This window comes from Vibrio sp. R10-SG-ISO4, from assembly GCF_059834135.1.
Window position 1 is genome coordinate 1 of sequence record NZ_JCBDHJ010000016.1, and the last position, 57671, is coordinate 57671.

Annotated in this window: 48 protein-coding genes (1 of these 48 running past the window's edge); 27 read left to right on the top strand and 21 right to left on the bottom strand. The window is 46.6% G+C overall.

Translation table 11 applies throughout. The features are described from left to right. Positions 1-3635: Ig-like domain-containing protein (locus AC6R03_RS09530; protein ID WP_500630143.1), on the top strand; the 3635-nt coding region annotated here is incomplete at its 5' end. Positions 3636-3691: 56 nt separating this feature from the next. On the opposite strand, the gene AC6R03_RS09535 is transcribed toward AC6R03_RS09530, so the two are convergent. After that, positions 3692-4885, bottom strand: a complete 1194-nt coding sequence (locus AC6R03_RS09535) for a class I SAM-dependent methyltransferase (protein WP_500630144.1) — start codon at positions 4883-4885, stop codon at positions 3692-3694. Between the two features lie 167 nt (positions 4886-5052). On the opposite strand from AC6R03_RS09535, the gene yccX reads away from it, so the two are divergent. Then, a complete protein-coding gene (gene yccX, locus AC6R03_RS09540) occupies positions 5053-5325 on the top strand; it encodes an acylphosphatase (RefSeq protein WP_500630145.1) in 273 nt (90 codons plus the stop codon). Positions 5326-5356: 31 nt separating this feature from the next. Here the strand turns inward: yccX and AC6R03_RS09545 are convergent, their stop codons facing one another. The 6 genes from AC6R03_RS09545 to AC6R03_RS09570 all read right to left on the bottom strand — a co-directional run bounded on the left by AC6R03_RS09545 (position 5357) and on the right by AC6R03_RS09570 (position 10862). After that, on the bottom strand, positions 5357-5686 hold the full coding sequence (locus tag AC6R03_RS09545) for a TusE/DsrC/DsvC family sulfur relay protein (protein WP_500630146.1): 330 nt from the start codon (positions 5684-5686) through the stop codon (positions 5357-5359). Between the two features lie 142 nt (positions 5687-5828). After that, positions 5829-6491, bottom strand: coding sequence for a Bax inhibitor-1/YccA family protein (locus AC6R03_RS09550; RefSeq protein ID WP_334555402.1), 663 nt, complete (start codon positions 6489-6491; stop codon positions 5829-5831). 187 nt (positions 6492-6678) lie between these two features. Next, positions 6679-7428: an amino acid ABC transporter ATP-binding protein gene (locus AC6R03_RS09555; protein ID WP_500626443.1), complete on the bottom strand. Its 750-nt coding sequence runs from the start codon at positions 7426-7428 to the stop codon at positions 6679-6681. Between the two features lie 22 nt (positions 7429-7450). Beyond that, positions 7451-8548 carry an amino acid ABC transporter permease gene (locus AC6R03_RS09560; RefSeq protein ID WP_500630147.1) on the bottom strand — a complete coding sequence of 366 codons (1098 nt, stop codon included), beginning with the start codon at positions 8546-8548 and terminating at the stop codon, positions 7451-7453. 1 nt (position 8549) lies between these two features. Continuing rightward, on the bottom strand, positions 8550-9755 hold the full coding sequence (locus tag AC6R03_RS09565) for an amino acid ABC transporter permease (RefSeq protein WP_500630148.1): 1206 nt from the start codon (positions 9753-9755) through the stop codon (positions 8550-8552). Positions 9756-9833: 78 nt separating this feature from the next. Next, positions 9834-10862, bottom strand: a complete 1029-nt coding sequence (locus AC6R03_RS09570) for an amino acid ABC transporter substrate-binding protein (RefSeq protein ID WP_500630149.1) — start codon at positions 10860-10862, stop codon at positions 9834-9836. A 455-nt stretch (positions 10863-11317) separates the two neighbouring features. Between AC6R03_RS09570 and AC6R03_RS09575 the strand changes: the two genes are divergently transcribed. Continuing rightward, the gene (locus AC6R03_RS09575; protein ID WP_500630150.1) at positions 11318-12265 is read left to right on the top strand and encodes a precorrin-2 dehydrogenase/sirohydrochlorin ferrochelatase family protein; all 948 of its coding nucleotides are present in this window, start codon (positions 11318-11320) and stop codon (positions 12263-12265) included. Between the two features lie 95 nt (positions 12266-12360). On the opposite strand, the gene AC6R03_RS09580 is transcribed toward AC6R03_RS09575, so the two are convergent. Continuing rightward, complete coding sequence (locus AC6R03_RS09580; protein WP_487902012.1) at positions 12361-12846, bottom strand: YajQ family cyclic di-GMP-binding protein; 486 nt, start codon at positions 12844-12846, stop codon at positions 12361-12363. A gap of 24 nt (positions 12847-12870) precedes the next feature. Further along, complete coding sequence (locus AC6R03_RS09585; protein ID WP_500630151.1) at positions 12871-13923, bottom strand: 3-deoxy-7-phosphoheptulonate synthase; 1053 nt, start codon at positions 13921-13923, stop codon at positions 12871-12873. Between the two features lie 211 nt (positions 13924-14134). On the opposite strand from AC6R03_RS09585, the gene AC6R03_RS09590 reads away from it, so the two are divergent. Continuing rightward, positions 14135-15022 carry a putative PEP-binding protein gene (locus AC6R03_RS09590; RefSeq protein ID WP_500630152.1) on the top strand — a complete coding sequence of 296 codons (888 nt, stop codon included), beginning with the start codon at positions 14135-14137 and terminating at the stop codon, positions 15020-15022. A gap of 113 nt (positions 15023-15135) precedes the next feature. Further along, a complete protein-coding gene (locus tag AC6R03_RS09595; RefSeq protein ID WP_487902009.1) occupies positions 15136-15615 on the top strand; it encodes a PaaI family thioesterase in 480 nt (159 codons plus the stop codon). On the opposite strand, the gene AC6R03_RS09600 is transcribed toward AC6R03_RS09595, so the two are convergent. Continuing rightward, on the bottom strand, positions 15584-16969 hold the full coding sequence (locus AC6R03_RS09600; protein WP_500653663.1) for a hypothetical protein: 1386 nt from the start codon (positions 16967-16969) through the stop codon (positions 15584-15586). The genes AC6R03_RS09595 and AC6R03_RS09600 overlap by 32 nt on opposite strands. A gap of 87 nt (positions 16970-17056) precedes the next feature. Here AC6R03_RS09600 and AC6R03_RS09605 point away from each other — a divergent pair, with 87 nt between their 5' ends. Continuing rightward, on the top strand, positions 17057-17893 hold the full coding sequence (locus AC6R03_RS09605; protein ID WP_500653660.1) for a CvfB family protein: 837 nt from the start codon (positions 17057-17059) through the stop codon (positions 17891-17893). Positions 17894-18065: 172 nt separating this feature from the next. Here AC6R03_RS09605 and rsmF read toward each other — a convergent pair whose 3' ends face one another. The 4 genes from rsmF to AC6R03_RS09625 all read right to left on the bottom strand — a co-directional run bounded on the left by rsmF (position 18066) and on the right by AC6R03_RS09625 (position 25350). Next, complete coding sequence (gene rsmF, locus AC6R03_RS09610) at positions 18066-19484, bottom strand: 16S rRNA (cytosine(1407)-C(5))-methyltransferase RsmF (RefSeq protein WP_500631045.1); 1419 nt, start codon at positions 19482-19484, stop codon at positions 18066-18068. A 126-nt stretch (positions 19485-19610) separates the two neighbouring features. Continuing rightward, positions 19611-22259: an MlaD family protein gene (locus AC6R03_RS09615; RefSeq protein WP_500631046.1), complete on the bottom strand. Its 2649-nt coding sequence runs from the start codon at positions 22257-22259 to the stop codon at positions 19611-19613. Further along, entirely contained in the window at positions 22252-23511 is a 1260-nt protein-coding gene (locus tag AC6R03_RS09620) for a PqiA/YebS family transporter subunit (protein ID WP_500631047.1), read from the bottom strand. The genes AC6R03_RS09615 and AC6R03_RS09620 overlap by 8 nt, the downstream gene beginning before the upstream one ends. A 42-nt stretch (positions 23512-23553) precedes the next feature. Next, positions 23554-25350, bottom strand: a complete 1797-nt coding sequence (locus AC6R03_RS09625) for an ABC transporter ATP-binding protein (RefSeq protein ID WP_500631048.1) — start codon at positions 25348-25350, stop codon at positions 23554-23556. A gap of 88 nt (positions 25351-25438) precedes the next feature. Here AC6R03_RS09625 and AC6R03_RS09630 point away from each other — a divergent pair, with 88 nt between their 5' ends. The 14 genes from AC6R03_RS09630 to rmf all read left to right on the top strand — a co-directional run bounded on the left by AC6R03_RS09630 (position 25439) and on the right by rmf (position 46210). Beyond that, entirely contained in the window at positions 25439-25912 is a 474-nt protein-coding gene (locus AC6R03_RS09630) for a free L-methionine (R)-S-oxide reductase MsrC (protein WP_334555386.1), read from the top strand. A gap of 98 nt (positions 25913-26010) precedes the next feature. Beyond that, complete coding sequence (gene proQ, locus AC6R03_RS09635; RefSeq protein ID WP_334555385.1) at positions 26011-26640, top strand: RNA chaperone ProQ; 630 nt, start codon at positions 26011-26013, stop codon at positions 26638-26640. Positions 26641-26657: 17 nt separating this feature from the next. Beyond that, complete coding sequence (gene prc / locus AC6R03_RS09640) at positions 26658-28658, top strand: carboxy terminal-processing peptidase (protein ID WP_500631049.1); 2001 nt, start codon at positions 26658-26660, stop codon at positions 28656-28658. A 161-nt stretch (positions 28659-28819) separates the two neighbouring features. Beyond that, complete coding sequence (locus AC6R03_RS09645; RefSeq protein WP_487902002.1) at positions 28820-29494, top strand: hypothetical protein; 675 nt, start codon at positions 28820-28822, stop codon at positions 29492-29494. Between the two features lie 180 nt (positions 29495-29674). Further along, positions 29675-32284, top strand: a complete 2610-nt coding sequence (gene pepN, locus AC6R03_RS09650) for an aminopeptidase N (RefSeq protein WP_500631050.1) — start codon at positions 29675-29677, stop codon at positions 32282-32284. Between the two features lie 70 nt (positions 32285-32354). Beyond that, positions 32355-32573 carry a DUF2835 domain-containing protein gene (locus tag AC6R03_RS09655; protein WP_334555382.1) on the top strand — a complete coding sequence of 73 codons (219 nt, stop codon included), beginning with the start codon at positions 32355-32357 and terminating at the stop codon, positions 32571-32573. A 206-nt stretch (positions 32574-32779) separates the two neighbouring features. Next, positions 32780-37621 carry an NAD-glutamate dehydrogenase gene (locus AC6R03_RS09660; protein WP_500631051.1) on the top strand — a complete coding sequence of 1614 codons (4842 nt, stop codon included), beginning with the start codon at positions 32780-32782 and terminating at the stop codon, positions 37619-37621. A gap of 86 nt (positions 37622-37707) precedes the next feature. Then, a complete protein-coding gene (gene pyrD / locus AC6R03_RS09665; RefSeq protein ID WP_500631052.1) occupies positions 37708-38718 on the top strand; it encodes a quinone-dependent dihydroorotate dehydrogenase in 1011 nt (336 codons plus the stop codon). Between the two features lie 190 nt (positions 38719-38908). After that, positions 38909-39454 carry a cell division protein ZapC gene (locus tag AC6R03_RS09670; protein WP_500626311.1) on the top strand — a complete coding sequence of 182 codons (546 nt, stop codon included), beginning with the start codon at positions 38909-38911 and terminating at the stop codon, positions 39452-39454. A gap of 514 nt (positions 39455-39968) precedes the next feature. Further along, positions 39969-42104: a bifunctional 23S rRNA (guanine(2069)-N(7))-methyltransferase RlmK/23S rRNA (guanine(2445)-N(2))-methyltransferase RlmL gene (rlmKL, locus tag AC6R03_RS09675; protein ID WP_500631053.1), complete on the top strand. Its 2136-nt coding sequence runs from the start codon at positions 39969-39971 to the stop codon at positions 42102-42104. 32 nt (positions 42105-42136) lie between these two features. Continuing rightward, positions 42137-42379 (top strand): glutaredoxin family protein, encoded by a 243-nt coding sequence (locus AC6R03_RS09680; RefSeq protein WP_487901995.1) that lies wholly within the window; start codon positions 42137-42139, stop codon positions 42377-42379. Next, positions 42357-44273, top strand: coding sequence for an ABC transporter ATP-binding protein (locus AC6R03_RS09685; RefSeq protein WP_500631054.1), 1917 nt, complete (start codon positions 42357-42359; stop codon positions 44271-44273). Before AC6R03_RS09680 ends, AC6R03_RS09685 begins: the two co-directional genes overlap by 23 nt. Before the next feature lie 8 nt (positions 44274-44281). After that, on the top strand, positions 44282-45871 hold the full coding sequence (locus AC6R03_RS09690) for a DUF3466 family protein (protein WP_500631055.1): 1590 nt from the start codon (positions 44282-44284) through the stop codon (positions 45869-45871). A gap of 165 nt (positions 45872-46036) precedes the next feature. Next, complete coding sequence (gene rmf / locus AC6R03_RS09695) at positions 46037-46210, top strand: ribosome modulation factor (RefSeq protein ID WP_334555374.1); 174 nt, start codon at positions 46037-46039, stop codon at positions 46208-46210. Positions 46211-46342: 132 nt separating this feature from the next. Here rmf and fabA read toward each other — a convergent pair whose 3' ends face one another. Together fabA and AC6R03_RS09705 are read right to left on the bottom strand one after the other, a co-directional pair. Then, positions 46343-46861: a bifunctional 3-hydroxydecanoyl-ACP dehydratase/trans-2-decenoyl-ACP isomerase gene (gene fabA / locus AC6R03_RS09700; protein ID WP_004743352.1), complete on the bottom strand. Its 519-nt coding sequence runs from the start codon at positions 46859-46861 to the stop codon at positions 46343-46345. 92 nt (positions 46862-46953) lie between these two features. Then, the gene (locus tag AC6R03_RS09705; protein ID WP_500631056.1) at positions 46954-48600 is read right to left on the bottom strand and encodes a S16 family serine protease; all 1647 of its coding nucleotides are present in this window, start codon (positions 48598-48600) and stop codon (positions 46954-46956) included. Positions 48601-48828: 228 nt separating this feature from the next. Here AC6R03_RS09705 and matP point away from each other — a divergent pair, with 228 nt between their 5' ends. From matP to AC6R03_RS09740, 7 genes are all read left to right on the top strand, one after another. Next, on the top strand, positions 48829-49275 hold the full coding sequence (matP, locus tag AC6R03_RS09710) for a macrodomain Ter protein MatP (RefSeq protein ID WP_500631057.1): 447 nt from the start codon (positions 48829-48831) through the stop codon (positions 49273-49275). A 9-nt stretch (positions 49276-49284) separates the two neighbouring features. Continuing rightward, positions 49285-49596, top strand: a complete 312-nt coding sequence (locus AC6R03_RS09715; protein WP_487901990.1) for a DUF3634 family protein — start codon at positions 49285-49287, stop codon at positions 49594-49596. Positions 49597-49698: 102 nt separating this feature from the next. Further along, entirely contained in the window at positions 49699-50013 is a 315-nt protein-coding gene (locus AC6R03_RS09720) for a hypothetical protein (RefSeq protein WP_500631058.1), read from the top strand. A gap of 461 nt (positions 50014-50474) precedes the next feature. After that, complete coding sequence (locus AC6R03_RS09725) at positions 50475-50855, top strand: regulator (protein WP_500631059.1); 381 nt, start codon at positions 50475-50477, stop codon at positions 50853-50855. Positions 50856-51070: 215 nt separating this feature from the next. Next, positions 51071-51622, top strand: coding sequence for a VRR-NUC domain-containing protein (locus AC6R03_RS09730; RefSeq protein ID WP_500631060.1), 552 nt, complete (start codon positions 51071-51073; stop codon positions 51620-51622). 111 nt (positions 51623-51733) lie between these two features. Further along, on the top strand, positions 51734-52630 hold the full coding sequence (locus AC6R03_RS09735; RefSeq protein ID WP_229024303.1) for a DUF4365 domain-containing protein: 897 nt from the start codon (positions 51734-51736) through the stop codon (positions 52628-52630). Positions 52631-52777: 147 nt separating this feature from the next. Then, entirely contained in the window at positions 52778-53452 is a 675-nt protein-coding gene (locus tag AC6R03_RS09740; protein WP_500631061.1) for a PM1201 family protein, read from the top strand. A 233-nt stretch (positions 53453-53685) separates the two neighbouring features. Here the strand turns inward: AC6R03_RS09740 and AC6R03_RS09745 are convergent, their stop codons facing one another. The 5 genes from AC6R03_RS09745 to AC6R03_RS09765 form a co-directional block, all read right to left on the bottom strand. Beyond that, positions 53686-54273: an outer membrane beta-barrel protein gene (locus tag AC6R03_RS09745; protein ID WP_500631062.1), complete on the bottom strand. Its 588-nt coding sequence runs from the start codon at positions 54271-54273 to the stop codon at positions 53686-53688. A 168-nt stretch (positions 54274-54441) separates the two neighbouring features. Beyond that, complete coding sequence (locus AC6R03_RS09750) at positions 54442-55038, bottom strand: DUF2726 domain-containing protein (RefSeq protein WP_500631063.1); 597 nt, start codon at positions 55036-55038, stop codon at positions 54442-54444. 171 nt (positions 55039-55209) lie between these two features. Further along, positions 55210-56415: a secretin GspD/PilQ domain-containing protein gene (locus AC6R03_RS09755; RefSeq protein WP_500631064.1), complete on the bottom strand. Its 1206-nt coding sequence runs from the start codon at positions 56413-56415 to the stop codon at positions 55210-55212. Next, positions 56396-57463, bottom strand: a complete 1068-nt coding sequence (locus AC6R03_RS09760; protein ID WP_500631065.1) for a zonular occludens toxin domain-containing protein — start codon at positions 57461-57463, stop codon at positions 56396-56398. The genes AC6R03_RS09755 and AC6R03_RS09760 overlap by 20 nt, the downstream gene beginning before the upstream one ends. Next, positions 57463-57671, bottom strand: partial view of a DUF5455 family protein gene (locus tag AC6R03_RS09765; RefSeq protein ID WP_500631066.1) — the 3' portion only. Its footprint extends 157 nt past the window's final position; only the last 209 of its 366 coding nucleotides appear in the window; the start codon falls outside the window, past its right edge — the gene reads right to left on this strand; it ends in the stop codon at positions 57463-57465. The genes AC6R03_RS09760 and AC6R03_RS09765 overlap by 1 nt, the downstream gene beginning before the upstream one ends.

Below are 57671 nucleotides of genomic sequence, written 5' to 3' on the forward strand. Positions count from 1 at the left end.
ACGACACCTGCACAACCCATAACGGCCTGACAGGCAGCTACTACGGTTACAATCAATACGGTGGTTCAGGTTTAGGTAATATCGACTCTATCCAAGATGCTTTAACGGTTATTCAATCTCGTGATTCGGCGGATGTTACCTTCTTAGCGACAAATTTGGATTATGCTCTTGATTCTGGCAATGGTAGCGTTGCTAGCGATAGTCAGTTGGTTGATTTCTTAGGCCATGACAGTAGCTCTATTGTGGGTAGCGTTCCCGCAGACGCAACGGATGGTATCTTCCACATGTCGGGTGCGATTTATTTAGAGTCAGGAGAATTCGCGTTAAAAGTTCGTGCTGATGATGGATACATGATTAAGATCGACGGTGTCATTGTAGCTCAATACGACGGTAACCAGTCTCCAACGACACGTGAGCACGAATTATTCACTGTTTCTGAGTCTGGTTTCCATATGGTAGAAATCGTTTATTGGGATCAAGGTGGCAACGCAGCATTTGATGTTGATATCGCTCAATTAGAACAAGATGGTAGTCAACTAGGTGATTTTTCACCACTGCTCGATGCACCAATAATTAGCAGCGATTTGTGTACGGTAGAAAATCAAGCGATTTCAATCAGTGCAGATTCGTTACTCGCTAATGACAGCGACGCCGATGGCGATCCACTGAGCATAGTAAGAGTGTTTGACGCTGTGGGTGGTTCTGTTTCTATTAGTGATGATGGGTCTATCCAGTTTGTTCCAGATTCCGGCTTTAGTGGTGACGCAACGTTTAGCTATGAAATATCTGACGGTAACGGTGGTACTGATGAAGCGCTTGTGACTATTCATGTTGCTCCACTTTCTTCTGGATTAACGGTTTCTGCAGAACTGACTCAATCAAACACCTTAGTTCAAGATGTTTTGGATTATATCGATAGCTATAAAGCTTCGCTTTCTGTTACCGAAACTGCCACATCTGACGCTGATCATCTGCAAACGAATAGCGGGGCTTGGGTAAAATCATTGGCAGGCGATGACGTGGTTGAATTTAATTCTGGTCACGATATGCAGGCCAAAGGGGGTGAAGGTAACGATATTCTGATCGGTGGTGCTACAAATAACGACTATCTGTTAGGTGAGGCCGGCAACGATATTATTGTCGCTGGCACGACAACCTCATCATCTAATATGCAGGGAGGTGATGGGAACGACATACTGATTGGTCAAAGCTACAACTCGTCTATTCAATATAACGGTGGAGCCGGTATCGATACTGCCTATGTACCTGGATCGTTCAGTGATTTTACTGTTCGATACGATAATCTCCCCCAAGGTGCGCAATTAGTGCTGATTCCAAACCAAGGTTCAGGAGGAAGTCATGATTTCTACAGTATCGAAACGATCTACTTTAATGACGGAAAGTTCCAATTAGTCGACGGAGCCTTGGTTAAGGTTGCCAATGTGTATGAACTCAATATCGATATCGATTTAGTTGATAGTGATGGTAGTGAGGTGATAACAGAAGTGACGTTGTATAGGGTACCTGATGATGTCGAGCTCACCGTCGGTGATAAACAACCAGATGGTAGTTGGATCATTCCATCTTCAGAGGTAGATAGTGACGGTAAGTTAACACTGAAATTTGAGACAAGCGTTACAAACTTACCCAATATTAAGGTGGTCGTAGGTGCGCAAGAGATAGTTGATGGCGAGCCAAGCGATTTACCGAGATACGCTAGTGATGAAACAGGTGTTATTTCTTTCGCTCCTGGAAACTCAAATGGAGATAATACGGTAACAGGTTCCAAGGGTGATGACGTGGTCATGGGTGACATTGGTGGGTACGTTAAAAACGTCATCCCTGGTGTTAATTATAACGTTGCACTAATCGTGGATACCTCCGGCAGTATGTCTGAATACGCAGACGGTATGACTCGCATTGAAATGGTTGAGGCCTCACTTAAAAATCTGGTTGAGAACTTGTCTCATCATGATGGTATCGTCAATGTGAAACTCATTTGTTTCGATGATGTTGTCGATTTCAACTTTGAAGCTCAAAGCATCACTACTAAGCCATCTCAGTATCAAGCATTAATTAATGAGATAGACACTAAACTCGATGCATCTGGTGCTACCAACTACGAAGCAGGTCTATCAATGGCAGATACTTGGTTCAGCAGTATGAAGAACGGTGCGGAAAATCTTGCTTTCTTTTTGACAGATGGTGAGCCAAATGTCGGCAAAGACAATAATGCATTAGTGTCTGCTCTTGACGCGTTCGAGTCTTTATCAGCGAAAGCTCAGGTACAAGCAATTGGTATTGGTAGTGACATAGACCCTGAGCTTTTGAAATTCTTTGACAACACTGCTCAAAGAGGGGCTGAAGAAGTCGGTGGGGTTGTTGATGACTCAACAAAGCAGGTAGTGTTCGATTTTGAAAATAGTTTTAATCTCGGTTGGAATACAAGTGAAGACCTAGATGCTTCGGTACATGTTTCATATGGTAGCATTGTAATCATAGATTCCGATGTTGAAAGGAACAGTGACTATGGAGAGTGGACTAGCAAGAGCTTCACAATCGAACAAGGTCAAGTAGTAGGATTTGATGTCACTTATGACGACGGAACATTTAAGTGGGAGCTATATAATGAGCAGGGCGTGTTGGTAGATTCGGGAAATGAAACTACCAACAAGCGAGAAACTGTCAACGTGATTAGTAACAAGATGCAAGAAGGTGTTTATCAACTTCGAGTAGGCTTTGATGCCAAGAAGTCCTACTCTGGTTATGCGAGCTTTGATTCTATTAATTTATATTATCCTTTAATGGCTTTAGCCGGCGAAGTGCAAATTGTGTCGACAGGTGATGAACTCAACGCAGCACTTCAAGGTGGTAGAACCGAGTATGACATTTCTAGTATGGGGAGCGATGAGGTTAGAGGCCTGGCTGGAGACGATATTCTGTTCGGTGATACCATTAACACAGACAATCTCCCTTGGGGCGTTAACGGTAATCCAGTCAAACCTGATGATCTCGCTGAGGGTGCGGGTCTAGATGCTCTCTATCAGTTCCTTTCATTAAAGAACGGTTACGATGCGACTGATGCTGATGTTTATGACTATATCAAATCTAACCATAGCCTATTCGATGTAGAAGGTGATAACAGAGGTGGAAATGATTCCGTCATTGGTGGAGAGGGTGACGACATTCTCTACGGCCAAGGTGGCGACGATATCTTATTGGGTGAAGAAGGCAATGATATCTTAGTTGGTGGCACAGGAGACGACACTCTCATTGGAGGATTAGGTGACGACATCCTCATTGGCGGATTGGGTGATGATACCCTCACCGGCGGTGATGGCGCTGATATCTTCAAGTGGGTTGACAGTGACCTAGACGGTTCTGTTGATGTGATTAAAGACTTCAGCAAAGATGAAGGTGACAAGATTGATCTTTCGGAGTTGTTTGAAGGTGATGATAGATCTGTCGATGATATTATTAGCCAGTATGTAAAAGTGGAAGACACCGATGCGGATGACAATCATGCAGAGATAGTGGTGATGAAAGGCGATGATAGAGTGACGATAGAGCTTGAAGGCTGGAATAGTGCAGACTTGACCGATCAGCTTAAAGACATTCTGATTATCAAAGACTAAAGCTAAAAGAGCCGACCTCAATGGTCGGCTCTGCTTTAAGAAACAATGTTAAATCTTCAAAGCACCTTACACGCAAACCCTTTCAAATAGAAACCTTCTGGATAAGCGCTATCAGTAGGGTGGTCAGCTGCTTGTTCAAAGCGTTCAACAAACTTTACTTGGCGACCGGAATCGATAGCGGCGTCAGCGATGACTTTCTGGAATAACTCACCACTCATTAGGCCTGAACAGGAGTAGGTGAGCAGTGTGCCGCCAGGCTTTAAAATTTGCATCGCGAGCATATTGATGTCTTTGTAGCCGTTCGCGCCAGAGGTTAAATTGTTCTTGCTTGAGACAAACTTCGGCGGATCCATGATGACGACATCAAATTGAGTGCCTTGATCTCGGTATTCACGCAATAGCTTGAACACATCTGCATTAAGAAATACCGCGCGTTTCTTAGAGATATCAAACTCGTTTAGCTCGGCATTAAACTTGGCAGTATCGAGTGCTGGCTGAGAAACATCTGCATTGATAACGCGTTTTGCACCACCTTTGAGTGCATAAAGACCAAAGCCACCAGTGTAGGAGAAACAGTTAAGCACTTCTTTGTCTTTGACGTATTTGGTGGCTTGCTGTCGGCTATCACGTTGGTCGAGGTAGAAGCCGGTTTTGTGGCCGTTAACAATGTCTACGCTGATTTTGACGCCGTTTTCTTCAATGACAACTGATGGTGGGGGTAGCTCACCATGAAGAACTCCGGTTGTTTCCTCTAATCCTTCTTTTTTACGCACCGCAACATCTGATCGTTCGTAGATATGGCAATCAGGAAAGACTTCAGTGAGCGCAGAGACAAGCAACGATTTCTGATATTCGGCACCGGCACTTAATAGCTGACAGACCAAATAGTTCTGGTATTTATCGATAGTAACCCCGGGTAAGCCATCAGATTCAGCCGCGATCAGACGGTAACCCGTTAACCCGTCACGTTCGATGATATCTTGGCGGAGCAATTGTGCATCTTGAATACGCTTGACAAAAAAGGCGTGGTCAATGGGCTGTTGTTCAAAAGACCACACTCGAGCACGAATTTGAGAATTTGGAGAATAGGCGGCTTTCGCCAACCATTGGCCATTTTGGGCATAGACATCCACCGTTTCACCGAGCTGGGGTTTGCCTTCGACTCTCTCAATACCGCGCGAGAAAATCCAAGGGTGCTTACGTTTTAGTGATTTATCACGGCCTTTCACAAGGTAAATCGCTGCTGTCATTACTGTGCTCATTAGTTTGGAAACAAAGGTCGGGTATTTTCGAGGATGTCACCGGGAAAATCAAATAAAACCCCGTCTATCGGATGTTCGCTGTTGGGAGCGAGCTCAATCCCAAACGGATGACGTTGGTCCATACTGATGATAATAGGTATTAAGAGGATGATATTATGGCGCAGCAATGCAAGCGGTTTATCGTATCGGGGACAGTTCAAGGGGTAGGTTTTCGCTATCACACCTCTTATCAAGGAATGACTCTAGGGCTAGCCGGCTACGCGAAGAATTTGAACAACGGTGATGTTGAAGTGGTCGTGTGTGGTGAGGAAGAGGCCATTGAACAGATGGCCTCTTGGCTAACGCACGGTCCCAAAACGTCGCGTGTGGAGTCAATGACTTCTGAACCGTTAACCTATCGAGACTTTAAAGGGTTTGAAATTCTCTGATACCATTCATGACTAAGTACTAAGCAGGTGGCTACAGGCATTTCGCAGGCTTAGGCAGTCCGGCTAATTTTGTCGCTTGTTTAGCTGGGCCTTGTTTAAACAGCTTAAACAGGTACTTACTGTTTCCTTTCTCTGGGCCATGTGCTTTTTCCATCGCTTTGACGAGCATTCTGACCGCAGGCGACGTATTAAACTCTTCATAGAAGTGACGTACAAATAAGATCACTTCAAGGTGGGCACCGGTCAGTTCTATTCCTTCCATTTCAGCCAAGGCGGGGATCATCGCTTCCTCCCACTCCGTATGGTCTTTGAGGTAACCTTGCGCGTCGGTCTCAATCGTTTTGCCCTTGTATTCGAACATCTTATTACCTTGCTGGATTCAAAACGGCTATAGGTTAGCGTAGCTTTGTGAATGACACAATCCTAACGCTTCGCGGGGCGGTGATAACAAAAAGCCCCAACATAATGTCGGGGCTCTAAACAATGTTGCTATTGCGAGACGATTAATCGTCGTTCATCACACCTAGAATACTCAAAAGGCTGATGAAGAGGTTGTAGATAGAAACGTACAAGCTCACTGTCGCTGAGATGTAGTTTGTCTCACCGCCACGAACGATTTGCTGCGTCGTTAGCAAAATCACACCGGTAGAGAAGAGGACAAACATACCGCTCATTGCGAGGTACAACATCGGCATTTGCAGGAAGATGTTCGCCACCATACCGATAAGCAAGACAACAAAACCAGCCATAAGCACGCCACCTAGGAAAGAAAGGTCACGTTTAGTAGTCAGTGCGTAAGCAGAAGCGCCAAGAAACGCCAATGCAGTACCACCTAATGCGGTAACGATAACATCACCCATGCCTGCGCCAACATACGCGTTGAGAATCGGACCGAGTGTGTACCCTAGGAAGCCAGTGAATAGGAATGTAAATACCAAGCCCATGCTGTTGTTGCGGTTTTTCTCCGTTAGGAATAGCAGACCGTAGAAGCCGACCAGCATGATGATAAGGCCAGGGCGAGGTAGATTCATCGCCATAGACACACCAGCCACGACCGCTGACCAAAGCAGGGTCATAGAAAGGAGTGCGTAGGTATTACGCAACACCTTATTGGTTTGTAGAGCACTTTCTTGTGTAGAAGTGCGGGTAAACATAGGACTGTTCATAATCTTCCTCGTGAAGTTTTATGTTTATACCGACATATATGAGGCTTATCAGTAAAAAGATCAAGCCCCGACGAGTCAAGTCGTTAGTAAAATAATAATAGAAATAGAAACTTAAGTATTTTGAAAGATGTAACACAATATAACAATCAAAAAGGGCGACCGAAGTCGCCCTTTGCTTACCCATCAATCAATGATGGAGAATTTGTGCTAGGAAGTTTTGAGTTCGATCCGATTGCGGATTTTCAAAGAAATCAACTGGGTTGTTTTCTTCGATGATTTCGCCCGCGTCCATGAAGATAACGCGATCGGCGACCTCTTTCGCAAACCCCATTTCGTGGGTGACACAAAGCATGGTCATCCCTTCACCGGCCAGTTCAACCATCACATCCAACACTTCTCGCACCATTTCTGGGTCGAGTGCCGACGTCGGTTCGTCAAACAGCATCACTTGCGGGCTCATACACAACGAGCGAGCAATCGCAACGCGCTGCTGCTGACCACCAGAGAGCTGACCTGGATATTTATCCGCTTGATCAGGGATCTTCACGCGTTCAAGGTACTTCATCGCGACGGCTTCCGCTTCTTCTTTTGGCATCTTCTTGACCCAAATCGGTGCTAGCGTACAGTTTTCTAGCACAGTGAGGTGAGGGAAGAGGTTGAAGTGTTGAAAACACATGCCGACTTCGCGTCTAACTGCCTCAATGTTCTTGAGGTCTTCTGTCAGCTCGTTACCAGAAACGATGATTTGGCCTTTCTGGTGCTCTTCTAAGCGGTTAATACAGCGAATCATCGTGGACTTACCAGAACCTGATGGGCCACAAATAACGATTTTCTCGCCTTTTTTGACATTGAGGTTGATGTTTTTCAGTACATGAAACTCACCATACCACTTGTTCATATCCTTAAGTTGGATCATGTAATCTTGTTGTTGCGTCATAATACGTCCTTGAGCTTATAAATTATCGTTTGTGACCGGTATGGAGTTTGTTCTCTAGCCAAATCGAATATCTCGACATGCCGAAACAAAATACCCAGAACACTAACGCGACAAAAACATAACTTTCCGTAGCAAAACCTAACCACTCGGGGTCAGTGTTTGCGGCTTGGCCAATACCGAGTACGTCAAACATACCGATAATCAATACAAGACTGGTGTCTTTGAAGAGGCCAATAAAGGTGTTCACGATAGAAGGAATGGTGATCTTAAGTGCCTGAGGCAATATGATCAGTCCTGTCTTTTTCCAGTAGCTTAAGCCAAGCGCATCCGCTGCTTCATACTGGCCTTTTGGAATGGCTTGTAAACCACCACGGATAACCTCAGCCATGTAGGCAGAACTGAACATCACCACACCAATCAAAGCGCGTAGCAATTTGTCTGTCTCCGAACCTTCCGACAGGAACAATGGCAGCATTACCGACGCCATGAATAGAACAGTGATCAGTGGCACACCACGCCATACTTCGATGTAAACGGTACAGATGCTGCGAATAATCGGCATATCTGAGCGTCTTCCGAGTGCAAGAGCAACACCAATTGGAAGTGAGACGACGATACCGACCAGAGCGATGATCAATGTGACCAGAAGTCCGCCCCATTTGTGTGTCTCAACGACTTCTAGGCCGAAGAATCCACCGTACAGAAGGCCTGCAATTAAAAACGGGTAGACGTTGACAAAGAACAGCCATATCCAAGTACGTTTAGGTGTCTTCTCGTATGCGAGCAACACAGTAAACACTGCTAGCGTGAAGTAGAACAGGCGAGGGCGCCAAAGCTCTTCTTGCGGGTAGAAACCATACATAAACTGTTCCCAGCGTACGCTGATAAATACCCAACATGCACCGTCTCGACTACAAGCGTCACGAGTTGTGCCAACCCAATCAGCGTTAATCAGTGCCCAATCGACGATGTTCCAGATCAAGCTGAAGGCGACATAGGCAAGTATGACGGTAACCACGGAGTTGACCGGGCCGTTAAATAAGTTCTTACGCAGCCATCCCATCACACCCACAGTATTTGCCGGTGGCGGTAGGCTAGGTTGAAATTGATGTACTTTCATTCTATCTCTCCACCAAAGCGACTTTTTTGTTGTACAAGTTCATCAGTGCTGACGTGAGCAAGCTGAGAGTCAGGTATACGCCCATGGTCATCGCGATAATCTCAATTGCCTGACCGGTCTGGTTAAGCGTTGTACCTGCAAATACTGAAACCAAATCAGGATAACCAATCGCCATTGCGAGCGATGAGTTTTTAGTCAGGTTCAAGTATTGACTTGTGAGCGGAGGAATAATGATACGCAGCGCCTGTGGAATGACGACGAGCTTCAACGTACGTGAGCGAGGTAAACCTAGCGACATGGCCGCTTCCGTCTGACCGTGGTTCACCGCGTTTATACCGGAACGTACGATTTCTGCAATAAAGGACGCGGTATAAATACTCAACGCAAGCAGAAGTGCTGCAAGTTCAGGGATGATGCTGATGCCACCACGGAAGTTAAAGCCCTTCAGTTCAGGGTATTCTGCGTGAATAGGCGAGCCCATCACAAAGTAGGTCACAACGGGTAACGCAACGATTAACCCTAACGCGATTCGCCCAACTGGGGTTTGCTGTCCGGTGAGCTTTTGTTTATTTTTGGCCCAAATGGCAACAAATAGCGTCGCGACTACGCCGAACACAAAGGCAGCGACCACGACAGATGACCCTTCACCGAAAACAGGGGCTGGAAAATACAGACCGCGAACGTTAAGGAAAATAGCTTCCCCTAAGCTTAGGCTCTGGCGCGCTGAAGGCAGTGCTTGCAGAACGGCGAAATACCAAAAGAAAATTTGCAGTAACAGGGGGACGTTACGGAAAATTTCGATATAGACTGCCGCAAGTCGACTGACCAACCAGTTGCTGGAGAGACGTGCGATACCCATGGCAAAACCAATCACAGTCGCAAGAATGATCCCCAAGAAAGAGACCAATGCGGTGTTCAGTAAGCCAACTAAAAAGGTTCTTCCATAAGAGAAGGTTTCATCATATTCAACAAGGGTGAGGCCAATCCCAAAGCCCGCTTCTTGTCCGAGGAAATCAAAACCAGTGGCAATGCCCCTAGCTCCGAGGTTCGTTAAGGCATTATTGACTATTGTGTAAAAGAAAAAGACCAAGGCGACTATCGCAATGATTTGGAAGACGACCGATCGAAAAGTGGGATTGTAGAGAAGGTTTGCATTGGAAGCAGGCGCACTACCTGACTTACCAGCAACAGTATCAGTAGGTTTCATACAGCTATAACCTCAAATCCATTTTTAATAAAAGGGCGGGGAGACCGCCCTTTCTTTGCTTGTTGTTATGTACTGCGATTAACGGATTGGTGGAGCGTACATAAAGCCGCCTGCATTCCACAGAGCGTTCACACCACGAGAGATCTGTAGTGGAGATCCTGTACCTACGGTACGCTCAAAGCTCTCGCCGTAGTTACCCACTTGCTTGATGACTTGGTAACCCCAATCATCACGGATACCTAGGCCTTTACCTTTAGGACCGTCAACACCAAGAATACGTTTGATGTTTGGATCTTCAGACTTCAGCATTTCATCTGCATTCTTAGATGTAATACCGTATTCTTCTGCGTTGACCATGGCAGAAAGAGTCCATTTTGCAACGTTAAACCACTGATCATCACCCTGACGAACCACTGGGCCTAGGGGCTCTTTAGAAATGATTTCTGGTAGAACCTGCGCTGAGCTCGGATCTTGTAGATTTAAGCGAAGTGCGTACAGACCAGATTGGTCAGTTGTTAGCACGTCGCAACGGCCTGCATCGAAACCTTTTGAGGTTTGCGCTGCGGTATCAAATACCACTGGCTTGTATGACATGCCATTGTTGCGGAAGTAGTCCGCTAGGTTAAGTTCGGTAGTTGTTCCTGACTGAACACATACTGATGCGCCGTCCAGCTCTTTAGCACTCGTAAGACCTAGGTCTTTTTTAACCATAAAGCCTTGGCCGTCGTAGTAGTTTACGCCAACGAAGTTAAGACCAAGCGCCGTATCACGGTGCAATGTCCACGTTGTGTTACGTGACAGTACATCGATTTCACCGGATTGAAGTGCAGTGAAACGCTCTTTTGCAGTGAGCGGAACGTATTTAACTTTTGTTTTGTCACCCAGTACGGCTGCAGCAAGTGCTTGACAGTATTCCACGTCGATGCCTTCCCATTCACCCTTAGAGTTTGGGTTTGAGAAGCCCGGTAGACCAGTACTTACACCACAAGTAATAAAATCTTGTTTAGTCACTTTATCCAACGTGCTATCAGCTGCAGATGCGCTTGTAGACATCAGAGCAGTAGATGCAGCTACGACAGAAGCAAGAACTGTTAGTTTATGTGCCATTTGTATCCTTCCTGTATGATCCATGTTAAGTCAGGCAGAACCTGAAAAAACGAGTGAAATATGTTGTGTCTTAGTATTTATTGACTGAGCTGATTGCACCACTGGTAACCAAATCAATCGTTTATAAGCGTAGGTAAGGATCTCGAAATTCTCAACTTCATAATTTAAAAGAATTTTTGAATGAAATCACAAACCTCAACAATGATTAGAATGGCGAAATGTTATCTGAATGTAAATAGTGCAACTAGGGATCAGATTGGTGCGTCAGAATGTGATAGCTAATAATTCTAAATGATCAGACTATCAATTGTTGCCAGGATGCTGAATTGGTATGAATGACTGCGAACAAGGTTAAATTCAGAGTAATATTATTTTAATTGTCAAGGTAGGGTGAACACGATGCCCCATTTTTGGTAGTATCATGAGCTAGTACAAATGGTTTACCAAGGATTGAAATGCAGTATTTTCCGCTGTTTATAAACCTCAATCACCAGCCAGTTCTTGTGGTGGGAGGGGGCGAGGTCGCCAGTCGAAAAGTGGACAGCTTAGTGAGAGCTGGCGCCGATGTGACCATTGTGTCACCCAAGATTGAGCCCTATTTAGCACGCTTGGTGGAGCAGGAACGTTGTCGCTGGATACAAAGCTTCTATTCGAGTGAGCTGTTAGATCAACATTACCTCCAAGTATGGGCAACCACAGACAATCCTGAGTTAAATCACCAGGTTCATTTCGATGCGAAAAAGAAACGCTTGCTCGTCAATGTCGTGGATGACCAACCGTATTGCGATTTCATTACCCCCTCGATAGTGAATCGTGGTCGAATTCAAATTGCCATCTCTAGCGGTGGCGCTTCCCCAGTGCTAGTGAGAAATATCCGCGAAAAACTCGAGTCGATATTACCTCACAACTTATCACTGCAAGCTAACTTTGCAGCCTCAAAGCGCAATGATATTAAGCAACATCTCGCCAGCGTTGATGAAAGGCGAACTTTTTGGGAAGCGTTCTTTGCCAACTCAAATGTGCAAGAGATGACCAGTCTTGATGAGTTCGAAACGCACTATCAAGCCTTACTCAGTGAAGGCATCACCAAACCCGCTTCGACTGTCTGGATTGAATGTGGTGAAGATGTCGAGTTGTTGTCGCTAAAAGCGCTGAAAATCATGCAAGAGGCGGAACTCGTACTTCATAGTGAGAACTGTCCTTTCGCGTTTGTCGATTTGGTTCGCCGCGATGCTGAGCGCACGCCTTTTGAAAGTAGCGCCGACCTTGCTCAGTACTTGATGTCTGCCAAACAGGAAGGGCTGAAAGTGGTTGTCTTGGTTGAGGCCGGGGCAAGTGACACCAAGTTGTTACAGGGTAATGATTTAACGATTAAACAAGCCACGATGGCAGCAAAGCGCTGACCCTTGCGTTTTGTCTGTTTAGAAAAAAACAAACCCGCTGTTCAGCGGGTTTGTGCGAATGACTCACTGCTATGTGAGCATGGCTTCGTTAATCGTTAGTCACGAAAGTTTTCAAACTGGAAAGGTTGGCCGAGTTCTGCTTCGCGGATGAGTGCCATCGTCGCTTGTAAATCATCACGTTTTTTACCAGTCACGCGCACTTTTTCACCTTGGATAGAGGCTTGGACTTTGATCTTAGAGTCCTTGATGTGCTTGACAATTTTCTTCGCAACTGGCGTTTCAATGCCTTGCTTGAAAATGACGATTTGGTGCCAGTTGCGACCGGAGGCCTCCTCAGGCTTCGCTTCCATTGCATTGACGTCTACGCCACGCTTAGTGAGGTTAGAGCGTAAAATGTCACGCATTTGCTTGAGCTGGAATTCACCTTCGGCATTCAGTTTCACGGATTCGTCTTTTTGCAGTTCAAACGTCGCTTCAACGCCACGAAAGTCGAAGCGAGTCGATAGTTCACGTGATGCGTTGTCGACGGCGTTGCGCAATTCAACCGCGTCGATTTCTGAGATAATGTCAAAAGAGGGCATAATGTACTCCGAAATAGTCGTTGATTAAGGTCGCGCTTTCACAGCGTCAGCAAGCATGTCCAGCATCTGCACAGTGTCCTCCCAGCCTAAACATGGGTCGGTGATGGATTGACCATAAGTGAGATTGTTGAGGTCACACATGGATTGGTTGCCTTCGACAATAAAACTTTCGGCCATAATACCGGCAATCTGATGCTTTCCTGAACGGATCTGCTCACAGATGTCCTTTGCCACATCCAGCTGTTTGCGATGCTGCTTTTCACAGTTGGCATGGCTGAAGTCGACCACAAGACGCTGCGGTAAATCAAATTGAGCGAGTTGCTCACAAGCTTGCGCGACCGATGCCGCATCAAAGTTCGGCCCTGTGTCACCACCGCGAAGAATGATATGGCCGTATGGGTTACCGCTCGTGCGATAGACCGTCATGCGTCCATTTTTGTCTGGCGAGTAGAAGTAGTGCGAGGCCATAGAGGCACGAATCGCATCGATGGCGATTTTAACATTGCCGTTGGTGCCGTTTTTGAAACCGACAGGGCAAGAGAGGGCAGACGCCATTTCACGGTGAATTTGTGACTCTGTCGTGCGCGCGCCAATCGCACCCCAAGTGATTAAGTCAGCGATGTACTGGCCGGTGATCATATCCAAGAACTCAGTGGCGGTTGCCAAGCCAAGTTTATTAATATCAAGCAGGAGTTTACGTGCTTTGTTAAGACCAGTTTCCAGCGCGTACGAACCGTCTAGGTTAGGGTCTGTAATTAAGCCTTTCCAGCCTACGACGGTGCGCGGTTTCTCGAAATAAGTGCGCATGACGATAAAAAGCTCATCTTTATATTGCGCTTGAATCGTAGACAGACGCTGTGCGTAGTCGATCGCCGCCTCTGTATCGTGTACCGAGCACGGGCCAACAATTACGAGTAGGCGAGAGTCTTCACCAGTGAGAATTTGTTCAATTTGACGGCGCGAAACAGCAATACGCTCGGCGACATCATCAGTAATCGGGTGGGCGCTTCCAAGTTCTGCCGGAGTTGGCATAGGGCCTAAAGGCTGCGTTCTTAATTCATCGGTTTTTAATGGCATACCAGAGCCTGTTCTTTTTATTGCGAAGCGCTAAAGATAACGGAAACGAATCAAGTAATAAACTACTTATCCTGAAACTCTTCAAGTGCGAAGCGTAGATCTGAAAAACTATTCAAAAATGTTAGTTTTAAATTCTGTTTTGCCCTTGTCTTCACTGGCGCGAGTCGGTATGTTTCAAATATCACAATAATAATCTAAGTACGGAGCAGTAATGAGTTTATCCGGTTCAAGCAATTTGCATTCTGCATTGAGTAGTGGCGACGCCCTACCTAAGGTCGACGGTCAACAAGGTGGACAACACCTCTTTGTTTCCTTATCTGAGCTCATCCTAGAGCACATTTTTTACCATCCTAGCTTTGAGTCAGCCACATCGCCGCTCGATCCACTACAACGTAGCTCTATCGATGCGATGTTGGGTGAACAAGATCTCAAGACGCACTTTGTTTCTACCTTGGTCTCAATCATCTCTGACGCCATCTCCCCTGATCACAAAGTTGTGCGTGTATCGCTAAGTAATGCGGACAGCCATGCAATGCGTTCGCTATTGGGTGGTGATGTGGAGCCTGAGGCGGTGAATCCAGCACTCGGTATGCGTGGCGTGTCTCGCTATGCCCAGCCAGAGTTTAGCGCCAGTTTTGTCCTAGAGTGCGATGTGATCAAAGCATTAAGAGTGCAAGGTCATCAGGTTGAAATTGTGGTGCCGTTTGTTCGTGCTTTATCTGATGCCGCGAAGATCATCGATTTGCTTGCCGAGCAAGGACTGCCGCGTGGCCTTGACGGGCTCAAGGTGCTTTATACTGTCGATGTACCGTCTTCTGCGCTGATGGCCGAGCGTCTATTGCACTATTTTGATGGCGTCGTGATTAATTTGGAAAACCTAACCCAATATACGCTGGGTATCGATCGTCTAGACGAGACACTACACTATTTGTTTGAACCACAAAGTGAAGCGGTGCTACAACTGATTGACATGACGACCAAAGCGGCAGAGAGCGTCAATAAGCCGGTAATCCTAACCAGCAGTGGCCTCTTGAACTACGCAAAAATCCAAGAGTATTTGGTCGAACGTGAACACGTCGAACTTGTTGTGACGGTGTAACTGACTAAGTAATCTGAGTTATCTCACTATCTGAAAGTGCAATGTTAACAAATTGTTGACATTGCACGCCTTCCATATTCAACTGGCTCTAAATCCACTAGTCGGACCAGTCTATGTTAAGCCCTCTTACTAAAGCGAACTTTTACCTCAATTACTTTGGCTTTCTCAAAGTCCCCCTAATTTGGCTCTGTCGACCTAAAATTCTCCAATTGGATGAGCAGCGCGTAGAGGTAAAAATTCCACTAAAAAGACGGACTAAAAATCATCTCGGCAGTATGTATTTTGGTGTCTTGGCGGTTGGTGCTGACGTCGCAGGCGGTTTCATGGCGATGAGTAAAGCTCAGGCGCGAGGCAAGCAGGTGTCTCTGGCTTTTAAAGCGGTGGAAGGGCAATTCTTAAAGCGACCTGAGGCGGATGTCCACTTTGTCTGTGACGATGGGGAGCTGATTGACAAGATGCTTGATGAGACGTTCGCGACCGGTGAGCGTGTCAACCAAGCGGTAAAAATTACCGCCCTCTGCCCAAGCCTACATGGCGATGAGCCGATGGCGGAATTCTTACTTACTCTGTCACTAAAGCGAAGGGGTGAGTGAAGTCATCCACCTCAATTTGCTCAATCGCAACGATTTTGCTGCGGTTGAGCACGATTTTCCAACGGTAATAGTTTGGGTTTCCGTCGTGATTGTCTTCTTTGACAATCAAGTCGAGCAGGTGACGCTTTTCAACGGATTCGCGGCTCACCTGACTGTTGTTCAGAGTATAAATTTTGTTTGAGCCCTTATCCATCAAACGGGTAAACGGTCGCATGCTGAGTAACAAGGTTTCGCGCGTTTCTTCATAACCGCTCATAAACTTCGATGTAGTCATCTCCGTCTCTGAACGATAGTGTAAAATTTGTTCTTCCCGTTGGACGACGCGCTTTTTGCGAATCGACTTGATGCGGTCGGGAAGTTTGTCGAGCCCAAGATAATCAAGCCATTCGAGTTTTTGCCCGACGGTCTTTTTGGTTGTCGGATCCAGGTAGGTTTTACGCCACTTAGGTCGGCCACGTCGAATCCACCGCCACATGACATCCCGCAGATCGTCTTTAAATATTTCGCGTAGTGCGTAGACAAATGACATCAAAATGATGAACGATGCGGTGATCTCACCCCAATAATCACGAGCCAGAATTGCGGTAATGGTGACAAACACCATCACAAACCCCGTTGCACTGCCTTTCACAATTCGCTTTAGATTGTTGCCCAATGATTGCGTTTTTTCTTGCAGGACGATGGGATGTTCTATCAAACGTCTTAATAAGCGCATTTTGTTACTCAAGCGGGTCACATCGCCTCTAACGCTTTCTGAGTTGTAGTTGTTGAGTTTTCGGTGCGCAGCTTCTTTCTCAACGATAGTGAGCAAGCGCTCTTTGAGCGTCTTGTATTCACTGTCACGTGGCATGTGGGCAACCAATGACATCAGCCTTTGCCCGGTGTACCAAGAGAGGTAGTTATCGATGTTGGCGTAGTAGCGTTTCAGCCCCTCTTCATAAGGAATACTCCGACGCAGCTTTTTCAAAATATCGAGAGAGAGTTCGATGACTTCGTCTACTTCATCGGTGGTGACGGACTCGGAGTTGTGTTTATTCAATTCGCTGACCGCTTTATCTAACGCAATCACGTATTGGTAGGCGAACAAACTTAAACTGACGCGGTACTGAGTTGACGAGAGTCGTCCTCGTTTGGCAAGTCGACTGTGCACGAGCGGAAGTAGCGTTTTGTCACTGAAATAAGCGCGTTTTTGCGCCAGAGACTCGTAATAGAATTCACTCTCTTTGACGGTGTCAGCGTTTAAGCCAAGCTCACCGGGAATGAAAAAGTAGAGGTCGAGATCCGACTTCTTGGTCGAAGCCATTGCGTGAGAAATTTTGAGAGTGATGCCATCTTGTTTGTCTACCGTGACCAAGAAAATCTCCATAAAGTTCAAATTAGCTGGCGAAAGCATATCAGAGATTGGGTATAATCGCCGCAAATTTAGCAAGAGACCGTTGAAATGATTAACGTTGGTAAGGTAAACCACTTAGAAATTGTAAAAAAAGCCGACTTTGGACTATTTTTGGATGCCGGAGAATACGGCACCTCTTTGCTGCCAAATCGCTTTGCGCCAAAAGACGCGGAAGTGGGCCAATTTATTGATGCGTTTCTCTACTTTGATTCCGACAACCAGTTGGTGGCGACGACTGAAACTCCGATTGCCGAAGTGGGCCAGTGGGGGCTGATGGAAATCCAAGGGGTCAACAGCACCGGTGCTTTTGCCAATTGGGGAATTAAAGGCAAGGATCTGTTGATCCCGTTCAGTGAGCAGCGTGCCCGCTTTAAAGAAGGTCAAACTGTGTTGGTGTACGTCTACACTGACAAAGCATCTGGGCGCATCGTCGGAACCACCAAATTCAACAAACTGCTGGATAAAACTCCGCCACCTTATAGCAAAAACCAGCAAGTCGAGCTGTTGATTGCAGAGCGCAGCGACTTAGGCTTTAAAGCGATCGTTGAAGGCCAACACTGGGGTATGATCTTTAAGTCTGACGTGTTTGGAAAACTCTTTATTGGTAAGCGTCTTAAAGGCTACATCAAAGCGATCCGTGAAGATGGCAAAATCGATCTCTCGCTGCAAAAAGTCGGTGTTGGAAAAATGGATGACTTGAGTGAGAAAGTGCTTGAGTTATTGGAGAAAAAGGGCGGCTTTCTCCCTCTTAATGATAAGTCATCGCCAGAAGCCATTTTCTCAACGTTTCGAACCAGTAAAGGGACGTACAAGAAAACCATTGGCGGTCTTTACAAGCAAGGTCGTATCCGTATCGAGCAAGATGGGATTTACCTCGCTGATTAATCGACTTGAGACAAAAAAAGGCCCGAAGCGGATCATGCTTTGGGCCTAGGGGAAGGGCTCCTACAGAGCCTGCGCTAACAGTCTGATATTCATCACCAATCAATACTTCAATTGTAGTTCAAGATCAGTATAGCGCCAGGCAATGAAGAAATTTCATACCTTGGTTTAGGGATTAAAACAGATTTTTGTCTCTTACCAATTCTCTGGGTAGGCCATTTTTGATTCGATTTCCGACCCATTTCCCGAGTCCAATCACATCGTTACCGTATTTGACCAGCACTTCACCTTTGCCTGTTTGCGCCGGTCTCACATCTCTTCCCATGTACCACTCTCTGGCGTCATCAATAGAAAGTTCGACACTGTTCGCTTCATTCCCCGTTGCCAGTGCGGTGGCGACTTGGTGTTGCCAGCGATAGCCTTTCTTATGCGCTTCGGCGATCTTTATTCCCATACGTGAAAAGCGCAGTTCGCCGAGCATTGGCTCGAGCGCATCGGGGAACAACCAAACATCGTTGTCACGCAGCCAAATCGTGGTGTGTTGAGGCAGCGAAACAGACAGCGCGTCTTGCAGTGCGCTAGCGATCGCTTGCTGCTCTTTTTCCGATGCTTTCTGAAACGGAAATTTACCGAGGCGTTTTTTTACATCAGGTGGTGTCGCAGTGCCAGTTTTACGTATTTTTGCCACAAAGAATCCTTCACAGTCATAGACTTGAGGGAATATGTGCAAAAAGCCTTCGGCGGTTAGCGCTTCGTCAGCACCCGGGAATAAGGATTCAAGGCTTTCAAATTCCACCAACTCGCCAAAGGTTAACTTTAAGTGCTGGCAGACTTGCTGGTTCTCTTCCACGCTGAGCGTACAGGTCGAGTAGACCATGACACCGCCCGGTTTTAGGGCGTGAAAAGCACTTTCGATCAGATCTTTTTGCGTCTCTGCGATGGATAGCACTGACGCTTTACTCCAGTTTTTCATCGCATCGGCATCTTTGCGAACCGTACCTTCCCCAGAGCAGGGTGCGTCGATGAGAACGGCATCGAACTGCTCTGGCAGCCAACCACCAAACACGCGGCCATCGAAGTTAGTCAATGCGGCGTTACGAATACCGCAGCGCTCAATATTCGCATGGAGTACTTTCACGCGGCTAGCGGAAAACTCGTTCGCCACCAATACGCCTTCATTATCCATCAGCGCAGCGATTTGTGTCGTTTTTGACCCTGGTGCAGCCGCCATATCGAGCACCGCCTGAAAGGTGTCATCACCAGAAAAGAGCGCAGAGACAGGCATCATGGAACTGGCTTCTTGGATGTAAAACAGCCCTGCCATGTGTTGAGCACGATTCCCCAGTGGCACCCGGGTTTCATCAGCATCAATCCAAAATCCTTCTTTACACCAAGGCACTGGGGTCAATACCCATCCTTGCTGCTCAGCCAGCGCTTTAAAATCGTCCACTGTGGTCTTGAGAGTGTTGACGCGGACACTTTTTCTAAGTGGTCGTTGGCAAGCGGCGATGAAGTCATCCATCGTCAAATGAGACGGAAGGATGGTTTGCATTTCAGCGAGAAAGTCGTCAGGGAGATAAACGTTTTGGTGCACTCTGCATCTCTAAGTAGAAAATTTGCCGAGAGTGTAGCAAAAACGCAGCCACTTGGCTGCGCTTTTACTGATGATAGGTGATAGGTGATAGGTGATAGGTGATAGGTGATAGGTGATAGGTCTTGGCTAAGGTTTTGGTATCACCGTTCGCCAGCTGCGCCAGCTCTCTTCTGCTTTCGGGTGCAGGTAGAAGGTATGGCCATCTTGAGCTATCGGCTCGAGCTGTGTTTGTTGCGGCGTGGCAAAGGTGATCCCGCCTCGCACTATGCTTTCAACCGTACCTGCTTTGATATTGGCACCGGTTAGTCCAATCGAGACATCCACACCAGAGGTGTTCCAAAATACGCTATTACGGCGCACTAAATAGGCGTATTCCGGCAGAATATCAATGTCGATATCGACGCGATCGGCAAATTCACCTAACGATACTGCTCGCACTTGGCCCACCTCGATCTCACGATACAAAATCGGGGTGCCACTGGTGACTGAGCCTCGGCTTTCGGTTTGCAATCTAAATTGCACCCCTTTATGAATTTGAGGTGCAGTGTTGAGCGCGAACTGATGTTGGGGCTGGCCATTGCCGGGCTCAACATTGATACTTGGCGTGATCAGATTGTGGATGTTTTTTACTCCCGACAGGCCAATCTCTGCCTGTGATTGCCAAAAGTGCGACCCTGAAACCGCAATGGTTTGGGCGTATTCCGGCAAGATGCGAGCTTGAATTTCAACGCCGCCTTTGGAGAACTCTCCGTTGGAAAATATGGGGGTAACAAGCGTGACTTCGCCGACTTGGACCCCCTTGTAGTGGATAGGCGTGCCTGCTGTGATCGTTGTGCTGCCATCAAAGTGCAAGGTGACACGTTTGCCGTATTTACGTGCGGTTTTGAAATCTTTGTACAGCAACCACTTGTCTTTTTGGCGGTTGTCGACCCCCGGCAAGGAATCAAAAGCAATCCCACCTTGGATGATGGTTTTCAGTGGCGCAGCGGTAATGTTGACTCCCGTTAAAGAGGCGTCCACCTCAACGCCAGAGCGATTCCAGAACACGGTTTGCTCACTCAACAGGTGTTTGTATTGATTTTCGATATTCGCATCGATGATCACACCACCGTCAACTAAGCGAAAATCCGAGACGCTGCCGACTTGCAAGTTGCGATAAAGCAATGGGCTACCTTTGCTGATTGAGGGCAATTCCGGGGCAAACAGTGTGAGGGTTTGCCAGCCAGAGACATTGTATTTGGCAAGCTCAGCCAAAGACTGACTCGCATAAAGCGGATAGCGCTCTTTGGCTTCACCACTGCCTTCACTGACAAAACTCACCGAGCCGGTCAACAGCTGTTTAGCAGGCGGCACAGAGATGTTGAGCCCAGATTCGGTGAGCTCAGCGCTGGCACTGCCGGTGACAAAAAATCGGTTTTGAGAACGGATTAATTCGGAATATTCCGCGTCAATCAGCAGGTCGAACACGACTTGATCATTGATGAGTGATACCTGCGTGATGGAGCCCACCGTGATGCCTTTATAGAGGATGTTCGCCCCGGCATCTAATCCAAACGAGTTGTTAGACGTCAGTTGCAGCGCGACTGAACGTGCTTGCTGCTTGTTAAATTCAAATTGACGCACGGCGTTAAACTGCCTTGCGCGCTGACCATCTCCGGGGATCAAGGTGAGGTAATTACCTTGGACTAAGTTAGCCAAGTTTTCCACACCCGATAGCGAGACTTTCGCCTCTTCGAGAACAAAACGACTGCCGGTGGTGAGCATATCGCTGAATGCTGGTTGAATCGCGGCGGAAGCGATGATTTTTTCGCGTCCTTCACTGAGCTGCAATCCGGTAATCTGCCCGACCTCAATACCACGGTACATAATGGGCGCCCCTGAGGCCTTGATATGGTTGTCGTCAGGTAGCGCAATTTGGATGGCGATACCGCGTCCTGCGGTCTTTAGGTCACGGTACAAACGAAACTCTTCGTTGTCTTCGACGGGCTCTCCGCCATCGGGGGAGTCAACCGCAATAGAACCGCTGAGCAGGGCGCTCAAACTTTCCAGTCGCACATCGACCCCTTCAAAGCCAATATTGGCGCCAATGCCACTGACGTTCCAAAAACGGCTCTGATCGGTAATGATGTGGCGATATTGCTCGCGGATTGACGCTTTGATGAGGACGTTCTTCGCGTCGTCATCCAATTTGTAGCTGTAGACTTCGCCAATTGGGATTTTTCGATAGACGATCTGTGATCCGATAGAGATTCCACCCAGATCGCGCGATTTCAAGGTGATGTTTAACCCTTGACGTGCGAGAAGATCGGACGGGGCGCGATCCAGCGCGGTATAAACACTCTTAGGTTCAGACGCTTCATCACCGGGTTGAATCGCAATGTAGTTCCCTGATACCAGAGCATCCAAACCGGAAATGCCGGAAAGGCTGGCGGTCGGTTTGACCATCCAAAAACGCGTATCTTGACCAAGTAACTGAATCGCTTCGGGATAGATGTCGACATCCACGTAAATGTTGTCCAGATTGCTCGACAGGTTGATGTCGCGCACCATGCCCACTTCGAGCCCTTGGTAGCGAATGGTGGTGCGCCCGGCGACCAAACCTTGTGCATCAGAAAAATAGATCTGCACGCGCTGGCCTGCATCCTGTATGGCTTTAAACACCAGCCAACCTGCCAGTGCCATGGTCAAAATTGGCAATATCCATAGCGGCGATAAGCCTTTATTGCGCTTAATATCTGGCGTGTAAGCATTCTGATTGGGCGAAGCATTACTCATGCGAAGGGGTGTCCTTGTAGGAGGTTTTAGGGTGGTTATCCCAAATGAGTCTTGGGTCGATACTGTCTGCGGCCAGCATGGTTAAGATGACCACGATACCAAAAAAGACGGCGCCGTACCCTGGGGTAAAATTCAAAATTTGGCCACGGTCAACCAAGGTCATCATGATGGAGATAACAAACAGATCCATCATTGACCAGCGGCCAATCCACTTGACGATAAAGTAGATTTTCATTCGATAAATATGATTGATCGAACGTTGAAAATGGATAGCGAGCAAGATGTACGCTAAGCCGAGAATCTTTGCGACCGGAACGACAATACTTGCGATGAAAATGATGGCCGCAATGCCCGCCATATCATTGTTCACCAATGAAGCAACACCCGAGAAGATGGTGTCTTCTAAACGTTGTCCGTTGGTGATTAATATCGAGATTGGGATCAGGTTGGCGGGAAAAATCGCTATCGTTGCCGCCACCAAGTAAGCCCAGGTTGTTTGGACTGAGCGCGGTTTACGATGATGGATAGGTTTTTCGCAGCGGCGACAGTGCGTACCTTCTGGCTGTGACAGGTGGCAATGGTGGCAGTGGAGCGATTTTTCGCCCAGAGTTAATGTCTCTTCAGGCAGGTAGGCTTCCCAATAACGTCGGATACTAATCCGGGTTAAGAGTAGTACGGTCGCTAACTGCAATAGCACTAGGCCATAAAGCCCGACACCGACGAAGATGTCTGAATAGTCTTGCAACTTGAAGCAAGAGATCGCAACGCTAACCAGAAAGACATCAATCATCACCCAATGCTTGAGTGCCGCGATGGTTTGCAATGACCACTTAAGTAAAGAGAAGTGGCGCTTGGCGAGGGCAATGTGGGCAAGCAGAACGCTCGAGCACACCAAAAACGGCGCAATCGAACTGCAAAAAAACACCAGCAGTGCTAACCATGTAAAGCCTTCATCAATGAGCGCGATAATACCGGCCGGGAGTGTCGCTGGGATCATGACACCAAACAACCGGATACTGATGAAGTCAAAAAAGTGCGAGGGAATAAACAGCATCAAACAGGTGATGGCGATGGCTAAGTTGCCAGAGAGAGAAGGGGTGCCACCCCGATAGAGTTGCGTTCCACAACGCGGACAAAATGCGCTCTTTCCTTGTTCTACCTCACAGGTGTCCACTGCGAGCTCGCAGCCATGACAAAGACGAACTTGGCGAATCTCGCTAGTGTGAGAGTGGAGCGGCGAGGCGCGTTTCATTGAGTGCCTCTTTGTGTGACGTTGTCACTATTAAGGCAGTATTTAGACGTGAGTTTGTACCGCGCCGTAAAGCGTTTGATATAAACCTTGCTGTTCGACCAGTTCGCCATGTGTCCCTGCCTGAGTGACTTGTCCATCTTCTAAAACGTAAATCAGATCCGCCTGTTTTACGGCAGATAAGCGATGAGCAACGATTAGAGTTGTGCGTCCCTTCAAAAATTCCGTTAAAGCACGGTGGAGGGCGGCTTCCGTTGCGGTATCCAACGCTGACGTTGCTTCGTCTAAAATAACAAATTTTGGATTGCTCAGCACCATGCGCGCAATGGCCAACCGTTGGCGCTGTCCACCGGACAAACGAATCCCGTTGCGGCCCACTTGCGTCTCGAGACCCTCACTGAGTTGACGAATGACATCGTGCATTTGTGCAATCTCTAGGGCTTGCCACAGCTGCTCATCCGGGTAGTCTGATCCAAGGGTCAGATTATGCCTCAGGCTATCGTTAAATAGTATAGGTTGTTGTAATACAACAGCAATTTGATCTCTAATGATATCGAAACTGATATCCTGACATGGCTCACCATTGAAACGAATGATGCCAGAGTCCGGCTGATAAACACCGATTAACAATTGAATTAAGGTAGATTTGCCTCCGCCACTTGCTCCAACCAGTGCGACTTTTTTGCCTGCCGGGATGTTGAGCGATAAATCGCGCAACACCTTGTTTTCCTCATTATAAGCAAAGTTGACCTTTTCTATCGAGACGTCGACTTCTCGGTCTGCCGTGAATGGATTGACGGTTGACACTGGGCGCTGCTCTTCGCCAATACTCAATAGGCTATTGATGCGAGTCAATGCCGCTTTAGCGCTGTACCACGAAAACTGAATGCCCAACAATTCTTGCACAGGGCTGAGCATAAACCACAGATAGCCAAACACTGCGAAGATTTGACCAATCGTCAGGTCGCTAAACAGCACCATTAACATAGCGACAGCGCGAAACAGCTCAAAGCCAAGTAGGAATAGTAAGAAGGAGACACGCCCTGCCGCTTCCGATTGCCAGGCGTACTTGTCAGCATCGGATCGGATCTGATCGGCCTGTTCGGTTAACTGTTTGAGATACGCTTTTTCTTTATTTGCGGCGCGCAATTGATAGATGCCATCGAGTGTCTCTATCAACCGATTTTGAAAGCGCTCGAACGATTGGTTTTCGCGCTTTTTAAGATGTTTCACTTTGCCGCCCAGCAAGCGGGAGAAGTAAATAACCACCGGATTAACCAGTAAGATGAACAGCCCCAAGCGCCAATCTAACCAGAGCAAAACAACAGCGGTGCCGAGAACGGTCAGTAGGCTTATCAGGAACTTGCTTAACGTAGAGCCAATAAACTGGTCAATGGTTTCAACATCGGTAATCAAGTGGGCATTGATGCCGCCACTGCCTCTTGTCTCGTATTCCTTCATGCTGATGCGACCCAATTTGTCGATCATCTTACGTCGCATTTCAAAAGTAATGGTTTTGGAGACCAGAGTGAACTGACGGCTCTGAACAATGTTCAGTGCCTGGCTTGCCGTGCGCATCACAATGACCAGTAGTAAGGTCAACACTATATAGCCGGTAGGGGTATGAAAGTTACTCGGCAAGAGCCATTGCATGGCACGCAGCCCGGCTCCGGGTTGGTCTAATAGCACTTCATCGACCATCAATGGCATCAAGAGTGGGATAGGGACACTGATTAAAGTCGCAGCAATCGCCACCAAATTCGCAGCGATTAACTTGGTCTTATGAAGTTTTACTTGAGTTATCAACCAAGAACGGCTAATAGTGTTGGGATTATCAATCATTATAATGAGAATGCTTACTATTTAGTTTGTGCGGATTGTACGCACAAACCGTGTGGAAGTCTCTAGTTTTCAATCGGATGTATATACAATGAACATAGAACAATACCAACGTTTAACCAAGCAAGCGGTTGCACTTATCGAATCAGAAACAGACCTTATCGCCAATCTCTCCAATGTCAGTGCGCTATTGAATATGGAGCTGGAGAACCTTAACTGGGTGGGCTTTTATCTGATGAAAGACGGTGAGTTGGTATTGGGTCCATTCCAAGGCAAGCCTGCGTGTGTACGTATTCCCGTTGGTAAAGGAGTGTGTGGTACCGCGGTCGCCACTAACAGCGTTCAACGTATCCATGACGTACACGAATTCGAGGGCCACATTGCGTGTGACGCCGAGAGTAATTCAGAGATCGTGATTCCTTTTTCAATCAATGGTGAAATCCAAGGCGTGCTTGATATTGATAGCCCAAGTGTGGGGCGTTTCAGCGAAATTGACGAGCAGGGGCTAACATTTTTGATGACTGAAGTGGAAAAGCTGCTTAATTCGCACGCTATCGCGGCATAATTTGCCTATTGGCTGTGGTTTTTCATTTGCAGGTCACTATAATACCTCAATTAAAACTCTTAATGCTCGCGGACAAGCCGCAATAACCAGGAATCCTCATGGAAAACACTGAAAAGTTAAAAAACAGCAAAGAAGTGATTGCATATATTGCTGAATGTTTCCCTAAGTGCTTTACTTTAGAAGGTGAAGCAAAGCCGCTTAAAATCGGTATTTTTCAAGATCTTGCGGACCGTCTCAATGACGACCCAAAAGTGAGTAAGACCCAGCTTCGTGCAGCGTTAAGACAGTACACTTCATCATGGCGTTACCTACATGGTGTTAAGCCAGGTGCAGTACGTGTAGATTTAGACGGTAACCCAGCGGGTGAACTGGAAGAAGAGCACGTTGAACATGCGAAAACTGCACTAGCAGAGAGCAAAGCAAAAGTTCAGGCTCGTCGTAAAGAACAAGCTCAAAAAGCGCGCGAAGAAGGGAAGGCTAAAGCGAAACCGGCAGCGAAAAAGCCGCAGAGCCGCCGCCCACAACAAAGTAAAGAACAGAAAGCCAAACAGCCTGTAGAAACGCGCGCATTGAATGCAGACGAAATGACCGTCGGCAACCAAGTGAACGTGAACATGGGCAAAGGAAATATGGCTGCGACTATCGTTGAAATCAATAAGGAAGATGTGCGCGTCCAACTGTCTAACGGCCTACAAATGGTTGTGAAAGCGGAGCACTTGCGCGCATAAAGGAGAATCTCCTACGCATGAAATGCCGTTCAAAACTCTCGCTGATTGCTGCTGGCCTCTGGCTGGCAGCGTCTTCAGCCCATGCTCTTGAAGCTAAACTGAGTCTAAAAGACTTACCCGTACTCGCTCCCGAGACTCAACACGAAACTGCCAGTAAGCGCGTGACTTCTCGATTCACACGCTCTCACTACAAACATTTCACTCTCGACGATACCTTCTCTCAAGCCATTTTCGATCGCTACATCGAAATGCTCGACTACAACAAAAATATCTTTACTCAAGCGGATATTGACTCGTTCAAAGAGTGGGCGGTAGGGATTGACGATCAGCTCAAATCCGGCAACAACCAAATTGCGTTTGATGTCTATAACTTGTCGATGAAGCGTCGTTATGAACGTTTTCAAACTGCTCTGGCGCTGCTTGATGACGAAATGACGTTTGATGTCGATGAAAGCATTGAGCTTGACCGCAGCAAAGCCGCTTGGCCAAAAGATAAAGCTGAGTTGGATGAGTTGTGGCGTAAACGTGTTAAGTATGATGCATTGAATCTCAAACTCACAGGTAAAGAGTGGAAAGAGATCAAAGAGGTGCTTGAGAAACGTTACAACAATGCGCTTAAGCGTCTCAGCCAAACGCACAATGAAGATGCCTTCCAGTTGTACATGAATGCCTTTGCGCGTGAAGTTGACCCGCACACCAGTTACCTCTCTCCGCGCAGTGCTGATCAATTTCAAACTGAGATGAATTTATCGCTCGAAGGAATTGGTGCAGTGTTGCAGATGACTGATGACTATACTGTCATTCGTTCATTAGTGGCTGGTGGACCGGCATCGAACAGCAAGCAGTTGTCCGAAGGGGATCGTATTATTGGTGTCGGCCAAGATGGTGAAGCGATCGTTGATGTTATCGGTTGGCGCCTTGATGATGTGGTTCAATTGATCAAAGGGCCGAAAGGCACTAAGGTGAATTTGCAAATCTTGCCTGAGGGTAAAGAGGCGAAATCGCAAGTCATTACTATCGTGCGCGACAAAATTCGTTTAGAAGATCGTGCGGTCAAATCAGAAGTGATTGAGCGTGATGGTAAGAAGATTGGTGTGCTCGAAGTGCCGAGTTTTTATGTCGGCCTATCTAAAGATACCGACGAGCAAATCTCCCAACTGAAAGCGAAAGGTGTCGATGGCATCATTGTCGATCTCCGCAACAACGGCGGCGGTGCGTTAACCGAAGCCACTGCGCTATCTGGTCTCTTTATTACTAGCGGTCCGGTGGTGCAAGTTCGCGACAGTTATGGCCGTGTGAACGTGAATGCAGACACAGACGACAAAATCAGCTACGACGGACCGATGACGGTATTGATTAACCGTTATAGTGCGTCCGCGTCAGAAATTTTTGCCGCTGCGATGCAAGATTACGGTCGAGCGATCATTCTCGGTGAGAACTCATTTGGTAAAGGCACTGTGCAGCAGCACCGCTCTCTCAACCATATCTACGATTTGTTTGATAAAGAGTTGGGCTACGTGCAGTACACGATTCAAAAATTCTATCGAATCGATGGTGGCAGTACGCAAAACAAAGGTGTAGCACCTGACATTCCTTTCCCAACCGCTGTAGACGCGGATGAAACCGGGGAGAGTGTCGAAGATAACGCTCTACCTTGGGATAGTATTGATCGCGCCAATTACACGGTGTTAGCACGTAACGATGCCTTGATTTCTGCATTAGACGACAAGCACAAAGCGCGTATTGCCAACGATTTAGAGTTCGGTTTTATCGCTCAAGATATTGAAAAGTATCGTGCTGAAAAAGATGACAACGCTTTGTCTCTCAATGAAAAAGTGCGTAAAGCGGAGAGTGAACAGGCAGATAAAGAACGCCTGGCTCGCATCAATTTACGTCAAAAAGCATTGGGTGAGGAGCCGTACACCGATCTTGACGACTTACCCAAAGACTACGAAGCGCCTGACGCTTATTTGGATGAGTCGGTGGCGATCATGGTGGACATGTTGAAGTTGCAGTAAGTCGGCATCTTTCCTGTTACCTGTCTTGTAATCCGCAAATAACACCAAGCGAGCCTATGTGCTCGCTTTTTTTGTGCAGACAATTAATGTGATTTGGATCTAATTTTTCGCGTATTCGTAAAACCCTACCTAAGCTTTAAGAAAAGAGTGAGGGATGCGTGATGAAATGGATCGGACTAATTCTTTTAATGGGTAGCGCGTGGGTCAGTGCAGAAAGGCTCTCGCCCGAAGTACACGACAACAGTGATCTTACTCAATTTGATCACCCTTTCTTGTTGGGGGACTGGTATCTCGTCAATCCGAGTCCTGATGAATCAGCAGAAAACTTTCTCGCCATCAAGCTTTCGTTAAGCTCCAACTATCAGTTTCAAATCGACATTCAGAAGCGAGACTACTCGGTGGATCATTGGCAAGGTCTCTACACAGCCAACGATGATACCCTAATACTCGGACTCAACTCTTCTGAGCCACAAGCGTACCGCTATTCGGGTAATCACCATTTGCTTAATCTCAACGGTGTGACATTTACTAAGGCGCTCTCCAATTCACTGGCTGGCATTTGGTCGAGTCAGAGTTTAGGCGGGCACGATGTCTCAGCCAGTGATGTTGATAAGATGGATTTAGTGCTGCAACCCGACTTTGTGTTTATGTTCCGTGTCAGCAACGATGAAGGAGATGAAGCGGTGCATCGCGGCGTCTATTACACAGAAGGTGAACACCTTGTACTTCTCTACGAAAATGGCGAGCACGAAACACGTTACGTACTCGACAGTGATACCTTGACACTTGAAATGGAAGAAGGGGCGCTTTATGCGGTGCTCGATCGCGTTCGCTAGTGATATCGGCGAATCGATGGGTGATATATAGACAAAATGTGTTCTACATGAATAAAAAGCGAGGTTATTGTCGTCAATACCTCGTTTTTTTGATTGGCTAGAGGTAAGCTAATTACGTTTGCCCACGAGTGCTTGATGCCCGTGTTGGCTCATCTCATATTCAGTCAAAAGGATTCAGACATGGCTCAGACTCCACAAGCCAAATATCGCAAAGATTATCAATCGCCTTCTCATACGATTTCTACTATAGACCTCACCTTTGATTTGCATGATAACCAAACGGTGGTTACGGCTATCTCTAAAGTTCAGCAATGCAAAGAGAGCAGTACCTTACAGCTCGATGGTGAGAACTTAACTTTGGTTTCGCTGCAAGTGAATGGTGAGGTTTGGAGCGATTATCAGCAGACGGAGAGCACGCTGACCATCAACCAGTTGCCGCGCGAGTTTACACTGACCATAGTGACGCACATTGATCCTGAAGCCAATACCGCGCTTGAAGGCTTGTATAAATCGGGCGGTGCGTTTTGCACCCAATGTGAAGCGGAAGGTTTTCGTCGAATCACCTATTACTTGGACAGACCTGATGTGTTGGCCAAGTACACCACTAAAGTGATTGCAGACAAGGCGCAATACCCCTATTTATTGAGTAACGGGAACCGAGTGGCCGCTGGCGATTTAGATCATGGCCGTCATTGGGTTCAGTGGCAAGACCCACACCCTAAGCCGGCGTATCTGTTTGCTTTGGTCGCTGGGGATTTTGATGTTCTGCGCGACACCTTCGTGACTCGCTCTGGCCGCCCTGTCGATTTAGAGATTTTTGTCGACAAAGGCAACTTGGACAGAGCGCCTCACGCGATGACCTCCCTAATCAACTCAATGAAGTGGGACGAAGAGCGTTTCGGTCTTGAGTATGACCTTGATATTTACATGATTGTCGCTGTCGACTTTTTCAATATGGGCGCGATGGAGAACAAAGGACTCAACATCTTTAATTCCAAGTATGTGTTGGCCAATGAGAACACCGCGACCGATAGCGATTATCTTGGTATTGAAGCGGTCATTGGCCATGAGTACTTCCACAACTGGACGGGTAACCGCGTGACCTGTCGTGACTGGTTCCAACTCAGTCTCAAAGAAGGGTTGACCGTGTTCCGTGATCAAGAGTTTTCTTCTGATCTTGGTTCGCGCGCTGTCAATCGTATCAACAACGTACGCATTATTCGTGGACCGCAGTTTGCCGAAGATGCCAGCCCGATGTCTCACCCAATTCGTCCTGACAAAGTGATCGAGATGAATAACTTCTACACCTTAACCGTGTACGAAAAAGGCAGCGAAGTTATTCGAATGATGCACACGTTATTGGGTGAAGAGGGCTTCCAAAAAGGGATGAAGCTTTACTTTGAACGCCACGACGGCACTGCGGCGACTTGCGAAGATTTTGTTTCCGCCATGGAAGATGCATCGGGTGTCGATCTCAAGCAATTCCGTCTCTGGTACAGCCAGTCAGGAACGCCGACGGTCAGTGTGACCAGTGATTACGACAGTGATGCCAAGACGTTTACCTTGCATGTCAAGCAATCGACTGAGCCGACGCAGGATCAGCAAGACAAACAAGCGTTGCACATTCCTTTTGATGTCGAGTTATACGCCCCAACGGGAGAAGTTGTTGGGTTACGCTGTAACGGAAAGCCGATTCATCATGTTCTCGATGTCACTCAAAGTGAGCAGAGTTTTGTATTCGAAGATGTCGCTGAGCGTCCGATCCCATCGTTATTGAGAGAGTTCTCCGCTCCAGTGAAGTTGGAGTACGATTACAGTGACGATGAATTAACCTTCCTTATGGTTCATGCTCGCAATGACTTTGCGCGTTGGGATGCAGGCCAAATGTTATTAGCAAAATACATTCGCAGTAATGTTGAACGTATTCAGCAAGGTAATGTCGATGTCGCGCTACCGGATGCGCTGATTGATGCGTTCCGCGGCGTACTCTTGTCTGATGTTCTTGAACCTGCGTTTATTGCAGAGATGTTAGCGCTGCCAAGTCACAATGAAGTGTCAGGTTGGTACAAGCAGGTCGATGTGGATGCCATTGCTGCGGTACTTAAAGGCATTAAAGTTCAACTTGCACAGCAGTTAGAGGATGAGTTCAGTGCGCTGTACCATGCTCTAGTGCAAAGTGACTATCGAGTTGACCATCAAGCGATTGGCCAACGTGCACTTAGAAACACGGCGCTAGCGTATTTAGCGTATACAGAGCAGGGGAATCGTCTCGTTGAAGCGCAATATGATCAGGCCAACAACATGACGGACACCATGGCGGCTATGACCGCAGCAAATAGCGCGCAGTTACCGTGTCGCGAGCGTTTAATGAGTGACTACAGCGAGCAATGGCAACATGATGGATTGGTGATGGACAAGTGGTTCATATTGCAAGGGACCAACCCAGCGGGCAACGCACTTGATGTGATCAGGTCGACTATGAATCACAGTGCGTTTAGCTTGAAAAACCCTAACCGTACGCGCAGTTTGATTGGTTCTTTCTTGAACATGAACCCTGTCGCTTTCCATGACAAATCTGGTAAAGGTTATGAGTTCGCGGGCGAAATCTTAAGAGAACTCAACAGCTCGAACCCTCAGGTGGCGTCGCGTTTGATTGATCCTCTGCTTAAGCTGGGTAAATACGATGAGCAGAGACAAGCGCTGATTCGCAAAGAGTTAGAAGCGCTGAAATCGATGGATAACCTTGCCAAAGACTTGTTCGAAAAAGTCAGCAAGGCGCTAGAAGCCTAAGTCATCCACTACCCAACAGTAGCACGTAATTGTGCTACTGTTTATTTACACAGTAATGCATTAATAACTCATGAACCACTACTATTTTTCGCTCAATATCTCTTATCAATCGTTTCTAAACCACTACAATGGTGCGGCGAGCCAGATATTGGTAACCACGGACAATGGACTTCGTTTGCAACTGCCAGCGATGCGTTTTCGACCGTTTGTCAGTCAAATCGGCTTGAAAGGACGATTCAGATTAACAACTGACCAGAATAACAAGTTTATTAAGTTAGAAGTTCTGTGAGAGATTGATTTCATAGAAGTTTAAATAGAACCTTAATCACATTCTCAAACATTTCACCTCCTACCACTCCTAAAAGAATTAACCATTTATCAATAAAGCTTTTACAATAAAGCGGCATTACCCGTGTAAAGCACTATTCTTACAACTAAAGAACGATGCTTACGACATCCCCCTACTTAAAAAAATTCTAATAGTGGAGTGTGAATATGACCGCGCGTGAAACCCTAATGCCGGTTCTGCTTGAAAAAGTCTACAAGCTGATTCAAGACAAACTCGAGCTTGCTCATCAACCTTTAGTCACTCAACTTGCTCAACACCTGTTCAGTAATATTGCTCAAGACGACCTGATTGAACGAAACGAATCGGATCTCTACGGTGCGGTCGTCAGTTTGTGGCATCACATCAATGAAAAGAAACCCGATGAGATATCGGTTCGCGTCTTTAACCCGACGGTAAGCCGTCAAGGTTGGCAATCGACGCACACTATCGTTGAAATTGTCGTCCCCGACAGTCCATTTCTTGTCGACTCAATCAAAATGGCGCTGAGCCGTTTAGACATGGCGTCACATCTGATGTTGCATGGTCCAACGCAAATCGAACGCGGTGCCAAAGGGGTGATTAAATCGATTAATGAGGGTGAGGGCGCGTTGCAATCGCTGTTTCATATCGAAGTGGATAGACTCAGTGACAAATCGGCGATGACGTCACTCAAAGATGAGCTGATCAAAATTCTCACCGATACCGGTATGGTGGTCAAAGATTGGCGTCAAATGGTTGAGAAACTTGAATTAGTGACCAACCAACTGGAAGCACAAAAAGAGCGTATTCCCGTCGAAGGGGATCGCTATGAAGATACACTGAACTTTTTGCGTTGGCTTGGCGATCACAACTTCACCTTCATGGGTTATAAAGAGTATGACCTCGTCTCCACAGACGGCGATACAGAACTGCGCCCGACCAAAGAACAAGGTCTGGGTTTGTTTGCTAATCCCGATCGTGTGCGAAGCGTGAAACTGTCTGACTTCCCTGATTCTGCGCGACTCGAAGCGAAGAAACCCTTTTTATTGATTGTGACCAAAGGAAACGTCGCTTCTCGTATTCATCGTCCTGCGTATACCGATTACATCGGGATCAAAAAATTTGATGAGAATGGCAAAGTGGTTGGTGAGCATCGTTTCACTGGGCTTTACACTTCTGCGGTGTACAACCAAAGTGTGGCGAGCATTCCACTGATTCGTGAAAAGGTCGAGCGAATCCTCAAAGCCAGCGGGTATCGCGAAGGTTCCTACTCATACAAAGCGCTACACAATATCCTAGAAAACTATCCGCGTGATGAACTGCTGCAAGCCAAGGAAGAAGAGTTGCTTGAAGTCGGTATGGGCGTGGTGCAGATGCAAGACCGTGACTTGCTGCGTCTGTTTGTGCGCAAAGACCCGTTCGGTCGTTTCTTTAGCTGCATGGTCTACGTGACAAAAGATCGTTACAACACCGAGCTGCGCCGACAAACTCAACGCATCTTGAAACAGTATTTTGGTTGTGAGCAAGAAGTGGAGTTCACCACTTACTTCTCTGAAAGCCCACTGGCAAGAACCCACTACATCGTTCGTGTTGACAATAACAACATGGACATTGATGTGAAAACAATAGAGCAAAATTTAATGGAAGCATCGTCGACTTGGGATGATCGTCTCTCTGATGCGATCGTTGCGAACTTTGGTGAGAGCAAAGGGTTGCCGTTGTCGAAAGAGTACAACCGCGCTTTCCCACGATCCTATAAAGAAGATGTGATGCCAGGCTCGGCCGTCGCCGATATTGAGCGCCTCGAAGCGCTCAGTGACGACAACAAACTGGGCATGTTGTTCTATCGTCCGCAAGAACTGGCCAAAGATTCGAAATCGGTGAGACTCAAACTTTACCACCGTGATGAGCCGATTCATCTTTCGGATGTCATGCCGATGTTGGAAAACTTGGGGCTGCGCGTCATCGGTGAATCTCCGTACGAAGTGCACAAAGCTAATGGACAAGTTTATTGGATCCTGGATTTCTCGATGCTGCATAAGAGCGAGAAAACCGTTGATCTTCGCGTCGCACGCGATCGTTTTCAACAAGCCTTTGCGTCAATCTGGGCGGGAGACCTAGAGAGCGATGGCTTTAACCGATTGGTTCTTGGAGCTTCGCTAACTGGTCGTGAAGTCTCGATTCTACGCGCTTATGCTCGATACATGCGTCAAGTCGGCTTCCCATTTAGCCAACAGTACATTGAAGAAACACTGAGTCATTACCCTGATCTTGCCAAAGGCCTAGTCACGCTGTTTGCTAAGCGCTTTGATCCTAAATTCAAAGGTAGCAAAAAAGGACAAGCGGACTTAGTCGAGAAAATGACTGAGCAGCTTGATCACGTTGAAAGCTTGGACGATGACCGCATCATCCGTCGTTACATGGAAATGATCACCGCGACGGTTCGGACCAACTATTATCAAGTGGATGACCAAAACCAGCCTAAACCTTGGCTCTCGTTAAAACTTCAGCCGCGTAAGATCCCAGATATTCCTCAGCCGGTTCCGGCCTTTGAAATTTTCGTTTATGCGCCGGACATTGAAGGTGTTCACTTGCGTGGCGGAAAAGTCGCGCGTGGCGGCTTACGTTGGTCGGATCGTCAAGAAGATTTCCGTACCGAGATTTTAGGTTTGGTAAAAGCGCAGCAAGTGAAAAACACCGTGATTGTGCCGGTGGGCGCGAAAGGGGGCTTCGTCTGTAAACGTCAACACACACTGAGCGGTCGTGACGAAATCTTTGCTGAAGGTCAGCGCTGTTACAAACGCTTTATTCGTGCGCTGCTTGATGTGTCTGACAACATCATTGAAGGGGAAGTTATCGCGCCGAGTCATGTCGTGCGTCATGATGAGGATGACCCGTATCTTGTTGTTGCAGCGGATAAAGGCACCGCGACGTTCTCGGATTTGGCGAACTCAGTATCTGCAGAATACAATTTCTGGTTAGGGGATGCGTTTGCCTCTGGGGGCTCGAACGGTTACGACCACAAAGCAATGGGCATTACGGCCAAGGGGGGTTGGGAGTCGGTCAAACGACATTTCCGTGAAATGGGCATCAACTGTCAAACGACAGATTTTACCGCGATTGGTGTGGGTGATATGGCGGGGGATGTGTTTGGTAACGGCATGCTGCTATCGAAGCATATCCGCTTGCAGGCTGCTTTTAACCATTTGCATATTTTCATTGACCCTGATCCTGATTCTGCGAGCAGTTGGGAAGAGCGCCAACGTTTGTTTAATCTACCGCGTTCAAGTTGGGAAGATTACAATCCGGAACTTATCTCCAAAGGCGGCGGTGTGTTCTCACGCAAGTCGAAGTCTATTCCTCTTTCCCCTGAGATCCAAAAAATGCTAGGGGTGAAGAAAGCGTCGGCAGCACCAAATGAACTGATCAAACTGATCCTGCAAATGAAAGTCGATTTGTTGTGGAACGGCGGTATCGGTACTTACGTGAAATCGTCTAAGGAGACGCATTCGGATGTTGGTGACCGTGCGAACGATGTATTGCGTATTGATGGACGCGATCTGCGCGCTAAAGTGGTCGGTGAAGGTGGCAACTTGGGCATGACTCAACTCGGTCGAGTGGAGTACGCGTTGAAAGGTGGCCGCGTCAATACTGACTTTGTTGATAACGTCGGCGGTGTTGATTGCTCGGACAATGAGGTCAACATTAAGATCTTCCTCAACGGATTGGTGGCGAATGGTGACTTAACGGTTAAACAGCGCAATCAAATCCTAGAGTCGATGGAAGATGAGGTCGGTGAGATTGTTCTTGAAGATGCGTATTGCCAATCTGAATCGATCTCTGTCACCGAACACCAAGGTACATCACTGGTTAAGGAGCAAATTCGCTTCATCCACACGTTAGAAAAAGCGGGTCAACTGGATCGAGCGTTAGAGTACATTCCTGACGATGAAACCTTATTAGAGCGAGAAAAGCAGGGTAAAGCGCTGACTCGTCCTGAGCTCTCTGTGCTGGTGGCGTATGGCAAGATGGTTCTGAAAGAAGAATTGGTGCACGACGACATTGCCAATGATCAGGTGCATGCGCGGCAACTGATACAATACTTCCCAACAGAGTTACGCCGTAACTATACTCAGCAGATGGACAACCATCCACTGAAAGCCGAAATCATTGCCACCATGCTCGCCAATCAAATGGTGAATGAGATGGGGTGCAATTTTGTGACTCGACTCCGTGAGGAGACGGGAGCACATGTCGTCGATATTACCAATGCGTATGTCGCCGCACGTGAGATCTTCGGTTTGGGTGAGGTGTTCACGCAACTTCGTGCTCTTGATAACCATGCCTCGACCGACGCTCAGTATGACATGATGTTTTATGTTCGACGTACGTTGCGTCGTCTGTCGCGTTGGTTGATCCGTAATCGTACTGGTCGCCAATGTGTCAAAGCCATGATTGATCTCTATAAAGCAGACGTAGAAACCATCAAACAGCAACTTGATACCATGTTGGTTCCGGCGGAAGTGGAAGAGCACAACCAGATGGCAAACCGTTGGATTGAGCAGGGCGTATCCGAAGCGTTAGCGAGTTATGTTGCGCGTTTGTCGAGTCTATACTCAGTACTGGATATATCCACAGTGGCTCGTGAAAAAGGCAAATCGGTTGAGCAAAGTGCAAAACTCTACTACAACTTGGGTGATCGTTTGTCTCTCCACTGGTTCTTGAAACAAATCAATACTCAAGCCGTAGACAACCATTGGCAAGCCTTGGCTCGCGCAGCATTTAGAGAAGATCTTGATTGGCAGCAACGTCAGTTAACTGGGCAAGTGTTGAGTTGCAACTGCGATCCCAAAGATCTTGATGTAATGAAAGCACTCGATGACTGGATTGAGAAAAACGAAGTGTCGCTCCATCGATGGGAAAATATTCTCAACGAGTTTAAAGTGGGGGCAGTCCATGAATTCGCCAAGTTCTCAGTCGCATTGCGTGAATTGATGCTCCTCAACCTAAACTGCTCTGCCAATGAGTAACCGTTTGCGTTAATCGTTGAATTATTCGGTAAAACGTTGAATAATACTGCCCCGTTTATACGGGGCTTTTTTCTTTCGGAGGCACAATGCTTTACCGTCTTGCCAGAGCTGGCTTTTTCCAACTTGATGCCGAGAAGGCACACGATCTCGCCATTGAAAACTTCAAACGTTTTACCGGCACACCATTGGATCTTTTCTACAGACAGCAACTCCCGCATCGCCCAGTCGAGTGCATGGGTCTGACTTTCCGCAACCCAGTAGGCCTTGCAGCGGGTCTGGACAAAAATGGCGAATGTATTGAAGCCTTTGATGCCATGGGTTTTGGTTTTGTCGAAGTAGGGACGGTCACACCACGTCCGCAACCGGGTAACGACAAGCCGCGTTTGTTTCGTCTTGTTGAAGCACAAGGGATCATCAACCGCATGGGTTTCAACAACCTCGGCGTCGATAATCTTGTCGAGAATGTTAAAAAAGCCAAGTATGACTGCGTACTTGGTATCAATATCGGTAAGAACAAAGACACACCGATCGAAAAAGGTGCCGATGACTACCTAATCTGTATGGAGAAGGTTTACCAATATGCGGGTTATATCGCTGTCAACATCTCCTCACCAAACACTCCGGGACTACGTTCGTTGCAATATGGTGAAGCGCTCGATGAATTATTGAGTGAACTCAAAGCCAAACAAGCAGAGCTTGCTGAAAAACACAGTAACTACGTGCCATTAGCACTTAAGATCGCACCAGATCTGAGCGATGATGAGATCAGCCAGATCTGTCAGTCGCTCCTTAAGAACAATATCGATGGTGTCATTGCGACTAATACGACTCTCGACCGATCGATTGTGGAAGGAATGAAACACGCCAACGAAGCAGGGGGCCTAAGTGGTCGTCCAGTGCAATCTCGCAGCACCGAAGTTGTGCGACGTTTACATGAAGAGTTGGGGGATGCGATCCCTGTGATTGGTGTGGGTGGTATCGACTCATATGTCGCCGCCAAAGAAAAACTGATGGCAGGGGCAAAGCTAGTACAAGTTTATTCTGGTTTTATCTACCACGGCCCTGGCTTAGTGAAAGACATTGTCAAAAATCTATAATCTGTCCCTGTATTTCTGGATAGAGTGACGCCGTCACCTGATAAATATATCACTATAAATAGAGTAATCTAAGAGGAAATGAGAATTCATTTCCTCTTTTTTTTTGCCAATGAGTGCATAAAATCAGCCTTAAGACTTGGAAAGGTAATTAAGCGTTTTACCTAAACCCATCAGGCGAAGAGACGGAACGATGCTTAAACCCAGTGACAAATGGACTTGGTACTATGATGACACCGAAGGGCACCTTATGCTCGATCTCGGTGACAACATGGTCTTCAAAACCAACCTTTCCCGCAAACTTATCGTAGACTGTGCCGTTGGCGTTAACGAATTTAGCGTTGATGATGCGTCTGCATTTCAAACGTACAAAGAGCAAATCTCTCTCCTTGGTCTTAGTGAACCGCGTCAAGCTGAGCTCGCACTCTACTGTGTAGCGGCTAAGCGTTTTCACAAGCCGGTTCAGCCGAAAAGCTGGTTTTTCGACAATATTTCTGACGGTGAACAACCCCTTGAAGAGGGCGATTTTGTTTATCTGTCGAATCAGCTTAGCCAAGGTTATTTTATTGTTTTGGAAGTTGGGGATAGCGCCAGCCTGTGTGCCCAGGTTAGTCTCGAAGCATTTCACCTCAACCCTTCTAAATCACTCCAGTTTGGCCAAGCCATTAAGGTGATGCATGATCGCATGCGTGTGGCCAACCAACAGTTTCAAACACAACCTATGGCGCTGGTGGGCTAGCTGTTAGCGAATTAACGATAAGACTCTCCTCGTTGTATTCATTCCTTTGATTCATTTTTCATTTCCATCGGCCAAGCGCCGATTTTTTTTTTCTTAATTTTGAGCGTTTATCTGTCTCACAAGTGTGAGTTAGTTGCCAGTTTTGCTCAACAAGTGACCAGCTAAACCACGCGCTCTGAACCCTTACAATCATCAAATTCAACGAAAAATTCCTCTATTGAGGTATTTCTGAAATAAAATTACACTGAAAATGCTATCTGGTATATACCAGCTTGGGTGTAAATAAGTATTCACTTCGCTTTAAAGGTACGTAGCGTCGTTGCTTACAAAAAGTGAAGTTGGATTAGGTACGACAAATCATGGGTATGCCGTTCGGAGCACCATAAACAGGATGAGTGGTGAATGAATCATCGATTAACGTAGTAATTAAGTGAGATAAAGTGCGCAGGGAGTAACGCAATGAACGAATGTCGGTTATAATGCTGGGTCATTTTTTAAAGAAATAAACATCACTATGCATCAATATCTTGCGGTTACATCCAATGGTATGGAGAACCTGTTAGTTGAAGAGCTGACGAACTTGGGAATAGAGAACGCGAAACCTGTTCAGGCAGGGGTTCGCTTTAAAGCCACGAATGAGCAAGTGTATCGTGTGTGTCTATGGAGCCGTTTGGCCTCACGTTTTGTTCGCGTGCTTTCAGAGTTCACCTGTAATGATGATATGGATCTTTACCTTGCTGCCTCTGCGGTCAACTGGGTCAACCATTTCCACAGCTCAAAGAAGTTAGTCGTGGATTTTAACGGCACAAACCGCGAGATTCGTAACAGCCAGTATGGAGCGATGAAGGTCAAAGATGCGGTTGTCGATTGCTTTGAAAAGAAAAACTTACCCAGACCGTCGATCAGTAAAGATCATAGTGATCTTCGTATCCATGTCCGCTTACACAAAGATAAAGCCTTGTTAGGTATTGATATGGTCGGTGGCGGCTTACACCAACGGGGTTACCGTAGCGAATCTGGCCGAGCGCCATTGCGTGAGACACTCGCTGCAGCCATTATCGGACGCAGTGGTTGGCAAGCAGGCAGTAACCTACTTGATCCTATGTGTGGCTCTGGCACCTTGCTAATAGAAGCTGCGATGATGGCAGCCAACATGGCGCCAGGCGTCAAACGCTCAAAGTGGGGCTTTGAATCCTTAGAAGATTTCGAACCTGAGGTGTGGGCGGAAATTAAATCTGAAGCGGCGGTTCAAGCTCGTCGTGGTGTCAAGAAAGTTGACTCTAAGTTTTACGGATTTGATAACGATAGCCGCGTGATTCAGATTGCCAAAGATAATGCCCGTCGCGCGGGTGTTGATGGATTGATCCACTTTGAGGTGGGTGACGCAACAAAAGTGACACGCCCAGCGGATTTCGATTCTGGAGTCGTGATCTGTAACCCACCTTACGGTGAACGTCTAGGTACGCATCCTGGCTTAATTGCGCTTTATACGGCGTTCGGCGCCCAGTTGAAGGCGGAATTTGGTGGCTGTCACGCGTCAATATTCTCAAGCTCTGATGAGTTGCTTAGCTGTTTACGCATGCGTGCAGAGAAACAGTTTAAGTTAAATAATGGTGCGTTACCCTGTCACCAGAAGAACTACTCGATTTCAGCTCGCTCAGCAGAGTCACGTAAAGATGCAGAGTCGGGTGAGACTCGTCAAAGCAGTATTGCACCTGATTTCTCAAATCGACTCAAAAAGAATCTCGCGAAAATTGGAAAGTGGGCGCGTAAAGAAGAGCTTGATTGCTATCGCGTCTACGATGCAGATCTGCCCGATTACAACGTGGCGATTGACGTGTACTGCGATTACCTCGTGATTCAAGAGTATGCTGCGCCTAAAAGTATTCCAGAGGAGACGGCAAAGCGACGTCTAACCGACATTATCCGAGCGACGATTGAAGTGACGGGGACCGATGCGAATAAAGTCGTACTCAAAGTCCGTGAGAAGCAGAAAGGGCGCGCTCAATATCAGAAGTTGTCGCAAGAGTCGCGGAAAATGGAGGTTTCCGAGTACGGCGTGAAGCTGTTTGTGAACCTACATGATTATCTCGATACCGGCCTGTTTTTAGATCATAAAATCACACGTCGCAGACTGGGAGAGATGGCAAAGGGTAAGGACTTCCTGAACCTGTTTGCGTACACAGGTTCTGCGACCGTCCACGCTGCGTGTGGTGGTGCAAAGTCGACCACCACCGTCGACATGTCCAAAACCTATTTAGATTGGGCGAAAGAGAACATGGCGTTGAATGGTCAAGTGGGGCGTCAACACCGTTTCGAGCAAGCCGATTGTTTGCAATGGCTTGAGAAATCGACGGCTCAGTTTGATCTCATCTTCATTGATCCCCCGACGTTCTCGAACTCAAAGCGCATGGAGCAGTCGTTCGATGTGCAAAGAGATCACATTCAACTGATGAGCCAGCTGAAACGCCTATTGCGCAATGACGGTATGATTGTGTTCTCCAACAACAAGCGTCACTTTAAGATGGAAAATGATGCACTGTCCGAGCTTGGTTTGGAGGCAAAGAATATCTCACACCAAACGTTGCCGATGGACTTCGCTCGCAATAAACAGATTCATAACTGCTGGTTGATCACGCATCGCCAGTAAACTCGGTGTATGAACAAGGATAGAGAGCATCGATGATTACTTTATACAGCACTGAAGGATGCCATCTCTGTGAGATGGCGTTTTCGCTCTGTCAAAGTGTCGGCATTGACCGTCTCGTTGAGCACGTCGATATCGCGTTCGACGATAAGCTCTTCTCTCGTTACGGTGTCACTATTCCTGTGCTTCGCGCAAACGAGAGTGAGCTTAATTGGCCCTTTGACAAACAACAACTGATTCAATGGTTAGAGAATAATGGCATTACTTACCATCAATAACGGATTACTCGCATACGGTGATCACCCTTTACTTGACCACGCAGACTTCGCATTACAAGACAATGAGCGTGTCTGTTTGGTTGGGCGAAATGGCGCTGGTAAATCGACGCTCATGAAAGTGCTCGCGGGCGAAGTGCTGCTTGACGACGGTAAACTGACCGTCACGCAAGATGTGGTGGTATCACGTCTTGAGCAAGATCCGCCACGAAATCAAGAAGGCACCGTGTTTGATTATGTCGCGGGTGGACTGGCTGAAATTGGTGAGCAAATTAAGATCTACCAAGATCAACTCGATCTATTAGCGGTTGATCCATCTGAGCAAAACATCAACAAATTAGCCCGTATTCAGGAGCAACTTGAACATACTGGTGCGTGGCGTTTCGAAGACAGGATTAAAAACGTCCTAGCCGCGCTTAAACTTGATGGCCACACTAAATTGACCGACTTGTCAGGTGGATGGCAGCGTAAAGCCGCATTGGCACGCGCTTTAGTGCGTGATCCCGATGTATTGCTGCTTGATGAGCCGACTAACCATCTCGATGTGACCACGATTGAGTGGTTAGAAACCTTCCTTAAAGATTTTCGTGGTTCCATCATCTTTATCTCTCACGACCGCGCTTTTATCAAATCTATGGCGACGCGCATCGTTGATCTCGATCGCGGTCAGCTTGCCTCGTTTCCCGGTGACTACGACAACTATCTCGTGGAAAAAGAAGAGATGTTGCGCGTTGAGGAGATGCAAAACGCAGAGTTTGATAAGAAACTGGCGCAAGAAGAGGTTTGGATTCGTCAGGGCATCAAAGCCCGTCGTACGCGTAACGAAGGACGTGTTCGTGCGCTGAAAAAGTTACGCGAGGAGCGTCTCGACAGGCGAGAAGTGCAGGGTAAAGCGAATATCCAGATTGATGACGCTGCGCGTTCAGGAAAAATTGTTTTCGAAGCGCAGAACATCAATTACTCCATTGAGGGTAACCCAATTGTGCGCGATTTCTCTTTCAATATCATGCGTGGCGATCGGATTGCATTGGTTGGGCCGAATGGATGCGGGAAGAGTACGCTTCTCAAGCTGTTACTTGGCTCTTTACAGCCTGATAGCGGTAAACTCCACTGTGGAACTAAACTGGAAGTCGCTTACTTTGACCAGTATCGAGAAATACTAGACCCGGAAAAGACGGTGATCGACAACCTTGCAGACGGTAAACAAGAAGTGATTGTCGGCGGAAAGCCAAGGCACGCACTGAGCTACCTGCAAGATTTCTTGTTTGCGCCAAAACGCGCGCGTACACCGGTAAAAGCGCTCTCTGGCGGTGAAAAAAACCGACTACTTCTGGCGCGTATCTTCCTCAGACCGAACAATTTATTGGTGCTGGATGAACCCACCAACGATTTGGATATCGAAACTCTGGAACTTTTAGAAGATTTGCTTGCCAACTATCAGGGTACGTTGCTTTTGGTGAGCCACGATCGTCAGTTTGTTGATAACACAGTGACGACCAGTTGGATCTTTGAAGGTAATGGTGTGATTGAAGAGTTTGTTGGTGGCTACCACGATGCTCAGCAACAAAGAGCACAAGCGCATCAAACTCGCGTGGTGGAAAATTCAGCAAAAGCAGTCAAACAAGTTGAGGAAACTCCCAAATCTGCAGTCACTAAGGCAAAGCCGAAGAAGTTATCTTATAAACTGCAGCGAGAATTAGAAGCCTTACCCGCTAAGTTGGAAGAGCTCGAGGCGCAAATTGAAGCGCTACAAGGGCAGGTGAATGACCCAGATTTCTTCGCCAAACCGACTGAGCAAACACAAACGATTTTAGATAAGCTCGCTCATACAGAGCAAGAGTTAGACGTTGCTTTCGAGCGTTGGGAAGAGCTCGAGGCAATGCAACAGGAAAGTTAAACAATACGATGAGTAGTAAGATCTTCAAAATATCCATGATTGCCGCCACGGTATCGGCGGCATTTAGTGCTAATGCGGCGTTGTATCAGGTATTTCATTATGCAGATGGTAATTCTGCGAAGAGTTTCGGTGTTGCAATCCAGCCATCAGCATCCGGCGTAAATTGTTGGGAGGCAGATGACTGTCTACTCACTCACGAGACGGAACATAAAATTGCCTACGAGGGTAAGCAATACAACGAAGGTTTTGAATACCGCCATGAGTCGCCGTTCTTGACTCGTTTTGGTTTTGATTACATTGATTCCGGTGATGATATTTGGTCTAACTTTAGAAACTATTGTTACAACTATCTAGGGTATGCGGATACGTTGTGCGAGAACTGGGCGACCAACCAGTACACCTATGGATATAAAAAAGAGCAAGATGGTGATATCTGGAATTCAGTCAGCTTTCTCGAAGGCACACAACTATTTGCATCAGAAGGGAACGTTATCGTTAACGCGATTACGGATACTGAGGAAGCCGTTGGTAACTATCAAACGGGTGACAGACGCAATACCGCATTTTTTGGAAGCTCTATTTTTGAAGACGGAGCGAGCTCACGTGCTTGGAAGTCTCTGAGTAATGATAGTATTAATTACGTCGTGGGTAGTGTTTCGAGCTTGGCATCGAACTCGGTAGATTACACATCTAAAGCTACAATTTGGGAAAATGGTACAGCAAAACAGATTGGATGGATTGGTGCTGCTTCAAATGATCGTATTCAACCCCAAGGTGCGGCAAGAGATATCGCTTTAATTAACGGCTCTATTTACGCTGTTGGTTATAACAGTGACTCCGACGAATACCTTAGAGCCGCGGTCTTCTCGCGTAACAGTTCGGGTAGTTGGTCGAGTCAGTTTGTTTCGGGTTTTGACTCTGGCGATAGAAATATTAGCAATTACTTGAACTCGGTCGTTTCCGCTGTGAATAACAACGGAAAAGCCGTCGGCACGTACAAAATGAGAGATGTGGTGGTCAACGGCTCCTACTCTAATGGCTTGTTCTACGTGAGCGATGTATCGTCACCCAAAGCGACGATTTTTAATGATAGTGTCTTATTCTATGGCGCAAACGGAAAAGCGGGCGGCATCAATAATGATGACTTAGTCGTGGGCGCAGTCGATTTTGAAACGCATCGAGAATACAACGGTAAACCAAGGGCGCAACGTGCTTTTATCACGACATTAGATGCCAGTAACAGTACACCGATTACATCCAGTTATTACCTAGATGATTTGACCTACACATCAAGCGATCCAAGTTTTAACAATGAATACAGAATACTGGATGCGACTGACATCAACGATGCTGGCGTGATTTCCGGCACGGCCTATTATTGTGCTGGTGGCTTTTCTAGCTACTCTATAGCTTCTTCTTGCGAAAGTGGCAGTGAAATCGTCGCAGTGAAGCTAGTGCCTCTCTCTAGCGATACCTATGCTGAGCGAGATATAGAGAAACGACCAGCGTCTGAAGCCGACAAAGTCGACCGTCAAGGCGCTTCACTAGGTTTCTTTGCTTTGATGCTACTTTCATTCCTAGGGTTCCGTAGAAAGTAGGTTAAATTTTAAACTAGAGCACAGCCTCACAATTTTGACGCTGTGCTTTTTTTATACCTTGTGAAAGCGCCGATGATCGACGATTCTTAATTGTGGAGTCACAAAAACTCCATGAAAAGTTAATAGTAGTACGTTAAGAAACACCGTATGTATGAGGACGACACTATGAAGAGACAAAAGCGTGACCGCTTAGAGCGAGCTCAATCTCAAGGGTACAAAGCGGGGCTCAATGGCCGTTCAATGGAAGCCTGCCCGTATCAGCAGATGGATGCTCGGTCGTATTGGCTCGGTGGTTGGCGTGATGCCAGGGACGACAAGCAGTCAGGTCTCTACAAATAACTCTTAACCCACATACTGCAAGGAACTAAGCCCCGAAAGGGGCTTTATCTTAGATATTTAGCACACTATAACTAGCTCGATTGAGTGCAAAAAAGCGACTCGAGTGAGTCGCTAGAGAAAAGATTTAGAATTTTAGAATGCAGACGTATCTTGGAAAAGACCCACTTTAAGATCTTTCGCTACGTAAATTTCTTTACCGTCGACAAGTACGCGACCATCCGCTAGACCCATAACAAGCTTACGGTTAACAACGCGCTTCATGTGAATTTCGTACGTCACTTTCTTCGCTGTTGGGAGAATTTGACCGGTGAATTTCACTTCACCCACGCCAAGTGCACGGCCTTTGCCTTTACCGCCAACCCAGCCGAGGAAGAAACCAACCAATTGCCACATCGCATCAAGACCAAGACAGCCCGGCATCACTGGGTCACCAGGGAAGTGGCAATCAAAGAACCAAAGGTCAGGAGTAATATCAAGCTCTGCCAGAATCAAACCTTTACCAAAATCACCTTCTGTTTCAGACATCTTAGTAACGCGATCCATCATTAGCATGTTCGGTGCAGGAAGCTGAGGGTAGCCTGGTCCGAACAGCTCACCTTGACTTGATGCCAGTAAATCTTCGCGGTTATAAGAATCTCGTTTGTTTTGCATTATCAATTACTCCAAATTTTGATAGCAGCATGTTAGTGAACACGTGTACGCTAAACAACTCCGATCAGTAAAAATGTGACGAAAAGAAAGCTTTAGCGAAGCCAACTCTTCATCTTGTCCATTAAGCTTAAGGGGGGGGCATGGCGCTCAAAGCTCTCTATACGCTCAGCGATTTTGCTAATAACGCTCGATTCGTCGTCTCCTCGGAAGGGCTTACTCATGATCAACGGGATGGCCTCATCAACTGTAGACACCGACCAAATATGGAACTCGTTATTTTTGATACTTTCTATGACGTCTTTGTGAAGCGCTAAGTGTTTTAAGTTCGTCTTAGGTAAAATGACGCCTTGATGCCCGGTGAATCCCTGGTGCTTACAGACGTGATAAAAACCTTCGATTTTCTCGTTTAATCCACCGACAGCCTGCACACGGCCAAACTGATCGACCGCACCCGTTACGGCAATTTGCTGATTAATAGGGTACTCGGAAAGGGCACTGACAAAAGAGCAGAGCTCAGCGAGAGTCGCACTGTCACCATCCACTTCGCTATACGACTGCTCAAACACGACAGACGCGGAATATGGCAGTGGTTCATCGAGATTGAGTGCGCTGCTGACGAACGCTTGCATGATCATCATGCCTTTCGCGTGTAAATTGCCGCCTAGCTCGGCCTTTCGCTCTACATCAGAGATGTCGCCATCACCAAAATGAATCACGCAAGAGATACGAGCCGGCTCACCATATGAGAGCGGGTGTCCTGGGACATCAATCACAGTGAGTCCGTTCACTTGGCCAACACACTCACCTTGCGTTTCAATCACGACTTGTCCTTCGGTGATGTCCGACAGGGCACGTTCGCAAAGATATGACTCACGCTGGTACTTAGCATCAATCGCACTTTCTATGTCGTTGGCAGTGATGACATCGCTGTTAGAAAATAGCAGTGCCTCTTTAATAATTGATTGATACCAACTCACATCAAGTGGCATAAAGCTTTGGTCTTCGGTGTGCCTTGCACCGGCAACCATGACGCGTTTAACCGCATCAACCTCCAAGCTTGGAAGTTGGTACTGTGTCGATAACCAGGAGAGATAACCCAAGTAACGTTCAATGGTCGCTTGGTTGAGAGCAACATCTAGCTCCACCTCGCTGTACATCGCCAGGCGGCTAAAAAGCTCAGGTTCTAGGTATTCGAGCTCAGCGAGTTGGTGTTGATCGCCCAATACGATGAGTTTCGCTTGGGTTACTGCCGTAGGGGCTTGATTCGCAGGGCGCGCGGGGTTGCTATTGATCAGCGGGTAGGACTCTCCCATTATCGCTGACTTGATTGCTGGCCAATTAACAGGGTGAGCAAGTAGCAAGTTGGCAGAGATAATGACGATTCCGTCGTCAGTCGCTTGTTGAAGTTGACCCGTTATTTTGGTGACAACGTCACCAGATTCATTGCAACTGTAGTGACCCAAAAGTGAGGATGCGTCAATGGACTCAGAGCATAGAACCTGTTTGGACTCATCAATCTTGTGAAGGGATTGCTTCAGCAGGCTTCGGTAGTGTGCATTATCCGGTGCATTGAGCACTAGGCAACGATAGTGTTCCAGTTTGCAAAACGTGTTCAATGTCTGCTTAAGGCGCGTTTGAATATCGAGAAAACTCACTTGCGGTAGAGTCGAGAATTGAGCCAACACCGCGTCAAAATGATCATAGTGTGGGGTCACGGTGCGCCAGCTTTCTTGCTTCATTGAAATCCAATTGTTTTATTAAAAAATGGAGTGGAATTATATAGAAAACTGCCTGGCTTATATAGGGGGAACAGGTATAAGTTACACATCGGGGGGCATAACGGGCAATAACGCACCGTGTCATTGATCTTGCTCTTAATTTGCTCACAAATCACTTTCAACTCAGCGCGTTGTGAGTTACGCTGTCACTCAAACGGTTAGGGGAAGAACGACTAGGGAACGGCTGACATGAAATACCAACAATTGGAAAACTTGGAATGCGGATGGAAGTGGACTTATCTCATCAACAAATGGAAGGCCGGTGAGTCAATTACACGCTATGTTGATCGAAGTGAAGCCGAGACCGCTGTTAAGTCTCTTCAGCAAATCCAGCACGAGCCAGTAAAAGTTCTCGAATGGATAGACAAGCACATGTCGCCCGAGTTGGACATCAAGTTAAAGCAAGCAATCCGAGCCAAAAGAAAGCGTCACTTTAATGCGGAACAAATCCACACTAAGAAGAAGTCCATCGATCTTGATTATCGTGTATGGGAGAAGCTGTCTTATCGCGCCAATGAGTTGGGGTGTACCTTATCAGACGCTATCGAATACTTACTCACCGAGGCATCGCGCAGCGAAAAAGCGAGTAAGACGGTAAGTAGCTTGAAAGAAGATTTAAGTAAGCTGTTAGATTAAGGGGTTTGTATGTTGTATGTGATTGTTATTGCGGCGGTCGTTATCTTTTGGTTAGTCGCCGTCGATAGACCGATTTTAAAAGCGAAGTTCGTAAACGGAAAATTAGAAAGCGAGAAAGGCCATTTCCCACCAAGCTTTCGCCACAATGTCTTAGAGATTGCGGAAAGAACGCCTTTTGATGGTGAGTTGAAAGTGTATCAACAACGAACCGGGACTAAACTTGTGTTCTCTAAGCAAGTCCCTAAAAAGGTCCAGCAACGTATTAGAAATGTATTTCCACACCAAGGGTTTAAATCGAAATCCGGAAAGAAAGCCCATTAACGTATGGCTTTCGCATGATATTTAAAGTGCCTCGTCGTAAAACGGTCATCTAGTCTCACCACGCCACCATGCAATACGTAAGGTGGTAGAGGAGGTGACCACATGAAATCTTTACTAATCTTTCTCTTTTGTTTCTTTCACGCATTCTCAGCTTTTGCTGATGATGCAGAGCGTTACACTGTCGCAAAAAAGATCAAGAAACAAGTGCTTAAGCAGTTAAACAAATCGGGTGTTCAAGGTTTTTGTGACGTATACGTACACACCAAATTTGACGATAAGTATCTGAAAGTTATCCGAGTTAACTCATCTGGTGATCATCAGGTATGTGACCAGTCAAAGAAAGTGATTCCCAAAGGAAAGCGTTACAAATCCTCAATACCACATGCCATCATTCATATCCATGTCAGTAGATATTAGGCACTATAACTAATTTGCTTGAGGTAAATACAAACCACCAATTAACCTGATAAGCAAACTAGCGCGAAAAATCTAAACTCAAATCTTAGCAGTTGAACCAACAAAAGCAGCAGGATAACGTCGGTTACTAGGATCGCCCCGGGGGAAATGTGCCAAAGAAAAGGCGCTATATTGACTTAGCTGACTCGATAAACGTTAAGGATGTCTCCCTTGGATTTGATGAAGGCGGTATCGTATTTAGAAGCGATTAATTTCTTGGCCACTCATGGGAAGTAGCATCGGTTGAGGCCCTCAAAGCTCAAAAATTTAATTAAGCGAATAAGGATAACTATAAATAGCTAGACTAGAACCTGACACAACTTGATTGTGCCTACATAACGAGTGCGTATTATGTGCACTTATGGTAAATCTTGTTTCATATCAACAAATTGCGCAAACTCCTGTTTTTAGGAGTTTCCATAATGAAGTACCGCAAAATGACCAAGAATTATATTTTTCGTGAATTAGAATGCGGGCTATCGGTCAAAGAGACCTCAGAACTTTGTTTTAAAAGTGTGAGGACAGTCAAAGAGTGGGACAAGGGAAAGGAGATACCGAAGGAGTGTAAACGACTGATGAGGTGGTGTAGTGGACGGGAGCTATCAAAGCATGAAGATTGGGAACAATTTAAAATGTGCAACGAGTACATGTTGCTCCCCACAGGAAGAAGCGTAACAGCGCAGCAAGTATTAACAGGTATTGCTCTTTTAGAGATACAGTCTGAGCTGGAAATCAAAACCACAGCCAAGTTGATTAAGTATGCTAGGGCGATAGCTCGCATCAAGGGAAGAAAGCCTTACTAACGTAGGCAAGTATAAGGGGGCTAGGAGCGTAAATAATCATAGGATGCGCAATGCACTTTTCGAGAGTAGTCGTTCTTAGCTCACTTTATTAACTATGTGTTTTAATGCATAATTCTAAGCGGACGGTTTAGGTGGAGCTGTATTAGATGGTTGCAGTTGTGAGGATAGACGGCAAAAAGTCACCTAATAAGCGTTAGTTGCTCAAAGGAAATTTGATGAAGTTCGTACTTAAAGAAACAGTATTTACGTATCCAAATGCGCTCCTTGAAGAATGGAAGGAAGGTGAAAAGGGTTGGATCCCAGATTCCTTGTTCGTACCTAAAGATGTTTATAACCAGCCTAATTATCACTTTGGTGAGTACTATGCTCTTAAAAAGTATCTTGAACTAGGGTGGCAGGGTACAGCGTTTTATGCACTTGGCGACTGGGAGTTAAGTAATGACAAGTACACTCAAGGGCGTGCTTTGGTCGCTAAATATATCGACCCAATTAGGTTGGCAATGTTCAAGTCTCTAAGGCAAGGTTTAACTTCAGGGGAACCGGACTTATTCCTATATAAAGATGATGGATCAGTTTTGTTCGTTGAAGTTAAGAAACAAGCAGATCGCATATCCAAATCCCAGTTAATATGTATGGAACAAATTAAGTCTGTTTTAGCCTGTGATGTAGCTGTGGCTTATCTTGCGGAGGAACGTCAGGTGTATGAACCTAAGTACTATGAGCTAAATGTGGTTTCCATTCCGCAAGCATGGGTACAACGCAACTAACAAAGCATTTAAGAGTGATTCGCAACGCTTGGCGTTTTCGCTTCGCTCAAGTATAGCCAAGCGTCGCTCACACCTTAATGCGGCGTTATGTGCTTAGGAGAAGTATTGAAAGTGAAAGCACCAAAAAGTGAATTGGTCAGTAGGGCTGGAGTCCACTATGCAGGATATGTATTTTCGACAGAGGGAGTCATATTCAGAGAAACGTCATCAACTGATGTAGGTGTTGATGGGCAATTAGAGTTAGTTTCTGATGATGGCACAGCTACAGGTATGCTACTAGGTGTTCAAGTTAAAAGTGGAGATTCTTTTGTAGACAATCATTCAGAGATTTTCTCATTTAAATCCAGTAAGGCTCATTTTGAATATTGGCAACAATTACGTATTCCTGCTATTGGTGTAGTTTACTCTCCAACCCTTAAAAAAGCGTCTTGGTTTGATCTTACGAAACACGCTAGTGTGATACTTGAAAACGACAAGCCACCTATAATCAAGCAAAAAATTAATAAAAGTAATGTGCTTGAAATAGGGCAAGGGCTAAACGAGTTAATAAAGTTAGCGCATCAATACTATGAACTTCCGGTAACGAAAGAGGACGTGGAGAAACTGGTCGTTATTCAAGAGCAAGTCGTTGACTCCACTCAATCATCGAAAGAAGATTCATGGAAAAGGCTTATATCCATATTCTTTTCATCCGATAGTGATAGCGACATTATAGGTGAAGTTGGTTATCGCTTGTCATGGTATTTCCCAACAGTTTCCGATTTGCAAAAAGAACAATTCAAAAGTCGATTAAAGCTGTTAACACTTCCAGAATTAAGCCGGATTTTTTGTGCTATCAAGCTTGCTTTTGATCGGAATCGAGATGACGTTGTATCACTAATTTTGGGCTTAATTAGCTATCATCCTCAGATAACTGAATTTCTCGATAAACTTGATGAAAATGGTTTTATTGCTTCTGAAGATAAGTGGATACTTGAGCAGCTTAAAGAATACTTAGAACAACTTTAAGACGCACATAACAAAGCGTTTAAGACGGATTCCCAACGCTTGGCATTTTCAGTTTGATTCAGCTTTAGTGTTTACGGCACAGTGGTTTAGGTAGGGTGGTCTGCGTTGCTCACCACTTAACGCGGCGTTAGGCTAAAGGAGATAATCATGCGTGATTCATATATAGCTTTTTTAGATCGTATGGGGCTGACAAAGGATGACTTTTTCGAATTTGGGCTTAGCGAAACAATTTATGCGGAAGAGAGTCAAGCAAGTCAGTGCTGGGCTGATCTTAAAAAGCGCATCGAAACAAACCAGACTGTATACATCCGAGGGTTCGGTCGGAATGCAAGCGGTACGCGTTTATTTCAAAACCTTTATTCGGAAGTGCTCCGAAATCATAATGTCGTGAAAGATTCAACGAATAATGCGGAGCCGACCAAACTAATCAGACAGTTAACGGGCTTTTCAAAAACAACAAGTAAGCAATATCAGCCATTAAGAAACTATCAAATATCGCACGTATTTGGCAGGACCAAAAACGTATATGCTTTCACAGCCCCTTGGAACATTGTTTATGTACCAAAGCTAATTGATCCTTTCACTGGCCATGAAGCAAAAGGAGACATGGTTGATGAATATACAGTATTGTTTCAAAAATCAGTTTTTGAGCGTTTTGAAAAGTATATCAACGAATTTAATTGTCTTATGACAAACTCAGAGTTTCTAGCTTCATTGGATGAACACGTCAATAGGCTTCGAGATTCAAATGATGTGTCTGATGATGTCGTAAACAAAATGTGCAAAGCTATTACTGAAGAATTCGCGCCCATAGAACTTTAGCCTAACAAGTCTGGGTCTCACCTTACCCGATTGGAGTGCTTATTATCCATACAAGGCGTTTAAGGCAGATTCGCAACGCTCGGCATTTTCGGTTTGACTCAGCTTTAGTGTTTACGGCACATTAGTTTAGGTGTGGTGGTAGCGTTGCTCACTACTTAACGCGGCGTTATGCGAAGCTTCAAAATATCTTCTTTACAGTGAAAATGGGCCTGTGCTAGGCCCAAGGATTAGTTTTAGAACTTATAGCCAAGACTTACACTAATATTAGAGATATCAGTTGGGACCGTATCAATATCAGCATCTGCTTTTCTATAGGTTGCAGTGACTAGAACCCCAGACTCAGTTTCATATCCAATTTCAGCGCCAAAGGATATATCGGATTCAGTGTCTGTACCTTCTATTGTCATTCCGTTTAGTGTAGTAGCTCCATCAATTATATGCTGGGTTAAGCCTATAATTCCTCCAATATAAAGCCCAGAGTCAGCTAGGTAATATTTTGGCTTCATGCTGAGACTAAGTGAACTGTAGTCGTACTTCACAGAGCCAACGTTGCTAATTAATTTGTACTCTGCAGGAAAGGTATATTCGATTTCTGTACCTATGGCAAAAGGTTCTGAAATTTGATAATCGTATCCTACTTTTAGTCCAAAAGCCTGACTTGGTGAAAGGTCTAAGTCTTCAACTTCAATTGTATGATCATAGGATCCAACTGCGATATAAAAGCCACTTCGATCATGATCAAACTGTTGTTGTGAATTTGCATATACAGAAGTAGATAGAAGTATAGCTAGTGGAGTAGTTATAAATAAATGTTGTTTCATTACAATCCCTGTATAGTTGTTCTTAAATCCTGAATATACCTCAATCTCGTTGGTTACAAAAATGTTAATAACTATCGCATAACAAACGACTATGGTACAAACCTATTCGTGTAAGCGTTGAAGAATGGTGAAATTTACCCCCGTAATACCAGTCGGGGGCATACACCATTATGACGTTGTAGCTATTTGGTGTGTTGCACGCTCATGACTAAGCTCATCAATGTTTGCAATCAAACTTTGTATATCGGAAGAACAATACGCTCTGCTGCTTTGAACCCTCAAGAGTGGGTGATGCCCCTCCAACGCTTGATTGACGTAATAGTCACGCTTTTGGCGGTCATGCCGAGCGTGGCTACTGTCATCAAGCTCAATGACTGCAACGACTCTGGTGTCCATGTCAGTGATTACGAAATCCATTCTTTTGGCCCACGTCCGAGAGTTGTTTTTACGCTGTACCGGTTGAACTAATGCCATTAATGCCGTTTGACAATGAACCGTGTAGCCGTTTGGTAAAGCATCAAGCAAAGCTGCGTGGAATTTTCTCTCATTGGGTGTCGTCAGGTACTCAGACTTTTTATGTGGCACACAGGCTGGCAATGGCTCTTTCTTTGGATGTGTTGGTACTGGAGCTGTATTAGCCTGACTAAAGCCCGGCGGTTTACGTTGACCGGGCATTACTTTCAGCTTTTTTGACTTTGCTTTTGGCGTCGAAAACTTACTGTAAATGTAGAAACCACAGATCCCGATGATTATCAGCTCAATCACAATGCGTACTCCGTACGTACCAAGAAAACTTATGTATAGCAGAAATATTAAACAAGATGCTTATTTTTTTCTTGCAAATGAGATCACTGGCTTAACTGACGCGCTATCGCTTGTCGGATTCAGACGCGATCTACATAGCAAAGCTATATAGCATCTTGTCTGAATCTGGACTTAAAGAACGGTGGTTTTGATGATGATGCGCAGTTCTTTATCGACTTTCTCATTGCGCTCGGAGCGGAACAGATTCCCCAGAACGGGGATGTCCATCAGGACGGGAACACCGGATACGCGCTTGCGGTCGTCGGAAGAGATCAACCCGCCTAGCATGATGGTTTGACCGTCTTTGATGTTCACAACGGTTTGAAGTGTTCGCTTGTTGGTGATGATGTCGGCCGCAATGGTGGAGTTCGTGACCGATGACGATTCCTGACTGATTTGCAGGATAACACCACCCTCAACAACGTGCGGAGTCACTTCTAACGAGACACCGACATCTTGGCGCTCGATTTGCTGAATCGTCTTGCCGCCGTCGGTCACTTCACTGGCCACAAGGAAAGGCACGTTCTGACCTACCGTCACATAACCGCGCTCGCGGTCCATGACAAGAATCGTTGGCCGTGACAGCAACTGCGTGTTTTCGTTTGTTTTGACTGCTTTCAAGAATGCCTCAAAGTCTCCGCCACTGTAGATGAGCGCGTTATCCGTCGCTAAGTCAAAAATCGAGGTGTTGGTGATAAACCCAGCTTTATCCAGTGCCAGTTTCATGTTTACGCCAACTTCTTGAGAGTCATCAAACGAGGTTTCAGTAATGGCGGCTTCAATAAAGACTTGGCGCTGAGGTCGGTCAATGCCGGCAATCAGGGCGTCAATACTGGCAAGTTGGTCTTGCGTGCCCGTCACAAGCAAAGCGTTGGTCGTCGGCAGCACTTCCACGGTGAAGTTGCTCGCAGGGGCGTTGTTGACGTGTTGCTTGGCAGTCGCCGCGAGGGTTGATTGAAGTAGGGTGCTGACTTTCGAGTTTCGCACATGAGTGAGTCGAAATAGTTTGACCAATGACGGCTCGATGTTAATGATGGCATCGCCCGTAGGCTTAACGACATATAAGCCTTTTTCGTACTGTATCCAATAGCCGTGCGCACTCAGGACGTTATTAAAAAACGATGCGTATTCGCTCGGGTCAAGATTGGGCGCGGTAAAACTCACCGTACCGACAACACCCGGGCCTAACACAATCGGCTGATTGAGCTCTCGCGCGCCCCAAGAGACGAAATCTTCAATTGGCGTGTTGGATGTTTCAAAGGTACTCGGCTCTGCGTGGAGCGCGGGCGTGATGGCCAATAGGCCGATGAGCAGGAAATTAGCAAAACACTTGTTCATGGCGATCACCTTGAATGATGCGAATTTGACAACGGCTATCGGCTTCAAAGGTGTAACCCAATGAGGCGAGTTCAACGCTGTTGAAGCGTTTGCCGTTCTTATCAATCTCGAAGTAAAGCGGCGCATTGGGCGCACGCATGAAGCTGACGATTTTCGCCCCGGACACATCAATGTGAGTGGCGACGGTGTCAGGTGCAGTCGCGACGGTTTGAGGGGCGGGGCTTGGGGTTGGCGTCACCAGTTGCATGAGGACAAAGCTCACAATCACGCCAAGGGTAAACATCGTCAGGCGTGAATACTGGCGGCAGTAAATCTTTGTAATGCGCATAAGGTTTCTCGGTGTAAAAGGGACAGTGTAACGTCCGTGGGTATACCAAGACGGCAACACGCTGTAGGTACTGTGTTCGTAATGGTCAGAAAACGCTTGTTTGGTGTCGTAACTGGCGTACAAGTCGGTGCCCCAAAGGTGCCACTTGTCCACGGTCAACGATTGGGCGTTGTCGCCGTACTTCACAATGCCAATGTGCAGCTTGGGAAGCCTCAAGCGCAGTTGACCGAGCGTGATAACACGAATTAGCGTGGAGATAATCGGTATTTGCATCCGGTCTAAACGGCGACAAAACACCGTATGTTCAGCCAACGCGAGCCGTGCTTGCTTATCGACTATCGAAATGTCTTGGACAATGAAGATGATGTCCCAACCGAGTTTACGCGCATGCAAAAACCAGTTGATGACGTCTTGGCGGCTCTTATCGTTCCATGTGCGCGAGTTAAACCACGTGCCGCACTCATCTAAGACAAGCAGCCCGTTTTTACTTTCATCGTAAGACGCATTGCCTTTACCGAGCGCTTGTAAATCCGCTAATGACGGCTTATCCGGTACCCGATACAGGCGAGTATTGCGTTTATTACGACCTAGCATGGCGGCCAAGTTGATGTTGAGGTTGGTGGCGACAGGCACACCACGCTCAAAGGCTTCACGTATGCGGCCCACCGAGGTCAAGGATTTCCCCGCGCCAAGCTTACCTGTGACAAAGTAAACCGCCATTAGCTCGACACTTTAGTGATGGCGTAGAACTGCCACGCCCAAAGCCAACGAAGAACGCGCGCAGACAAAACGCAGCTCATACAAGGGATCGCGTTATTGGGAACAAAGTAGGCGAACGCTTGATTAAGGTAAGGGGGTGTAACGTACGAAATGCTCATGACCGAAAAATAGATGGTCGTCGCAATGGTCCCGGCAAGCCCTATTAACA

What these genes read in the sequence shown, in the direction of transcription:
- rmf (WP_334555374.1), top strand. Translation starts at nt 46,037, where the DNA reads ATGAAGAGACAAAAGCGTGACCGCTTAGAGCGAGCTCAATCTCAAGGG.
- AC6R03_RS09670 (WP_500626311.1), top strand. Translation starts at nt 38,909, where the DNA reads ATGCTTAAACCCAGTGACAAATGGACTTGGTACTATGATGACACCGAA.
- AC6R03_RS09620 (WP_500631047.1), bottom strand. Translation starts at nt 23,511, where the DNA reads ATGAAACGCGCCTCGCCGCTCCACTCTCACACTAGCGAGATTCGCCAA.
- pepN (WP_500631050.1), top strand. Translation starts at nt 29,675, where the DNA reads ATGGCTCAGACTCCACAAGCCAAATATCGCAAAGATTATCAATCGCCT.
- AC6R03_RS09550 (WP_334555402.1), bottom strand. Translation starts at nt 6,491, where the DNA reads ATGAACAGTCCTATGTTTACCCGCACTTCTACACAAGAAAGTGCTCTA.
- AC6R03_RS09685 (WP_500631054.1), top strand. Translation starts at nt 42,357, where the DNA reads ATGGCATTACTTACCATCAATAACGGATTACTCGCATACGGTGATCAC.
- AC6R03_RS09625 (WP_500631048.1), bottom strand. Translation starts at nt 25,350, where the DNA reads ATGATTGATAATCCCAACACTATTAGCCGTTCTTGGTTGATAACTCAA.
- AC6R03_RS09595 (WP_487902009.1), top strand. Translation starts at nt 15,136, where the DNA reads ATGTTAAGCCCTCTTACTAAAGCGAACTTTTACCTCAATTACTTTGGC.
- matP (WP_500631057.1), top strand. Translation starts at nt 48,829, where the DNA reads ATGAAATACCAACAATTGGAAAACTTGGAATGCGGATGGAAGTGGACT.
- AC6R03_RS09730 (WP_500631060.1), top strand. Translation starts at nt 51,071, where the DNA reads ATGAAGTTCGTACTTAAAGAAACAGTATTTACGTATCCAAATGCGCTC.
- AC6R03_RS09680 (WP_487901995.1), top strand. Translation starts at nt 42,137, where the DNA reads ATGATTACTTTATACAGCACTGAAGGATGCCATCTCTGTGAGATGGCG.
- prc (WP_500631049.1), top strand. Translation starts at nt 26,658, where the DNA reads ATGAAATGCCGTTCAAAACTCTCGCTGATTGCTGCTGGCCTCTGGCTG.
- AC6R03_RS09570 (WP_500630149.1), bottom strand. Translation starts at nt 10,862, where the DNA reads ATGGCACATAAACTAACAGTTCTTGCTTCTGTCGTAGCTGCATCTACT.
- AC6R03_RS09660 (WP_500631051.1), top strand. Translation starts at nt 32,780, where the DNA reads ATGACCGCGCGTGAAACCCTAATGCCGGTTCTGCTTGAAAAAGTCTAC.
- AC6R03_RS09725 (WP_500631059.1), top strand. Translation starts at nt 50,475, where the DNA reads ATGAAGTACCGCAAAATGACCAAGAATTATATTTTTCGTGAATTAGAA.
- AC6R03_RS09755 (WP_500631064.1), bottom strand. Translation starts at nt 56,415, where the DNA reads ATGAACAAGTGTTTTGCTAATTTCCTGCTCATCGGCCTATTGGCCATC.
- AC6R03_RS09705 (WP_500631056.1), bottom strand. Translation starts at nt 48,600, where the DNA reads ATGAAGCAAGAAAGCTGGCGCACCGTGACCCCACACTATGATCATTTT.
- AC6R03_RS09580 (WP_487902012.1), bottom strand. Translation starts at nt 12,846, where the DNA reads ATGCCCTCTTTTGACATTATCTCAGAAATCGACGCGGTTGAATTGCGC.
- AC6R03_RS09690 (WP_500631055.1), top strand. Translation starts at nt 44,282, where the DNA reads ATGAGTAGTAAGATCTTCAAAATATCCATGATTGCCGCCACGGTATCG.
- AC6R03_RS09545 (WP_500630146.1), bottom strand. Translation starts at nt 5,686, where the DNA reads ATGTTCGAATACAAGGGCAAAACGATTGAGACCGACGCGCAAGGTTAC.
- rlmKL (WP_500631053.1), top strand. Translation starts at nt 39,969, where the DNA reads ATGCATCAATATCTTGCGGTTACATCCAATGGTATGGAGAACCTGTTA.
- AC6R03_RS09615 (WP_500631046.1), bottom strand. Translation starts at nt 22,259, where the DNA reads ATGAGTAATGCTTCGCCCAATCAGAATGCTTACACGCCAGATATTAAG.
- AC6R03_RS09760 (WP_500631065.1), bottom strand. Translation starts at nt 57,463, where the DNA reads ATGGCGGTTTACTTTGTCACAGGTAAGCTTGGCGCGGGGAAATCCTTG.
- AC6R03_RS09555 (WP_500626443.1), bottom strand. Translation starts at nt 7,428, where the DNA reads ATGACGCAACAACAAGATTACATGATCCAACTTAAGGATATGAACAAG.
- AC6R03_RS09535 (WP_500630144.1), bottom strand. Translation starts at nt 4,885, where the DNA reads ATGACAGCAGCGATTTACCTTGTGAAAGGCCGTGATAAATCACTAAAA.
- AC6R03_RS09630 (WP_334555386.1), top strand. Translation starts at nt 25,439, where the DNA reads ATGAACATAGAACAATACCAACGTTTAACCAAGCAAGCGGTTGCACTT.
- proQ (WP_334555385.1), top strand. Translation starts at nt 26,011, where the DNA reads ATGGAAAACACTGAAAAGTTAAAAAACAGCAAAGAAGTGATTGCATAT.
- pyrD (WP_500631052.1), top strand. Translation starts at nt 37,708, where the DNA reads ATGCTTTACCGTCTTGCCAGAGCTGGCTTTTTCCAACTTGATGCCGAG.
- AC6R03_RS09645 (WP_487902002.1), top strand. Translation starts at nt 28,820, where the DNA reads ATGAAATGGATCGGACTAATTCTTTTAATGGGTAGCGCGTGGGTCAGT.
- AC6R03_RS09745 (WP_500631062.1), bottom strand. Translation starts at nt 54,273, where the DNA reads ATGAAACAACATTTATTTATAACTACTCCACTAGCTATACTTCTATCT.
- AC6R03_RS09590 (WP_500630152.1), top strand. Translation starts at nt 14,135, where the DNA reads ATGAGTTTATCCGGTTCAAGCAATTTGCATTCTGCATTGAGTAGTGGC.
- AC6R03_RS09655 (WP_334555382.1), top strand. Translation starts at nt 32,355, where the DNA reads ATGAACCACTACTATTTTTCGCTCAATATCTCTTATCAATCGTTTCTA.
- AC6R03_RS09720 (WP_500631058.1), top strand. Translation starts at nt 49,699, where the DNA reads ATGAAATCTTTACTAATCTTTCTCTTTTGTTTCTTTCACGCATTCTCA.
- AC6R03_RS09605 (WP_500653660.1), top strand. Translation starts at nt 17,057, where the DNA reads ATGATTAACGTTGGTAAGGTAAACCACTTAGAAATTGTAAAAAAAGCC.
- AC6R03_RS09715 (WP_487901990.1), top strand. Translation starts at nt 49,285, where the DNA reads ATGTTGTATGTGATTGTTATTGCGGCGGTCGTTATCTTTTGGTTAGTC.
- yccX (WP_500630145.1), top strand. Translation starts at nt 5,053, where the DNA reads ATGGCGCAGCAATGCAAGCGGTTTATCGTATCGGGGACAGTTCAAGGG.
- AC6R03_RS09575 (WP_500630150.1), top strand. Translation starts at nt 11,318, where the DNA reads ATGCAGTATTTTCCGCTGTTTATAAACCTCAATCACCAGCCAGTTCTT.
- AC6R03_RS09585 (WP_500630151.1), bottom strand. Translation starts at nt 13,923, where the DNA reads ATGCCATTAAAAACCGATGAATTAAGAACGCAGCCTTTAGGCCCTATG.
- AC6R03_RS09565 (WP_500630148.1), bottom strand. Translation starts at nt 9,755, where the DNA reads ATGAAACCTACTGATACTGTTGCTGGTAAGTCAGGTAGTGCGCCTGCT.
- fabA (WP_004743352.1), bottom strand. Translation starts at nt 46,861, where the DNA reads ATGCAAAACAAACGAGATTCTTATAACCGCGAAGATTTACTGGCATCA.
- AC6R03_RS09740 (WP_500631061.1), top strand. Translation starts at nt 52,778, where the DNA reads ATGCGTGATTCATATATAGCTTTTTTAGATCGTATGGGGCTGACAAAG.
- AC6R03_RS09560 (WP_500630147.1), bottom strand. Translation starts at nt 8,548, where the DNA reads ATGAAAGTACATCAATTTCAACCTAGCCTACCGCCACCGGCAAATACT.